This is a genomic window from Pseudomonas abyssi (assembly GCF_003444685.1).
GTDB classification, from domain to species: domain Bacteria; phylum Pseudomonadota; class Gammaproteobacteria; order Pseudomonadales; family Pseudomonadaceae; genus Halopseudomonas; species Halopseudomonas abyssi.
Genome location: NZ_LMAZ01000007.1, coordinates 112,752 through 155,985, shown reverse-complemented (window position 1 = coordinate 155,985; position 43,234 = coordinate 112,752). Strand labels below are relative to the sequence as shown.

Below are 43,234 nucleotides of genomic sequence, written 5' to 3'. Positions count from 1 at the left end.
GGGCGCCAAGGGCTGTCTCCAAACCAAAGGAGCACTACGAGGGGACAGCAGGACCAAGGAGCGAGCGGGCAATCAACCCGCTCGCTTGCCAGGGTTAGAGAACTTCCAGCGGGTACTCGACAATCAGGCGGAACTCATCCAAATCCGACTCGAAGTCGGTGGCGCGAGTCGTGGCTTGTCGAATGCGAAAGGACATGTCCTTCAACGACCCAGACTGCACAACGTACTTGGCCTCGATGTCCCGCTCCCAGCGCTTCTGGTTGGTCAACGGATCGCCGTTGTCATCACGGCGCATATAGACTTCGTTGGCGTTGCTGTAGTCGGCATCCCAGCCCTGGGCATATCGAGTCATGAAGCTCAATCCAGGCACACCGAAAGGCTCCATATCCAGGTCATAGCGCACTTGCCATGACTTCTCCTTCGGCGAGTTGAAGTCGCTGTACTGGATGGAGTTGTCGAGGTAGATGGAGTCCGATTGGCGCAAGTAGTCGAAGTCATCATCGCCATTGTTGCGCTGGAGACCCACCAGCACTGTATGAGCGCCGAATTGGATGCCGACCTTGCCGCTCCAGATGTTGTTATCGAAGCTCCCGAGGAGCTGCCTCCCTTCATCGACCGCCTTGTAGAAGTTCAGCCCGCCGATCAAGGCGACATCGTCCGCAAGCGGGTAGCTCAGCGTGGTGCCCGCGTAATATTGATTCCAGGCATCCTTGAGGCGGCTGGTGTAGAGACTAAAGCCGACGTTGTCATTAAGCGTGTAATCACCACCGAAATAGGCGATCCATGGCGAGTCCACTTCGCCCGCGTAGAAGGTAGCGAAGCCGTCGCGCATGCTGCTGGTATTGGGTTGGCTCATCGAGTGGAGGCGACCGCCCTGAAGCGACAGTCCTTCCACGCTGCTGTTGACCACGGTGACACCTCGGAAACTCTCCGGTAAAAGCCGTGCATCACCGTATTGGACGACCGGGCTGACGGGAAAGACGTCGCCTACCTTGATCTCGGTATCCATGAACCAAGTTTTCACCGCGCCCCCCAGTTTGGAGTAGTTGTCCTCAGCCTGCCCGAGGCTGTTGTAAGGCATCACGTCGACTGAGCCGCCTGCTCCAGAACGGCCGTCGCCGGTGTCAAGCTTGAGCCCTAGCATGGCAAAGGCATCGACACCAAAGCCTATGGTGCCCTCGGTGAAACCAGACTCGAATCTGCCTATCACGCCATGCGCCCACTCTTCCGAATAGCCATTACCCGAGCTGCTGGACTGGCCTTTACGGAAATCGCGGTTGAAGTAGAGATTTCGATTGAGAATGGTCAGGCTGCTGCCTTCGATAAATCCCTCGCCTTTCTCGCCGGCGGCCATTGCAGCTTGCCCGGTACTGACGCTCAGAGTGAGCAGAGAAAGTCCTAACAGGGTTCTGTTATTCATAAATGCTCCTGATGTTATTGGCAGTTGTCATTGTGTGGTCGCATATATGTGCCAAGCGCGCCGGGCATAGCCAGGCACGCCTTGGTCATATTTCCACATGCCAAATAACGTCAGGGTGACTTGGAAATTACATTTCAGTCAGCGCGATGTCATTTATCTACTTTTGATTACGGCAACCTGTCCCGGCTGCCCGGTATTCAAGAATATTCAGATCGCCATTGGAGTCCTCGTAGGTCATCTGGGCCGGCATCACACCGCAGCTAGAGTCCGTCGGGGTAGTGGCCACGACCCTGGCGATATCGAGTTTCATGCCGTAGCGGTAATGAATAACTTCAGGCGGATTCTTTCCGTTAGCGGCAGCATACTCTTGCATGGCCTGCTCATTGGCCTGAATCATCCGACCATAAACACGATCAGCGCCGCCTTCTGCCAGAGTGGCAGAGGAAACAACCATAGCGGCAAGGGCTGCAATAACTTTGAGGCTTTTCATGTTTAATCACTCCTTCAAGGTGGTGATTAAAATATATCAGCTCAACCTGTCATAAAAATGAAGTCAAAGTTACATCGCCGTAATGCTTCCTGCCGCGTTACCCGGGCGAGTCAGCTTGGCGCGTGGCTTGCCCGGGTTTGTAAAGCTATAGCTCCTGCGGTGCGCGAACCTTCTGTGTACGCTGCCTTCGCATCAGCCAGTACGCGGCCGGCAAAACCAACATGGACATCAGCGGCGCGGTAATCATGCCGCCGACCATGGGCGCGGCGATGCGCTTCATCACCTCAGATCCGGCACCTCCGCCCCAGAGGATTGGCAACAGGCCGGCGATGATCACGGCCACCGTCATCACCTTGGGCCGCACACGCAGCACCGCGCCTTCACGAATTGCCTCCAGTAGGGCCGGATCACCGCTGCGCCCGGTATCCACACGCGCATGCCAAGCGTTCTTCAGGTACAGCAGCATGATCACCCCGAACTCGGCCGAGACGCCGGCCAGGGCGATGAAGCCCACGCCGGTGGCCACCGACAGGTTGAAGCCGAACCAGTAGAGCAGCCAGATGCCGCCCGACAGGGCAAAGGGCAGGGTGGCCATGATCAGCAGGGCCTCGCCGAAGCGGCTGAAAGTCAGGTAGAGCAGCACGAAGATAATCAACAGAGTCGCCGGCACCACCCAGGCCAGCCGCGCATTGGCGCGCTCGAGGAATTCGAACTGACCGGAGTAGGAGACGGTCATGCCGGCGTCGAGTTGTACCCGCTCGGCGACGCGCTGCTGCAGCTCGCGCACGGTCGAGGCCAGGTCGCGCCCGCGGACATCGACATAGACCCAGCCGGACAGTCGCCCGTTCTCGCTGCGCAGCATCGGCGGCCCTTCGGTCAGACTAACCTGGGCGACGGTGCCCAAGGTGATCTGCTGGCCGGCTGGGGTGAGGATCGGCATACGCCGTAGTGCCTGCGGACTGTCTCGCCACTCCTTGGGATAGCGCAGGTTGATCGGGAAGCGGGCCAGTCCTTCAACCGTCTCACCAATATTGCTGCCGCCGATGGCGCCCGATACCACCGCCTGCACATCGGCGATGCTCAGGCCATAGCGCGCCGCGGCCAGTCGATCGATCTGGATGTCCACGTAACGGCCGCCAGTAAGGCGTTCTGCCAAGGCCGAACTCACCCCAGGCACCTCTTTGGCCACGGCCTCGATATCGCGCGTTATGCGCTCGATGTCGACCAAGGAGGTTCCGGACACTTTCACCCCAATGGGGCTCTTGATCCCCGTCGCCAGCATGTCGATGCGGTTGCGGATGGGCGGCACCCAGATATTGGACAGCCCCGGAACTTTTACCGCGCGATCCAGTTCCTCGATCAGCTTTTCGGGTGTCATCCCCGCGCGCCATTGATCGCGTGGTTTGAACTGCACCGTGGTCTCGAACATTTCCAGCGGTGCTGGATCGGTGGCGGTCTCTGCTCGCCCGGCCTTGCCGAATACCCGTGCCACTTCGGGCACCGTGAGGATCATCCGGTTGGTTTGCTGCAGCAGCTGGGTGGCCTTGCTGGCCGGCAAGCCGGGCAGGGCTGATGGCATGTACAACAGGTCGCCCTCGTCCATCGGCGGTAGAAACTCTCCTCCGAGTCTGCTGAGGGGCCAGAGACTGGACAAAAACACTAGCAAGGCCAGCGCTAGGGTCACCTTAGGCCAAGCCAGCACCCACTCCAGCACCGGCCGGTATGCACCGATCAGCCAACGATTCAAGGGGTTCTGTTGTTCGCTGGGGATATGCCCACGAATCCAATAGCCCATCAGCACCGGTACCAAGGTGATCGAGAGGCCAGCAGCGGCAGCCATGGCATAGGTCTTGGTGAATGCCAGCGGGCCAAACAGGCGACCCTCCTGGGCCTCCAGGGTGAAGACCGGGAGGAAAGACAGGGTGATGATCAAAAGGCTGAAGAACAGCGCCGGCCCGACCTCGGCCGCAGCTTCGCCGATCACCCGCCAGTGCGCCTCGCCCTGAAGCGGTTCACCGGGGTGTCGAGCCTTCCAGGCCTCGATGTGCTTGTGCGCGTTCTCGATCATCACCACGGCGGCATCGACCATGGCGCCGATGGCGATTGCGATCCCGCCGAGCGACATGATGTTGGCATTAACGCCCTGGTAGCGCATGACGATGAAGGCCATCAGGATGCCCAGGGGCAGGGTGATGATCGCGACCAGCGACGAGCGCAGGTGCCAGAGGAAGATCAGGCAAACCAGGGCAACCACCGCGAACTCTTCCAGCAGCTTGTAGCTGAGGTTATCGATGGCGCGGTCGATCAATTGCGAACGGTCATAGGTGGTGACCACCTCGACGCCGGCCGGCAAGCTGCCCTTCAGGCTGTCCAGCTTGGTCTTCACCGCGGCGATGGTATCGCGGGCATTCTTTCCGGAGCGCAAGATGACCACGCCACCTACAACTTCACCCTGGCCATCCAGCTCGGCAATGCCACGACGCATCTCTGGCCCCAACTGAATGGTGGCCACCTGACCCAGCAGCACCGGAATTCCGCTGGCCGAAGCCCGCAGCGGCACATTGCGGAAATCCGCTAGGCTCTCTAGATAGCCTGAAGCCCGGACCATGTACTCGCGCTCTGCCAGCTCCAGGATGGCGCCGCCGGTTTCCTGATTGGCGCTCTTCAGCGCCGCTTCGACCTCCTGCTGAGTTACCCCATAAGCCACCAGCTTCTGGGGATCGAGCAGCACTTGGTATTGCTTGACCATGCCGCCGAGGGTGGCCACTTCGGCTACGTTGGGCAGGCTCTTGAGTTCGTACTTAAGGAACCAGTCCTGCAGTGCCCGCAGCTGGGCAAGATCATGCTGGCCGCTGCGGTCGACCAAGGCGTACTGGTAGATCCAGCCCACGCCGGTGGCATCCGGCCCAAGGGTGGTGGTAACACCCTCGGGCAGGCGTTCCTGCGCCTGGTTGAGGTACTCCAGCACCCGCGAGCGTGCCCAGTAGAGGTCGGTATCGTCCTCGAACAGCACATAAACGAAGGAGTCGCCGAAGAACGAGTAGCCGCGCACTGTCTTCGCCCCCGGCACCGAGAGCATGGTGGTGGCCAGCGGGTAGGTCACCTGGTTCTCGACAATCTGCGGTGCCTGCCCGGGGAAGCTTGTGCGGATGATGACCTGGGTGTCGGACAGATCCGGCAGTGCATCCAACGGCGTGTTGCGCAGCGACCAGATGCCCAGGGCGGTGATGAACAGGGTGGCCAGCAGTACCAGGAAGCGGTTGCCGATAGACCAGTGGATCAGGCGCGCGATCATGGCTGGTCTCCTTCCTTGCGGAGCTGCTCGATCAGCAGGCCGGAGTTTGTCTGACGTGCGGCGATGCGTACGTGATCTCCTGGCTTAAGTCCCACAGCTACTTCGGAGCTGACCAGAGGAAAAGCCATGGTCATACCTGGCATATTCAGGCTCTCGAAGGGGCCATGCTCCAGGGTGACTTGTTTCCCGTCCAGTGCGCGAATAACGCCGTGAGACACATGCAGCCCCTCCGTGCTGTCCTGTTCTGCATTGCCGGCCAGGATGCCCTGCAGGCTGGCTTCCGAATCGATGAGGAACTGGCCGGAGGTAACGACCGCCTGACCTTCCTCAAGACCGGACAACACCTCCAGACGCCCATCGGCCTCGCGGCCCAAGGTGATTTCCTGGGGGCGGTAGCGTCCGTCGCCTTCGGCCAGCATCACCAATGCACGCTTGCCGGTGCGAATCACGGCTTCACTCGGCACAAGAAGCGTGGATTGTTCGACGGCACTGTTCAGGCGTACGGCGGCGAACATGCCGGGGCGCAACTTACCGGCAGGGTTGGGTAGCTCGCTGCGTACCGTGAGCGTGCGCGTTTGCGGATCGGCACTCGGCAGCAAGGCTATGACGCGGCCCAGCAGCGGTCGATCAGGAAAGGCCGTCAGGTTGGCGCGGATCTCGTCCCCGACCTGGATACTTCCGGCCATGGCCTCGGGTATCGCCGCATCGAGCCAGACACTGGATAGCCCGTTAATCAACGCCAGATCCTGCCCGGCTTCGACGGTCATCCCGGCGCGTACCTGCAAGGCTTGGAGCTCGCCGCTGATAGGTGTGGTGAGGGTTTGCACCGCCCGTGGTTTGCCGCTGCGGCGGACCTGCTCGATCAACGTTTGAGGCATGCCAAGCAGGCGCAGGCGCTCTTGGGCCGCACTTATCAAGCGAGTGTCAGCGGTACGCAGTACCGCCAGGAACTCCAACTGCGCGGCGGACCATTCGGGAATCAGCAGGTCGACCAGGGGGGCTCCGGCAGGCAGCACATCGCCCGGGGCGCGACCGTAAACCCGCTCGACGAATCCGCCGGCGCGGGCCTGGAGGTTCGCCACTTCTCGCTGGTTATAGGCCAGGGAACCCACCGCCTCGATATCCGAGGGCAGTACACCTCGGATCACCATCGAGGTTCGCATTCCGAGGTTCTGCACGGCTTGAGCGGGGATGCTCAGGACAGACGGATCCTGCTCGGATCCTGCGTATTTAGGGACAAGTTCCATATCCATGAAAGGTGACTTGCCCGGTTTATCGAAGCGCTGCTCAGGCTGCATAGGGTCGTACCAATAGAGCACCTTGCGCTCGTCCGTCGGTGCGGAGCTAGGCAGTAGCTCGTGTTTGGCTTGCCGCTGGGCCAGCCAGTAGCCACCGCCCGCCGCGCCAATGCCCACGGTCAGCACCGCGACCGCAAAACCAAATGTCGATATCTTCATTTCAGGCCCTCCACATAGGCGTAGTACAGACTTGCGGATAGCTGGCTCAACTTGCGCTGCTGTTCAATCTGCCGCAGCTGCGCCTCAATCAGGTCGCGCTGGGCAGTAATAACGGATGTGAGCTGGCTGTTACCGGCTTGGTAGGCGGCCAGTTCGAGATCGGCACGTTTGCTTGCAAGCGGGATCAAGGTTTTTTCGGTGCGTGACAAGGTCCTGCGCAGTTGCTCAAGCTCGGCAATACCGCCTTCCAGTTCAGCCTGATGGGCGCGCAGTAATGCTTCCTGCTCGGCTTCCATCTGCGACACGCTTTGTTGTCTGGCGTTGATCTTGGGCCCCTGACGTGTGCCTACGAACAACGGCAGGTCGAACGTGAATTGCACCATCACCATATCGCCGAACTGGTTGTCGCGATTGTTGTAGGCAAACTCAACACCCCAGTCGGGGGTCTTCTCGGCGATGGCCTCGTTCAGCTCGGCGCTAGCCTCGCCGACTCGGGCGGAGGCAGCGCGCAACTCAGGGTGTGAGGCAATGCGTTGCTGCAGGTGCGGTGCCACCAGGTTCAGATTGGGAACACCTCCTTGCAAAGGCTGGTCAGCCTCGTTGCCTATCCAGCGGCGCAGCTTGGCACGAGCTACTGCCACATCGCGATTCAGTTCATCTCGCCGATCTTGTAACGCCAAAGCTTCCTGGTCGGCCTGCAACAGCTCGCCAGGCTGAGCACTACCGCCGGCAATTAGCGATTGCACGGTCGAGCGGAGCATCTCGATCTGACGGTCCAGTTGATCGAAGAGGCCAACACTGCGTTCGGCGTAGTACACGTCCAGCCAGCTCACTGCCGTCTGGCGCTTGATTTCCAACTGCATGGCACGCTGCTCGGCCTCGGCCCGCGTCATGGAGGCTTCGGCCAGTTGGCGACGGGCCAGACGCTTGTCGCCGTTTGGTACCTCCTGCATGAGTCCAATGCGGCGCATGGTCATGGAGTCACGATTAAGTGTGTAACGGTCAGGGCCTTCGATCGGCAGGTTGTCGATGCCTATAATCAGCTTGGGATCGGGCAAGGCGTCTGCGGGCCCTACAGCCTGCTGTGCCGATGCCACCTGCGCCTGGCGCGCGAGGTTCTCAGGGGCACTCTGTTCGGCCAGAGCTTGGGCTCGTTCGAAGGTTAGGGGCTGTGCCTGCGCGGCAAGCCAGGGAGCTGCCCAGAATGCGGCAGCCAACACGCCGAGATAGCCACGGCGTGGAAAAAGGAAAGCGGACATGCTTTCGCCTCCAATGCGATTGATCGAGGTCGCAGCTACGAAACGTGGTCGCGACGATGCGCCTGACTGTAAGGCGCGGGATGATCACGGCATTAGACGAAACGAGGAGGGCGCCAGAGTCCTGCGGGCTCTCGCTTAATCACCGACTGGGTCAGCAATATCTCGGGGCGTGAGGGGAGAGGGGATATGCTCTTGATCACGGTGGTCTGGAGAAGTCCTCCGGTCTTGCATTCCTGGCCGGATTTGCAGGGAGACTTATTGGCCACCCCATCAGACGTGTCCATTTGCTCGCAGCACGGAGCATCGGCCGTTGCATGGCCCTGATGATCGGCGCTCTGCATCGGGCAAGGTTGTGCCGGCATGCTGAAAGCCATACCGCCGAAGGTCGGCAGCACGAGGCTAGCAATCATTACCAGGATCAATCCAATCCGACGCACAGCAATTCACCAAGCGGGGCTATAGGGCGACTTTAGCAGATTGCCTCGAGGCATGAGCGCTCCTTTTGACGATAACAGCACTTCGTTGATTTGGATCAAATAGAGTGTCTAATCTCAAAGGGCGAATCGCCGTGATGGTTCACCCTTGGTTGCGAAGCCGCTCGACAGTAGCCGCAACCGGCGCAGACCGTCGTTGCCGAACATCCGGGATTGGAAAACGGAACTGAATCGCTTTACGATTCAGTTCGAAGACCGCATGATGCCCTTGTAATCAACCCTACAGGTTACACAAAATTCAGTACACCCCCGTAATTGAGGTGTCAGCCAGCGAATTTTCCGGCAATCTGAACCAATTCAATTCTCTGTCGGTGTCACTCAGATCTATCCCCTCCATCGTCGTTATGTGCGATCTGTAGTGTTAAGCTTCAGAAGTACAACTGAACGGAATACAACCTTAGAAGAAGTCAGGTAGACACCTTTCTGTTAGCGATTGTCTGACGCGGTTGTAGCACCTCCAGTATTTTTCGTACTGTTTTTTGCTTCATCCTCTTTTATTTGTTGATCACGGGCTTCTCTGCGCTCTTTGTTTTGTTCACGCAGGTTCTCTACCATCTGCCGGTAACGCATGCTCCCATCTTCTGCATGGACTACCGCAGTAACGTTCAGCGCAAATAAAAACATGAAAATCGTTGCTAGGGTCCTCATGGCTATACCTCTCATCTGAAATGGATTTTTGGGGACTCGTTAGTATGGTACATGGCGTCACCTGTCCGGCTGGTGACGCTGCGATTACAAAAATGTCATGCTGAAATAGATCAACGATCCGACCTTGTATTACCTCAATGTAATGTCCGTTTCACTTTGGTGACAGAAACGGTGTGCCATCATGTGCTTTGGATAATTCTAAAGGCAGGGCGGCGGCAAAAACTGAGTGCAACACCTGACCTTTCCGGTACGGTGCTGCCCCATGTCTTATTCCGAACTCAGCGTTGAAGAGCGTGCCACCATTCAAGTTAGTCATGCCCAAGGCCTCAGCTTGCGCAGGATTGCCTGCTTGATCAACCGATCCCCTTCGACGGTCAGCCGGGAGATGCGCCGCAATCGAGATGCAGCTGGCAGCTACTCGGCCCGTGTGGCTCAGCAGCGGATGAAGGCCCGCCGCCAGGCTTGTCGGCCCATGCGAAAGCTGCTGCCAGGTAGTGAGCGCTTTGAACTGGTGATCCATATGCTGCGCCAGCGTTTGTCTCCCGAGCAGATTGCCGGCAAGCTGCGCAGTATGAACATACCCAGTCTTAGAGATGCCTACGTCTGTCGCGAGACGATCTACAACGCGATCTATGCCCTGCCCGTCGGTGAGCTGCGCAAGGAGTTGATCCTTTGTTTGCGCCAAGGCAAGACGACACGTAGACCACGCCTTGGCGGTGTGGATCGGCGCGGGCAGATTCCAGAGATGGTCAGCATTCACTTGCGCCCGCCGGAAGTTGAAGACCGGCTGATGCCGGGGCATTGGGAAGGCGACCTTATTAAGGGTAAGGCTAACGCCTCGTCTGTAGGTACGCTGGTGGAGCGCACTAGTGGCTACCTGATGCTGGTGAAGATGAACGACGCGACGGCGACCTCGGCGATGGAGGGCTTCAGCGCCGCCCTCAATAACATGCCGCTGGCGATGCGCAAGAGCATGATACGACCAGGGCCGGGAAATGGCACAGCACGCCGAGATCACCCAGAGAACCGGTGTGGCGATCTACTTCTGTGACCCGCACAGCCCTTGGCAGCGCGGCAGCAACGAAAACATTAATGGCCTGATCCGCCAGTACCTGCCCAAGGGCACTGACTTGTCGGTACATAGCCAAGAAGAACTGGATGCCATTGCGTTTCAACTGAACATGCGTCCACGTAAGCGCTTCGATTTCAAATGTCCTATCGAAGTCATGAGCGAAGTGATGCAGAAAGCCTTGGCTATGCAATATGATGCTCCTGCGTCAATTCAATAACCGTGTTGCACTCAGCTCCTGCAACCGCCCCTTGTTTTAATTGTAGCGCATAGTAAGCTTATGCTTCGCTGCAGTGATTGTCGGTCTGCTTGGTGTCGAGACAAACACTGCCGTCTAGCTCCATCTCGAGTGTCGAGTGGCTGATTTTGAATTGCTCATGGAGTACACGTTTCAAATCAGTCTTCACTCGTTCGATCCCAGGCAGACTCGCCTTCTTGATGACAACATGTGCTTCCAGTGCAATTGTATGCTCAGCGATTTCCCAAACATGCACGTGGTGAACGCCCTCGACGTCGTTTACTTGTTCCATGACATTGATTATATCAGCGACGGAAACGCCTTCTGGCGCGCCCTCCATTAACAGATGGATGGTTTTAGGCAGCATGCTAAAGCCTTGCCAGAGCACGTAGCCAGCAATCATCAGTGTCAGTACAGTATCCGCCCAGTACCACCCATACAGAAGTATCAATGTCCCGGCGATAACAACGCCGACGGAGGCCAGCGCATCCGACACATTGTGCAAGAATGCCGCCTTTATATTCATGCTGTTCTTGGACATTGTGTAGGTGAGAAAGGCCGTGACGATATCTACAACCAAGGCTATTCCCGCGACCACGACCACTGTCCAACCTTCAATGGGCTGCGGGGAAAACAACCGGCCTATGGCCTCGTAAATAAGATAGAGACCGACGATGATCAGGGTGACCAAGTTGATCAAAGCCGCTATGGTTTCACTGCGTCGATAGCCAAAGGTTTTAAATGCATCTGGCGGTCTGCGACCGATCTTACGTGCGATCAGCGCAATAACCAGTGATGCGGCATCGCTCAAATTATGTAGCGCGTCAGCAATGAGTGATAAGCTACCAGAGAGTATTCCACCGACTATTTGTGCCAGTGTTAATGCGGCGTTAACGCCTATAGCAGCAATTAGACGCTTATCGCCTATAGCTTCGGTGTTATGGTTATGTTCGTGGCCCATTGGTTTTTAACCTGTATTTAAGCGCCTTTCGAGGCGCTTTTTTTGTTTCTCGATAACGTACCCGTCAGTCGTTACCAGCGCATTGGGGCCACAAATCCTTTCAGTGAACCCTTCGAAGCTTCGATTGGATATTCATAAAAAGGCCAGGCATCAAGCCTGGCCTACGTTGGGAGAAAACCAATATCAGCTCGCGTCCTCATCCTCTTCGTTGCGTTTCATGCGGCGCTGCAGAGCCGTGTAATAGAGCGCAGGCAATACCAGCAGCGTCAGTGCTGTCGAGGACAGGATGCCGCCAATGACCACGGTCGCCAGAGGCCGTTGGACTTCCGCGCCGGTCCCTGTGGCCAACGCCATCGGGACGAAGCCGAGCGACGCCACCAACGCCGTCATCAGGACCGGGCGTAATCGCACCAGTGCGCCTTCACGCACAGCCTCGGATAAAGGCCGGCCCTCCTCTAGCAGCCCCCGAATGAAAGCAATCATCACTAGTCCGTTCAGCACTGCTACCCCCGACAACGCGATGAACCCGACGCCAGCCGAAATCGAGAGGGGAATGTCTCTCAGCCAGAGCGCAAGAATGCCCCCGGTAAGCGCGAACGGAATGCCGGTGAAGACGACTAGCCCATCACGCAGGGTGTTGAACATCATGAACAGAAGCACGAAGACCAGCAGTAAGGCGAGTGGGACGACCAGCTGCAGGCGCTTGGCGGCAGCCTGTAGCTGCTCGAATTGCCCACCCCAGGTCGTCCAATAAGCGGGCGCTACCGGGTTTCGCTCGGCGATTGCCGCAGACGCGTCTTGGACGAAACTGCCAATGTCACGCCCCCGAACGTTGGCACTCACCACAACCAGACGCTTACCATCCTCACGGCTGATCTGGTTCGGTCCCAGCACGAATTCCAGCGTGGCAACTTCAGCCAGCGGGATGAAGTCGATTCGGTCGCTAGCTGCGCCCGCCACCGCCGGCACCGGAATCGGCAAGCGAGCTAGCACATCCGGATCGGCACGCAGCGTATCGGAAAGACGAACAACGATGTCGAAACGGCGGTCACCCTCAAAGAAGGTTCCAGCTTCCCGTCCGCCGATCGCAGCTGCGACAGTATCCTGCACATCGCCGATGTTGAGTCCGAAGCGTGCCGCCTTGTCGCGATCCACATTGACGCTCAGCAGCGGGAGGCCCGTTGTCTGCTCGACTTTTACTTCGGACGCGCCTGGTACGTCCTGAAGTATCGCCGCGATGTCATCAGCCGTTTTGTTGAGAATATCCATGTCGTCCCCGAACACCTTAACGGCCACATCGCTGCGAACTCCGGAAATCAGCTCGTTGAAGCGTAACTGGATCGGCTGAGACATCTCATAGTTGCTGCCTGGTACAGATGCGGCCGCCTTCTGGATGTCCTCAATGAGCTGCTCGCGGGATTTGTCCGGATCTGGCCATTCTTCCTTGGGCTTGAGCATCACATAGCTGTCCGAAATATTCGGCGGCATAGGGTCAGCCGCGATCTCTGCGGTGCCGGTTCGGGCAAACGTACGCTTGACCTCCGGGACCTGTTCGGCAATTGCCTTTTCGAGCCGCTGCTGCATATCCACGGATTGGGAGAGGCTGGTCCCTGGAACGCGCAGAGCTTGAAGCGCAAAATCACCCTCGCTGAGGCTCGGAACGAACTCGCTACCCATTCGCATGGCCAGCAGCGCAGACAGCAGCACGCTAGCGACGGCGCCACTGAATACCAATGTGCGATGACGCATGACCCAGTCGAGCACCGGTGCGTAGCCATTGCGCGCGGCACGCATCAGGCGGTTGTCCTTCTCTTGCACTTTACCGGTGACAAAAAGGGCAACAGCAGCGGGTACGAAGGTGACCGAGAGAATCATGGCGCCCAACAGTGCGATTACCACCGTGAATGCCATGGGGTGGAACATCTTCCCCTCGACACCGGTGAGCGCAAAGATCGGCAGGTAGACCACCATGATGATCAGCTGGCCGTAGATCAGCGGACGCCGTGCCTCCTTGGCCGCCGCGAATACTTCGTGGAAACGCTCACTGCGGGTCAGAATCCTGCCATGTTTTTCCTGGGCGTGGGCAAGCCGGCGGATTGCGTTTTCGACGATGACCACCGCACCGTCGACGATGATGCCGAAGTCGAGTGCCCCTAGACTCATGAGGTTGGCACTGACCTTATTAGTCGCCATGCCGGTGAAGGTGAATAGCATGGAAAGCGGGATGACCATCGCTGTGATTAGGGCTGCACGCAGGTTGCCGAGGAACAGAAACAGCACGGCGATAACCAGGATCGCGCCTTCGATTAGGTTCTTGCGAACCGTGGCGATGGCCTTGTCAACAAGGTCGGTCCGGTCATAGACCGTTATGGCGCTCACGCCTTCTGGCAGGTTCTGGTTGATAATCTCCAAACGCTGCGCGACTGCCTGCGACACGCTACGGCTGTTTTCTCCCACCAGCATAAAGGCGGTCCCGAGGACCACCTCGCGTCCATTGTCGGTGGCCGCGCCAGAGCGCAGCTCGCGACCGATCCCCACTTCGGCAATATCGCGTACCCGCACGGGCGCACCGCCTGCGTTGCTCAGGACGATATTGCCAATGTCCTCGGGGGAGCCGAGCTGGCCGGGTGTGCGGATCGACAATTGTTCGCCATTACGCTCGATGAAGCCGGCGCCGACGTTGGCGTTGTTACGTTCGAGCGCAACTACAAGTTGTTCCAGAGTGATTCGGTACGCGGCCATGCGCTTCGGATCGGGCGCTACCTGATACTCTTTGGCGAAGCCACCGATCGTGTTGATCTCGGCAACGCCTCGAACGTTTCGCAGCTGCGGCTTGATGATCCAGTCCTGGATTTCACGCAGGTCGGTCGGCGTGTAGGGCTGACCATCAGGACGGCGCGCCTCGGGCTCGGCCTCGACCGTCCAGAGGAAGATTTCCCCCAGGCCGGTGGAGATGGGACCGAGAGTGACCTCCACGCCCTGCGGAAGCTCGTTGCTCGCGGCCTGCAGCCGTTCACTCACCAATTGCCGGGCGAAATAGAGATCGGTGCCATCATCAAAGATTACGGTGATCTGAGCGAACCCGGAGCGCGACAATGAACGTGTCTGGCGCAGGTGAGGCAAGCCGGCCATCGCCGTCTCGATGGGGAAGGTAACGCGTTGCTCGGTTTCGAGCGGCGACGCGCCTGGGACCGCAGCGTTTATCTGGACCTGGACGTTGGTGATGTCGGGCACAGCGTCGATGGGCAAGTGCTGGTAGCTATAAACCCCGACGCCGGCCATGCCCAAGACCGCGAGCAGCACTAGCCAGCGCTGCTCGATGGCGAAGCGAAGAATACGTTCGAACATAAGTTGGTATCCGATGGATCAGTGAACGTGCTCGGCGGAGCCTTTGCCGAGTTCGGATTTCAGGATGAAGCTGCCAGCCGTAGCGATTTCTTGACCGGCCTGTAATCCGTCACGAATTTCCACGCGGTTTTCGTCGCCTGCACCCAGCGAGACCGGATGCGCCTGGAAACCGTGCGGCGTGCGAACGAAAACGGTCGGCGCGTTCTCCACAGTCTGGACCGCCTCGACCGGCACCGTGACCGGTGCACTGCGTCCATCGGCGCTGACTCGGACCGTCACAAAAAGACCGGGACGCCATGCCCCATCAGGGTTGGCCAGGGTCACGCGGGCCGTCGCGGCACGCGTCTGCTCTCCAAGCAGGCTGCCCACATGGGCGACCTTGCCCATCGTTCGTACTCCTAGCTCGCCTGCGACGACTTCAACCTCTCGGCCGACGGTTACGCGCATCAATTCACGGGCAGGTACGCTGAACATGGCCCAAACCCGCGACAAGTCAGTCAGTGTGAAGACGCTGGTCGTTTCATCCACACGCTCGCCCAGCACAATATGCTTCTCGACGACCACTGCATCGAAAGGTGCGCGCAGCTCGTAGCGGTTGCCTACGCCTGCGCCACTTCCGCCGCCCAGCGCCCGTGTTTTTTCTTGGGCATTACGCAAGTCGATTTCTGCTACGCGCAGGCTCTGCTGGGCCTGCAAATAGTCCTGTTCTGCAGAGATACGCTCCTGCCATAGGGTGCGCTCACGCTCGAACAAGGTGCGAGCCAGCCGGAGGCGCTGCTCGGCGGCAGCCAGCTCACTACGCTGCTCGGACAGCTGCTCGCTGGCGATAACCGCCAGCAACTGGCCCTTCTTCACTTGGTCACCCAGGTTGACCGAAACCGATTCGACAACGCCGGCCACACGGGGCACGACATGTGCGGTACGGTCTTCGTCGAAACGCAGCTCGCCCGGCAAAGATACAGACGAGCCGATTTCAGCCGGTCCGGCCTTGCTTAGCTGAATGCCTGCGGCACGTATCTGCTCTTCGGAAAGCTCAATCTCACCTTCGGCATGCGTTTCGTTGCCGTGCTCGTCCTCCTCACCGCCATGACCGCTTTCGTCACCATGGCCGTGGCCATCGCCTTCAGCGTCATGACCGTCTTCGTCCCCATGGTCGTTCTCAGATTCCTCGTGACCGCTTTCTCCATCCTCATGCGCGTGGCCATCCTCGGCGTGCTCAGCCTTGTTATCGCTGGCCTGCGCCTCAAGAACGAAGCCCTGTTTTACGCCAACGCCGGTCAGCAGTACCAAAGCGACCGCCAGAGCGATTCCCGTCTGTTTTTTCATGCAAGCTCCCCCACCGCCAATACGTAATGGCGGCGTTTCGGTCATTCGAAGGTAGTGGTAGGTCCGTACAGCCGCTCGATACGCGCCCAGGCGTCGACCACGGCTTGCAATGACTGCAGATAGCGCGTGCGTGCATCTATCAGCGCACGCTGTGCGTCGAGCACGTCGAGGAACGCGAAGCGGCCAAGACTGAAACCACGTGTGGCCGCTTCCACGGTTCGCTGTCCTGCCGGCAGTATCCGGTTGCGTATTTCCTCGACGTCTGCACGTGCGGTACGCCAGTCGCGAAGGGCCTGCTGGATCTCCGCACGAACGCGCAGCTCTGCCGCATTACGAAGATCACGCGCCTGCTCCGCCCGCCGTGCGGCCGCCAGAACATTGCCTTGGTTACGATCGAATAAAGGCAGCGGAACAGAGAGGCCGACGAGGTTGACGCGCTCACGCTCGATTTCGTCGTACTGGCTACCGATACTGACGCTTATGTCCGGGTAGCGCTGGCTTCGCTGAAGCCCCAGCTCGGCTTCACTCAAGGCCACTTGGCGCAGAGCCCTACGCATATCGGCACTCTCACGCACGCGCGCCAATAATGCAGATTCGCTAGGCACATCTGGCAGGTGTTCGAAACTGCCCAGCAAACTGCCAAACTCCGGTGCGTCGGTCCCGAGCAGGCGCGCTAGCATCTGTCGAGCGTTGTCCCATTCCTGGCGTGCTCGCCGCAGGTCCAGTTGTACGGTCGCCAGTTGCATATCGGCGCGCGTCGCCTCCACTGGCGAAACTTTTCCGGCATCGACCTGTGCATCGGCGACCTTAGCAGCCCGTTCGGCCAATGACAGAGAGGCCTCGGCCAGTCGCATGCCTTCTTGGGCGCGCAGGGCGGCGAAGAAGGCCTGGATCACATCTGCACGTAATCCTTGGCGTCGAAGGTCGAGATCGGCATCCACCATCGAGCGATTAGCATCCGCCACGCCGATTCGAGCGCCGCGCTTGCCGCCCAACTCGATCGACTGGGTGATTGTAATTGAGCGGGTCTGGCGGTCGGACTGAGTGTCTTCCACCTCGAACCCTAATTCCGGGTTCGGGATAACCCCAGCTTGGCGGCGCAGACCGCTTGCGATGCCGATCTCCGACCGCGCAGCGGAAAATTCTGGGTTGCGTTCATACGCAAGGGACACGGCCCGCTCCAGTGTCAGACCGTCTTGCGCGCCCACCTCGAGCGACATTAGTGCCAGCCCGAGCCCAAGCAGCCCGCTAGCAAGCAGATACAAGCGTTTCTTTTGATACATACGCAACACTGCAGTGCAGTGCCCCCTTCGTCGATAGCGTTTCCTCAGCCGCACTAAACCGGCCAGATAGCTGATGGCTAAGCGGCGTGATTTTAGATAAGCGCGGATATCGGCCGGGTGACTACGACATTACAAATTTGTAATCCAAGGAATATCTGCGATTGCACCGCTCAAGATTACGAGATCGTCATTTACCGCTAATCCTGCGGTCATTTACAGGGGGAGATCATCGCCCGGCACTCGAACAAAAAGGCGAAGGCGTCATTCGAGCGCTGACATGCCGTATATCAGGAGCATCATCATGAGCAAAAAGGCCGCCCTTTCACTTACAGCCCTTTCACTGGCACTGGGCAGCGCCCCGGTCTTTGCCCAATCGGAAACAGCGGAGGGCTTCATCGAAGGCAGCACGCTTTCGCTGATAAATCGCAACTTTTATTTCAACCGAGATTTTCGCGACGGTGGGAGCGCCACCGGCAATGGCTATTCTGAGGAATGGGCTCACGGACTGATGGCATTCTTTGAGTCCGGATATACCCAAGGCTCGGTGGGGATCGGCGTCGACGCCTTCGCCATGCTCGGCCTCAAACTCGATTCCGGTTCGGGACGCTCCGGTGTGGGTGGCAGCATCGACCTGCTTCCCCACGACAGCGCTGGCGATCCGGAGGATGATTTCACTCGGGTGGGAGGCGCGGTGAAAGCACGGCTGCTCGATACCGAGATCAAGGCCGGCGATGTGTTTCCCACTACGCCTGTCGTACATTTCGGCGACTCGCGACTGCTGCCGGAGTCCTTCAAGGGCTTCACCGTCGTGAACAACTCGCTAGGCGAACTCACCCTCCAGGGAGGTCGCCTACACGCGATGAGCCAGCCCAACACCAGTAACATGAACGAAGACTTCGTCACCTTCTACGGCGGGGCCGTGGACGCGCCTTGGCTCGGCTACGCAGGCGGCGACTATAGCGTGAACGAAAATCTCAGTCTTAGTCTGTACACCAGCCGGCTTAAGGACGCTTGGAACCAACATTACTTCGGTCTATCGGCCACCTATCCGCTTTCTGATGTCGTCGCGCTGCTGGGCAGCTTCAATTACTACAAGGCAATCGACGAAGGCCGCGAGCTGCTGGGCGAGTTCAACAACAACATCTGGAGCTCCAGCCTGGGTGTCGCCTTCGGCGCGCACACCGTCACGGCGTCCTATCAGCGCAACAACGGTAACAATGACTTTGACTACCTGCGCCAGGCGGACTCGATCTACCTGAACAACTCCATCCAGTACAGTGATTTCAACTCACCTAAAGAGCAGTCCTGGATGCTGCGTTACGACCTGAACATGGCGGAATACGGCATACCCGGCCTTACCTTCATGACCCGCTACGCCCGCGGTTGGGGCGCCGATTACAGCAACGCCAACGAGGTGTACATGCGCCAAGACGATAACGGTGCCCCTCTGACCGGACAGAAACGCTGGGAGCGCGACGTCGAAGCCCGCTACGTTGTACAGACAGGCTCGATCAAGGATCTCTCTCTGCGGGTGCGCCAGGCTACTACGCGGGCGACTGCTTTCGAGTCCGACCTCGATGAGGTTCGATTCATCGCAGAGTACCCGCTCTCGATCCTGTGAGCACCACGGGCAACACCACATCTTCGTTTTTTGCTCCCTTGGTTTGAAGATGTGTTTCAGGCGCCCATAGGGGCGCCTTTTTTTGCTTGAGTGAGCCTCCTTGCGCTGCCAGTCAACCAAATGACCAGTAGATTACAAATCTGCAAGATGGCCCTGCAGGTCTTTTACGGCGCTAGAGTGCTTCGCGCTTCCCTAGGCAGATCTTCGCTTCTGTCTTTCACGCTAGGGCCAGGTCGCTTTTGTCTTGACCTTATAGTTACTACATAGATTATTTTTGGTTCCGTTTAGCCGGCACCCTACCTCCTTACCGAGCTACCTGAAAACATGCGCATCCTGGTTGTAGAAGACGAAAACAAAGCTGCGGACTACCTGCAGCAGGGCCTTATCGAATGTGGTTACACGGTTGATCGAGCGGATGATGGGCTCGATGGATTTCACCTGGCACTGCAGAACGACTATGACATCGTGCTACTGGATGTAAATCTGCCAACCATGGATGGGTGGGAGGTGCTCGAACTCATCAGGCGGCGTAAGCAGACACGCGTGATCATGCTGACAGCCAACGCCCGCCTAGAGCAAAAAGTCCGCGGCTTGGAACTGGGCGCCGACGACTACCTGGTCAAGCCGTTCCAGTTCCCCGAGCTGCTCGCTCGTATCCGGACACTGTTGCGGCGAGGCGAGGCAGTCGCACTTCCAAGCAACCTGCGTGTAGCCGACCTCGAACTGGACCCTGGCCGGCATCGGGCCTACCGGAGTGGTCAGCGTATTGATCTCACCAGCAAAGAATTTGCGTTACTGCACCTGCTCATGCGCCGGACTGGCGAGGTGCTGACGCGCACCGAAATTACCGCCTTGGTCTGGGACATTAACTTCGACTGCGATACCAACGTGGTGGATGTCGCAATTCGTCGCTTGCGGATGAAGGTGGACGAACCCTTTGGCGATCGCCTGATACACACCATTCGCGGTGTCGGGTACGTGCTGGAGGCGCGGCCTTGAAGCCACTCAGCCTCGCATCGCGTCTCGCGCTTCAAATCACACTGACCGGCGCCGCTTTGGTCGCGCTACTGATTGCACTGAGCTACTGGGTACTTGTGCGCCAACTGGAATTGCGCGCCCAGGAGGAGGTGACGGCCAAGCTCTCGCAGATCGATCATGGACTCCTAGAAGACACCAAAGCCCGTATGGGTCGTTCCTGGCAACACGCACTGAGCGATACGGTACTCGGCCATGACAACCTTTCGATTACGGTCATCGGCGATACGGCGCAATCAGCCATTTTCAATATCGGCCGGTTCGCCCATGCGCCGCAGCTGCTGGATCTCGTGAGCAGGGACGGCGACTATCTTGGCTGGACAACGAAGGATGGCGTGCAGATGCTAACCGGGCGCAAGCAAATCCAGGTCCCGGGACTGGCTCCAATGACGCTTTTGCTTTCGCAAGATCGCAGTGCCGATCAACGGCTGGTGGCTGCATTCCTGCGCTCGGCCTTAGTGATCGTGCCGATGCTACTGATATTGATCGGATTGGCTGGATGGCTAATCGCCCAAAATGGTTTGCGACCGCTGCGCAAGTTCCGGGTCTTGGCGACTAAGGTATCGACACAGGACCTATCACCCCGAATCCGCAGCGATCGGCTCCCACAAGAACTCCAGGCATTAGCGCACAGCCTCAACGTAATGCTTCATCGACTCGATGACGGAGTTCAGCAACTGTCACAGTTCTCGGACGATGTGGCCCATGAATTGAAAACTCCGCTGAACAACCTAATAGGCAAGGCCCAAGTGACTTTGGTACGTGAGCGAAGCAAAGAGCAGTATCGTGAAGTACTCGAATCATCCGTTGAAGAACTGGAACGTATGGATCGAATCGTGTCAGACATGCTGTTTCTCGCCCAGGCCAGCCACGCCAGCCCAGCACTGAAACTCGAACAACTATCCCTGGGAAGTGAGGCGAATCGCGTCTGTGAATACCTCGAAGTCCTCGCCGAAGAAGCCGGAGTCGCAACGACGGTAACGGGCGATGCCATAGTTCTAGGAAATCGGCTTATGGTCCAACGGGCCATTTCCAACCTGCTATCCAACGCGTTGCGGCATTCGAATACTGGCAGCACGGTCGAAATTAAGATACTTGAGAAGGACATAGACATCGTCTCGCTGGCTGTCACCAATCATGGCGCGACTATCGAATCGGATCATCTCCCGCACCTGTTCGACCGCTTTTACCGCGTTAACGGCATACAACCTCGTGGGGCAGGATTGGGGCTAGCTATTGTCCGTTCAGTGATGAACCTCCACAAAGGCCACGTGGCCGTCGCCAGCAAAGACGGTCGGACCACATTCGAACTCACCTTTCCTCGGCACGCCTGATTCAAAGTGATACGGCTTGGTACCCACTCCCCATCAGACCAACGCCATACATTTAATGCATGCATGTAATGCATGCATGGCCTAATCGAGCGTGGGATGGTCTACAAAAACGATGAGTTTAAAACAGAGCCGAATCGGCAGAAAGCGATGGTTAATTACTGCTTTGTAATGCGAAGAACATTGAATCGCCCCTAGTTTCGTAGACACCTCCTGGCCTCATAATACGGCCCACTAGGAGGTGCCATGAGCAATCCGCGTTATCCCGAAGAATTCAAAATCGAAGCAGTCAGGCAGGTGACCGAACGAGGTCTGCCGGTGGCTGAGGTAGCGTCTCGTTTGGGCATGTCGACCCACAGCCTGTATGCCTGGGTTAAGCGCTACAGCAAACCTGAAAAGCAACGCGTGCAAGAAGACGAGCAGCAAGCTGAGCTGCGTCGTCTGCGTGCCGAACTCAAGCGCGTGACCGAAGAGCGAGACATCCTAAAAAAGGCCGCCGCGTACTTTGCCAAGGAGTGCGGTTAAAGTACGCCCTCATCAGTCAGCTATCCGCAGACTATTCCGTTCGCCGCCTTTGCCTGACCCTGAAAGTACATGCCAGCGGTTACTACGCCTGGCTGGCTGAACCGAAGTCGGCACGAGCCAAGGATGACCAACGTCTGCTTGGCCTGATCAAGCACTCGTGGCTAGAGAGCGGTGGCGTCTACGGCTACCGCAAAATCCACGACGACCTGCGTGAGCTTGGAGAAGCATGCGGCAAGCATCGTGTTGCTCGACTGATGCGTCTGGAAGGGCTGCGCTCACAGACAGGGTATCGTCGTCGACCGGGCCGCTATGGCGGTAAGCCTCCAGCGGCCTCACCGAATCATCTGGAGCGTCGGTTCAATGTCACCGAACCCAACAAGGTCTGGGTCACGGACATCACCTACATCCGCACTTATGAGGGCTGGTTGTATTTGGCGGTGGTGCTCGATCTGTTCTCGCGGCAGGTAATCGGTTGGTCAATGAAGCCGCAGATGACCAGCGACCTGGCTATTGATGCCTTACTGATGGCCGTTTGGCGCCGCAAGCCAAAGCAGGAGGTGATGATTCACTCCGACAGTAAGAATGTACTGGCCAGTGTTTCCATGTGGTCTGACTCACACAGCGATAGACCGATGATGGATGATCTGGTCGTGGAGCGTCTCGGATGGCCTGACCCACACTCCGATCGACCCTTGTGTCTTTCCCTGGACCTGTCGACCATCCGGGAACACTGCACGTCAAGGTGACCGCCTTGCCGACACATGTGACCCAAGAAGGGCCTGACGTCACGTCACTTTACTGTCTTGTCCAGGTGTCCGGTTGAAGCGGCTCTGTTCGTAATCGGTGAACCGGAGTGACCAGTCATGCCCAACGCCAAAATCAGCAGTGTTTCGAGACAGGTCGTAGGCGGTGTAGATACCCATAAAGACCTGCACGTCGCCGCAGTCGTAGACGAGCAGGATCGTATCCTGGCCAGTGAGAGCTTTGCGACTACTCGTCAGGGTTACAAACAAATGCTGACGTGGATGCGCTCGTTTGGTGAAGTGGTTCGAGTGGGCATCGAGTGCACAGGTACGTACGGTGCAGGCCTATTGCGCTACTTGGAACAGGCTGGGATCACCGTTCTTGAAGTTACTGCGCCTGATAAAAGTTATAGGCGCAAGCGGGGCAAAGATGACACCCTTGATGCCGGAAATACGGCACATGCGGCTTTCGCAGGCGTTCGTACAGTTACCCCAAAAAAACGAGACGGCATGGTCGAATCGTTACGCGTGCTCAAAGTGTGTCGTAAGACGGCCATACAAGCTAGGCGCGTTACCTTACAGCTGATCCAGAACACTATCGTTAGTGCGCCTGATGATCTGCGTGAGTCATTACGCACGTTGACCCGCATGCAATTGATTAGAACGCTGGCAGCATGGCGTCCAGATCTATCAAGCTATCGTCAGGTCACGTCCGCCTACCGGATTGCTCTGAAGTCGCTGGGGCGGCGTTATCTCGAACTGCATGACGAGATAGCGGATTTGGATGTGATGATTGCAGCCTTGGTTGATGATCTTGCCCCAGAGCTGGTTGCCCGAAATGCCATTGGTTACGAGTCCGCTGCTCAGCTTCTACTGACAGCAGGCGACAACAGTGATCGTTTCCGCTCAGAGTCTAGCTTCGCTGCTTTATGTGGGGTTAGCCCGGTCCAGGCCTCTTCAGGCAAGGTCACCCGACATCGGCTGAATCGAGGTGGTGATCGCGCCGCAAACAGTGCGCTCCATATCATCGCTATTGGACGGCTTCGGACGGACGCTCGAACCCAGGCTTATGTCAGTCGACGTCTCTCAGAGGGACATTCAAAGCTGGAAGCAATCCGGTGCCTAAAGCGTTACATCGCACGGGAGGTCTACGGCATCATCCAGAGGCGAAATAGCGTCATCAACCAAAGCACAGTATCCACTTGACACTTAGAAGGGCGTCCAAGGTAGCCAATTCAGCAGCGGTGACTGGCAGAGCTTCCTGAAAGCCAATAACTTGCTTGGTAGCATGAGTCGGCGTGGTAACTGCCATGACAACGCGGTAGCGGAAAGCTTTTTCCAACTGCTGAAGCGGGAACGGATTAGGCGAAAGATCTACAGCACTAGGCAGGATGCTCGCGCTGACGTGTTCGACTACATCGAGATGTTTTACAACCCAAAACGCCGACACGGTTTCAACAACCAGCTGTCACCGGTAGAGTTTGAAAGGCAACATTTACTGAGCCTGGAAAGTGTCTAGGAAATCCGGGGCGATTCACCCAGTTAAAGAACGGGGTCACCGAAACATACTCGCCATAGGCCATTGATTGCTGCACCAGCCACTTTACAGCCTGATCAGACGCTGCCAGCAGGCCCGATATGGACAATAGGGCATACGGCGAGAGCTTTTTGCCAATAATGAGCATTATTTAACCCTTCAACGCCAAAATGCGTCTGGCACCGTTAAGTACAATGCCCCCCGCGATGGTGCCGATAATCAGATCCGGATAATTGGAACCGGTCCACGCGACCAGGGCGCCGGCGGTGATGACCCCCAGGTTGATCACCACGTCGTTGGCCGAGAATATCCAGCTTGCCTTCATGTGCGCCCCACCTTCCCGATGTTTGGATATGAGCAGCAGACAACTGGTATTGGCAATCAATGCGACGAATGCGATAGCCATCATCACCAGCGATTCAGGCTCACTACCGAATACAAAGCGTCTCACCACCTCTACGAGCACGCCCACAGCCAAGATCAGTTGCAGTACACCAGCAAGATGCGCGGCACGTACCTGCATTTTCACGCTATGTCCAACCGCATAAAGGGCAAGCCCGTACACCGCCGCATCGGCAAAATTGTCCAGGGATTCTCCAATCAGGCCGGTGGACTGGGCGATCAGACCGGCAGTCATTTCCACCACGAACAGAAGTGCATTGATGCCGAGCAACCAGCGCAGGGTCCCGGATTCTTGCTTAGCAGAAGCTGCCGAAAACTCGGCGGCCTTGATGGTCTCCGGATTTGCAGCGACGGTTTCCTGAAGCGAGGCGCCTAGCCCCAAGGTCTTCAGTTTCGAGGTGACGGGCTCGACCTCGCCGTCATGCACGACCTTCAGCCGGCGGTTCGACAAGTCGAAGGACAGCGCCCGAATCTCCTCAAAGCCGTTCAGGGCTAGGCGAATCATTCGTTCTTCTGATGGACAGTCCATCTTCGGCACGGCATAAACACTGACCCATCTCCCTGGCGCCTCGGAGGAGGCCTGTATATCGGTATCCGCTGCGGACGTTGCATCACCGCCACAGGCGCCACCACAGGATTTGCTCATGATACGACTCCACTTGAACAATGTTGTGGTACCATTTAAAACTATAAAGCTACTATAAGGTCAATAGAGTAAAGAATCCGTTGGGGAGGAGGCTGATGCGCATTGGTCAGTTGGCGCAGTTGGTAGGGGTCGAAACACAGACGATCCGCTTCTATGAACAGCAGGGCTTGTTGCCGCCGCCTGATCGGCAGGACAACGGTTACCGTGTCTATACCGAGAAGCATGGTGAGGGGCTGGCCTTCATCCGTCGCTGCAGAATCCTGGGCCTGTCACTGGCTGAGATTCACGAACTACAGAGCTATCAGGACGACCCTCATCAGCCTTGTACCGCCGTCAACGCCTTGCTCGATGATCACATCTCTCATGTGCGGTCGCAGATAACCGCTCTGCAAGCGCTTGAGAAACAACTCGTTTCACTGAGAGCGAGTTGCAACGATGACCGGGAAGTTGAGGCGTGTGGGGTTCTTGCTGGAATTAGCGAAGGAAACATGCACCAGCAGTAGGTGAAGCATCAACCAGATAATCCGATGAGATGCCGGTCTGTCTCACTCTCATGCAAAGGTAAGATCAACCATTTAATCCGCTTACCCCAAAATTCTAGGACAGGAATCGTTCATATGGATGGAAAGGTAAGCTGGTGATTGCGCATGCTACGACTAGTGCGCATCGCAGCCCGTAATGTGAGCCAAATCCCTTCTAAGGTTGGTCAGGCTGCAACATCTGGGGGCGGCATTTGGCGAACAGGTAATTCCATCAGTTTGCGGTATGTGCGTATGCACATGTAAAGCGCAGAAGAAGGCCAGGCACTGCTCTCTCTGATTGGGGAGCAGTGCCTGTGAAAATTACTTCTTAAGTGCTTGTAGGTAATCTTTCAGGGTCGCCTCGTCGGCAGACTTGACGGTCATACCTTCAGGGCCAGAACCGATGTCGGCGAACTGCTTAGCCGGCTCGCCGGATTTCTTGAACTCTTCTAGCTCCTTGGAGCCTTCACGGAATACCCACAGGCGACCATCTTCAACCTCGGTGACAAAGCCGGGTTTGTCGTATTGGCTAGCGAAAGTGGCGCTGGCAAACAGGCTGGTGAGCAGCATTGCCGTCAGGGTCAGTTTTTTCATCACAAGGTTCCTGCTTGGGTTTAGGTGAAAGCAATCCTAAAGCCCGTTTGATTACGGAAAAGTTACAAGATATGGATATGCGAGTAACCAGATGTTTCGCGATTTATCTGAATCGGATTCTGACCTTGTTGCGGTTACGCCAAAGGAAGTTTGGCTGTAAATCAGTAGGGGTGATGCATGGTTCATCCCCTTACTATCCGTAATCGCAGCAGAGTCATGATTGATATTTAGAGATCAAGGCATTCGCGAGATGGGGCAGCGGTGCTTTTGCTGCCTTGATGATTTTGGTTTGATAGGCAAGGGCGTGGCTGGCTAGCCCGTCGGCCGGTCTGCATGTGGAGACTTCGAAAATGTCATCACGCTGTGCGATAAGTCATGCTGGAGTACCAGACTCTTTGCCGGGCATTAGCCTTTCATCGCTAAAGCTGACTGATCTTACCTAAGCAGCATCTCGCCGGATGAGCTCTATCAGGCCCACGACTACCTGAACGTACCAAGATATTCGTACTGAAAAAACTAAGCGCTGAGACCCTATGGCCGACTACCTTACTCCAACCACCGTTTTCAAATGCTTGGCTGATGAAACTCGTATCCGGCTGATGTTGCTTATCACCCGAGAGGAAGAGCTGTGTGTTTGTGAGCTGACCTGTGCACTGAATGAAAGCCAGCCAAAGGTATCCCGTCACCTCGCGCAACTGCGTAATTGCGGCTTGCTTGAAGATCGCAGGCAAGGTCAGTGGGTTTACTACCGCCTGCATCCGCGTCTTCCGGATTGGGTGATTCTGCTTTTGAAGAACACTTTGGCCGCTAATCAACACTGGCTCAGCCCAGATGCTAAACGCCTCGATCTAATGGGTGACCGCCCGCAGCGTCTTGCCGTTTGCTGCTGAGCTTGGCTTCAAGCTGAGTATGCCGATAACCCTGAGTTCAGCGCATTGCGTTAATTGCCCCCGAGCTGTTTCTCAACCTCTTCGGTGCTCAGTACTTTGCCAACCGAGACCACCTTGTTATCAATCACTAGGGCCGGTGTCGACATAACACCGTGGGCGGCGATCTCAGCGAAGTCTGTGACCTTGATGATCTGCGCCTCACGGCCGAGATTGGCCAGGGCGGCCTGAGTGTTTTCGGTCAATGTGATGCACTTCTTACAGCCGGAACCAAGAATTTTGATGATCATGCTGTGCTCCAAAAGTTAGATAAACAGATAGGCAAAGGCGTTAAAAAGGTAACCGATCAGTACAATGCCGACCGTAACGATGCCGATGAACAAGGCCAGTAGCGGTGCCTTGACCACTTTCTTGAGCATGATCAGTGAGGGCAGCGACAGCGCGGTAACGGCCATCATAAAGGCCAGCGCCGTACCCAGGCCGATGCCCTTGCCGACCAGCGCTTCGGCTATCGGCAGGGTGCCAAAGATATCGGCATACATCGGCACGCCGACCAGGGTGGCCAGCGGCACCGACCACCAGTTGTCCTGCCCCAGCAGCGCTTCGATCCAATCAGCGGGAATCCAGTTATGGATTGCCGCCCCGATGCCAACGCCAATCAACACATAGAGCCAAACCCTGCGGAAAATATCGCTGACCTGTGCCCAGGCAAATTGCGCCCGGTCACGCCACGTCAGTTCTGCCTGGGGTATGTCTAGCACCGGGTTGTGCATGACAAAGGCTTCGACGTATCGCTCCATCTTCGCTCGGCCGATCAGGGTGCCGCCCAGCACCGCCAGCACCAAGCCGATCAGCACGTAGGCGATGGCAATCGACCAGTTGAAGATGCTCGCCAGCAGAATCACCGAGGCCAGGTCCACCAGCGGTGAGGAGATCAGAAAGGCAAATGTCACTCCCAGCGGCAGACCCGAGCTGGTAAACCCGATAAACAGCGGAATCGACGAGCAGGAACAAAACGGTGTGATAGTGCCCAGTAATGCACCGGTCAGTTTGGCCTTGAAGCCACTCATGCCGCCGAGAATCCGCCGCGTGCGTTCGGGTGGGAAATAGCTCTGCACCCAGGAAATGCTGAAGATCAGCACCGCCAGCAGGATAAAGATCTTGATTACGTCATAGATAAAGAAGTGCAGGCTGGCACCGCTTCGGCTGGTCATGTCCAGGCCAAAACCGTCCTCCAGCAGCACGCGCACCAGCCAGGCCAGCCAGTCCATGCGCAGCAGTTGGTCATTGAGCCATCTGAACAGTTCCATAGGGCTTCCTTATCCTTGCGCCGGGGCGCGCTCATACCAGCCCTTGCTGTTATTGACCATGCGTACCAGCCAGAGCATGACCGGCACCTCGATCAGCACACCGACCACCGTGGCCAGCGCCGCGCCGGAGTTGAAGCCGTACAGCGCGATAGCCACGGCTACGGCCAGTTCGAAGAAGTTCGACGCACCGATCATCGCCGCCGGGCCGGCAATATCGTGGCGTACCTTGAGTTGCCGGCACATCCAGTAACCGAGGGCGGCGATAAACAGCGTCTGCAGCAGAATCGGTACCGCCAGCATGGCGATGATTAGCGGCTGCGCGACTATGGTCTGGCCCTGGAAGGAGAACAGCAGCACCAGGGTGGCCAGCAGGGCGAGGATGGAGAACGGGCCGATGCGCGCGAGCACCGCTTGCAACGCCGCGTCACCCCGGCGCAGCAGACGCGCGCGGATAAATTGGGCGATGGCCAGGGGGATGACGATATACATCACCACCGACAGCAGCAGGGTGTCCCACGGCACTGGGATCGACGACACGCCCAGCAGCAGGGCGACGATGGGGGCGAAGGCGAACACCATCACCAAATCGTTGATCGCCACCTGGGTCAGGGTGAAGTTGGCGTTGCCCTTACACAGGTTGCTCCAGACAAACACCATCGCGGTACACGGCGCGGCACCGAGCAGAATCAGCCCGGCCACGTAGCTGTCGATCTGTTCGGCCGGCAGCCAGCCTTCGAACACATGGCGCAGAAACAGCCACGCCAGAAAGGCCATGGTAAACGGCTTGATCAGCCAGTTGATGCTCAGGGTTACGCCCAAGCCGGCGCGCTGCTGGTAGACCTCGCCGATGGCGCGAAAATCGATCTTCATCAGCATGGGGATGATCATCACCCAGATCAGCAATCCCACCGGGATATTGACCTGAGCGATTTCCAGCGCGCCCACCGCCTGCGCTGCCGTCGGCGCATAGAGGCCGAGCAGAGTGCCGCCAATGATGCAGAGAAAAACCCAGAGCGTCAGATAGCGCTCGAAAAAACCCAGAGGGGCACCTGCGGCTTGCTTACCGATGACTTCACACTGACTGGACATTGCTGGTTCCTTGTTGCTGAGTGCCGAGTTTAATGGCACTCGGGTGGTCTGCTATTGATCTGTATCGCCCTGCAGGGCTTCTGCGATTTCATTGACCGTACTGCGCGCGGTGCGGGTGACGCCGATCAGGGTCGCCGAAGCCGCCCCGGTCCACTCGCCATAACCGACCAGCCACAGCTTGGGTTGCTTGCTGGCGCGAGTGTCGTCGACCCTGACCTTGCCATCGGCTTCCAGCACGTCCAGGCCTTGCAGATGATCCAATGCTGGGCGAAAGCCGGTGCACCAGATCACCGCATCAACCGCCTCGCGGCGGCCATCGATCCACTCAACACCTTCTTCCGTGAAACGCTGGAACGGCCGTTCGGCCACCAGTACGCCGCGCTCGCGGGCTTCCCGCACCGGCTCGACCATCACGATATCGCCCAGGCCGCCCACCGGCTGGTCGATCACGCGACCTTCCTGTTGGGCCTTCCAGCGTTCGGTGGCGCGCTCGAACAGCACCCGGCCATCGACTTCATCGGGCAGAAAGGCCGGCGGCTCTGGGGTGATCCACAGGGTCTCGGCGACTTTTGATACCTCGGCGAGAATCTGCGCCCCGGAGTTGCCGCCGCCTACCACCAACACGCGCTTGCCGGTAAAGGCCTGCGGGTTGCGGTAATGCGCCGAGTGCAGCTGCTCGCCGGCGAACTCTGCGCTGCCGGGATAGGACGGGATAAACGGCTTGCTCCAGGTGCCGGTGGCGCTGACCAGGGCGCGGCAACGCCATTGCTGGCTGCCGGCCTGCACCACAAACAACTCGCCGTCATGCGTCACCGAATCGACATGTACCGGTCGCACAATCGGCAGCTGATAGCGCGCCTCGTACTGCGCAAGGTAGTCGATTACGGCATCGCGGTGCGGGTAGCCAGGCTCAGGGTTGGGCATCTGCCAGCCGGCAATCGAACTCCAGGTGGCGGGGGAGAACAGCCGCAACGAGTCCCAGCCATGCTGCCAAGCGCCGCCGGGTTGCGCCTGATCATCCAGCAGCAGAAACGACAGCTGGGTGCGCCGTAGAAAGTAGGCTGTGGCCAGCGCGGCCTGGCCGCCGCCGATAATCAGAACATCCACTGGCTCTTGCAGGGTCATGCAATCGCTCCTTGGTTGCTCGCTTGTGGCGAGAGTAGGGTCATCAAGATATTCGGTTTACAAGATATATGGTTTTTAATATATTCGCCAAACCGAATTTTAATGGCGCTGCTGCAATGACATCGAAAACCCGAGTGTTATTTCTCTGCGTGGCCAACTCGGCCCGTTCGCAAATGGCCGAAGCTTTGCTGCGCCATACCGACCCGGATGGCTACGAGGCGTTCAGCGCCGGTACTTTGCCTGATGAGGTTGACCGGCGAGCACGCATGGCGCTGGATCAGCTGGGGGTTGCAACCGATAGTCTGCGTAGCAAGTCATTAGATGAGTTTGCTGGTCAGCACTTCGACTACGTCATCACTTTGTGTGACAAGGCTGCTTTCGAGTGCAGCACCTTGCCGGGCGCCGGAGAGTACCTTGCCTGGAATTTTGCAGACCCAGCGATCAGCCAACAGGCCAACGCCTATAAACACACGCTTCACGAGATTCACGAACGCATCAAGATGTTTGTATTGGTGAAGAGCAAGCGCTGAGGCCCCGATGCTAGAACCCATAAGCCCCACCAGGGTCTTTAAATGCCTGGCCGATGAAACCCGCGTACGCATGACCCTACTTATAGCTGCCGAGGGCGAGTTGTGCGTATGCGAGCTGACCACTGCGCTGGAAGACAGCCAGCCGAAGATTTCTCGTCACCTGGCACAACTGCGCAGTTGCGGCCTGTTGGAGGATCAGCGTCGCGGTCAGTGGGTGTACTACCGCCTACACCCACAGCTGCCCGAGTGGGTGCAGCAGATGCTGAAGGTGGTTGTGCAGGCCAACCAGTCTTGGCTGGCGGTTAATAGCGAAAAGCTGCTGAGCATGCGCAATCGACCCGAGCGGCTAAGCCTCTGCGGTTAGCCTAAGCCTCACATCAAGGAATGCCATGAAAGTCTTGTTTCTCTGCACCGCAAATAGCTGTCGTAGCATCCTTTCCGAGGCGCTATTCAATCACTTGGCTCCAGCCGGCATGCGCGCTTACAGCGCCGGCAGCCAGCCCAAGGGCGAGGTTCATCCTCAGGCTTTGGAGGCCTTGCGCCGCGCAGGTATTTCCACTGAGGGGCTGAACAGCAAGGGCACCGAGGTACACGCCGAACTGGCGCCGGAGTTGGTTATTACCGTGTGCGACAAGGCCGCTGGTGATGCCTGTCCGGTGTTCTTCGGTCCCGCGCTCAAGGCACATTGGGGTTTGGCTGATCCATCCGAATTGGTCGGTACGCCCGCGCAGATCGACGCGGCTTTCGATGCAACCGTGGCGATTATTCAGGCGCGGCTTAATGCTTTTTTTGCGGCCCTGCCGACCACTCTTAACCGCGAGGCTCTGCGGGCCGAGTTGCGCCGTATCGCCAGCCTCTGATGCCAGGAATTGCTATGTACCCTGAACTGCCGAATATCGACCCTGAACTGCTCGATCCGCCCAGCCAGGAGCAACTGGCCAAGCCGGCCCCGCAACACAAACCGCGCATTCTGCTGCTGTACGGTTCCAACCGCGCGCGCTCCTACAGCCGCCTGTTGACCGAGGAGGCCGCGCGCCTGCTGCAGCAGTTCGGTGCCGAAACGCGCATCTTTAACCCCAGTGGCCTGCCGTTGCCGGACGATGCGCCCGAGGATCACCCCAAGGTGCAGGAACTGCGCGAGCTGGTGCTGTGGAGCGAAGGCATGGTCTGGTGCTCACCGGAGCGCCATGGTGCTATGACCGGGGTGTTCAAGTCGCAGATCGACTGGATTCCCCTGAGCATGGGCGCCGTGCGCCCTACCCAGGGCAAGACCCTGGCGCTGATGCAGGTCAGCGGCGGCTCGCAGTCTTTCAATGCGCTGAATCAGATGCGCGTGCTGGGCCGTTGGATGCGCATGTTCACCATCCCCAACCAGTCCTCGGTGGCCAAAGCCTTTCTCGAATTTGACGACGCCGGGCGGATGAAACCTTCGGCTTATTACGACCGCGTGGTCGACGTGATGGAGGAACTGGTCAAGTTCACCCTGTTGCTGCGCGGCCAAACGGACTACCTGGTGGACCGCTACTCCGAGCGCAAGGAATCCGCCGAGCAGCTGTCCAAACGGGTCAATCAGGCTTCCATTTAATTTTCAGGATCAATCAGCATGTCCCATCCCTTTGATGTTCTCAGCATTCCTAATCGTCCCGGCCGGTTGATCTTCACGCCTTGCCCTGGCACCAAGGACAGCAGCATCGACAGCGCTTTGAACACTCTGCAACAGGCTGGCGCCGATGCGGTACTGACCCTGATGCCCTACGCCGAACTGGCGCATAACGCCGCTAGCGATTTGCCCGCGCTGTGCGCCGCGCAAGGGTTGCTCTGGCTGCATCTACCCGTGGCCGATGAGCAGGTGCCACAGGCGGATTTCGACGCAGCCTGGCCGGCGGCCATGGCGCAAATTGCTGAGCTGCTGGCGGCTGACAAGGCCATCGCCATCCACTGCAAAGGCGGTTCCGGGCGTACCGGGCTGATTGCTGCGCGCATCCTGATCGAGCTGGATATCGCCCGCAGCGAAGCCATTAGCCTGGTGCAGGCGCTGCGGCCGAAAGCCATTCAGCATCCGGCCCATGCGGGCTGGATCGCCCAGTTCGGCAACTGAGATGAGCATGCTCAATACCCTGGGCCTGTTTGCCCTGACGGCGCTGGCCGAGATCATCGGCTGCTACCTGCCGTACCTGTGGCTTCAGGGCAAGAGCATCTGGTTGCTGGTGCCTGCCGCCGCCGCGCTGGCGCTGTTCGCCTGGCTACTGACCTTGCACCCGACCGCCGCCGGCCGGGTGTATGCCGCTTACGGCGGGGTGTATGTGGCGATGGCAATTATCTGGCTGTGGCTGGTGGACGGGATTCGCCCGACCCATTGGGACCTGCTGGGCGCCGGCGTGGCCCTGCTCGGTATGGCGATCATCATGTTTGCGCCGCGTAGCGCCTAATCACTTTGTAGAAGGAATTCGTTTATGGCTATCAAGGTAGGTATCAACGGTTTTGGTCGTATCGGTCGTCTGGCGCTGCGCGCCGCCTGGGGCTGGCCTGAATTTGAGTTTGTGCAGATCAACGACCCGGCCGGTGACGCCGCAACCCACGCCCATCTGATCAATTTCGATTCGGTGCATGGCCGCTGGAATAGCGAGGCGAGCAGTGAGGGCGAGTGCATCCTGATCGACGGCAAACGCATTCAGGTCAAGGCCAACAAGACCATTGCCGATACTGACTGGAGCGGCTGCGATCTGGTGATTGAGGCCAGCGGCAAGATGAAAACCGTTGCGGTGCTGCAGGCGTACCTGGATCAAGGCGTGAAACGCGTGGTGGTCTGCGCACCGGTAAAAGAGCAGGGCGCGCTGAATATCGTGATGGGCGTTAACCAGCAGCTATTCGACCCGGCGCAGCACCGCATTGTTACGGCGGCGTCCTGCACCACCAACTGTCTGGCCCCAGTGGTCAAGGTGATTCACGAGAACCTCGGTATCCGCCACGGCTCGATCACCACCATCCACGACCTGACCAACACCCAGAGCATTCTCGACACCCCGCACAAGGACCTGCGCCGCGCCCGCGCCAGCGGCATGAGTCTGATCCCCACCAGCACCGGTTCCGCCACGGCAATTGCCGAGATCTTCCCCGAGCTGCGCGGCAAGCTCAACGGCCACGCCGTGCGCGTGCCCCTGGCCAACGCCTCGCTGACCGATTGCGTATTCGAAGTCGAGCGTGCGACCACGGTGGAGGAGGTCAATCAACTGCTGAAAGCTGCTGCCGCTGGCCCGCTCAAGGGCATCCTCGGTTACGAGGAACGTCCGCTGGTATCCATCGACTACCGCACCGATCCGCGCTCTTCGATTATCGACGCGCTGTCGACCATGGTGGTCAACGGCACCCAGGTGAAGCTCTACGCCTGGTACGACAACGAGTGGGGCTACGCGAATCGCGCGGTTGAGCTGGCGCGGATGGTCGGCGCCGCCGACTGAGAATCGCCCTGCGTATGTGGGAGGGGCTTTAGCCGCGACTTGCCTCCAATTTGTCGCGGCTAAAGCCCCTCTCACCTAGTTGCACACCCTCCAGCCAAGCTTCCGAGCAGGATCGTTATGCACGCCTTATCCCGCCTAGCCCCCGAAGTGCGCCAATACCTATTGGTAACCGGCAACTACTGGGCCTTTACCCTCACCGACGGCGCGTTGCGCATGTTGGTGGTGCTGCATTTTCATAGCCTCGGTTACACGCCGCTGCAGATTGCCGCGCTGTTTCTGTTCTATGAGATTTTCGGCGTCATAACCAATCTGGTCGGCGGTTATCTGGGCGCGCGGCTGGGGCTTAATCGCACCATGAATATCGGCCTGGGTCTGCAGGTGGCGGCCTTGCTGATGCTCACCGTGCCGGCGGCCTGGCTGACGATTCCCTGGGTGATGGGAGCTCAGGCGCTGTCCGGTATCGCCAAAGACCTGAACAAGATGAGTGCGAAAAGCTCGATCAAATTGCTGGTGCCTGACAGCCAGCAGGGCACGCTATACAAGTGGGTGGCGATCCTTACCGGCTCGAAGAATGCGCTCAAGGGCGTGGGTTTCTTTATGGGTGGCGCGTTGCTGGCGCTGCTCGGTTTCGCTGGGGCGGTGCTGGCCATGGCGGCGGTGTTGGCGCTGATCTGGCTGGCCAGCCTGGTGCTGCTGAAAAAGGATCTGGGCAAGGCCAAGGCCAAGCCAAAGTTTCGCGACATTCTGTCCAAAAGCCGGGCAATCAATATTCTCTCTGCCGCCCGCTTGTTCTTATTCGGCGCCCGCGATGTGTGGTTTGTCGTCGCGCTGCCGGTGTATCTGTCCAGCGTGTTTGGCTGGGATTTCTGGATGGTCGGCGGCTTTCTCGCTGCCTGGGTGATCGGCTACGGCATTGTGCAGTCCTTCGCCCCGGCCATCACCGGCAAGGCCAGCGGCCAGTTGCCGGATGGTCGTGCGGCATTCGCTTGGGCGGCCGTGCTGGCTGGGTTGCCCGCCGCAATTGCCCTGGGTCTGAACAGTGATTTGCCGGCGCAGTGGGTCTTGCTCGGCGGGTTGATGGTGTTTGGCGCGCTGTTTGCGGTGAACTCCTCGCTGCACAGCTACCTGATTGTCAGTTACGCCAAGGAAGACGGCGTGTCGCTGGATGTCGGCTTCTATTACATGTCCAACGCCCTCGGCCGGCTGATCGGCACGCTGCTGTCGGGCTGGGTGTATCAGGCCTATGGCTTGGAAGCTTGCCTGTGGGTGTCCTCGACTTTTGTCTTGTTGGCGGCGTTGATCTCCATTGGGCTGCCTCGGCATACCAGTAACTGATCTGCCTTATTCCATTTGGCCAGCACAGCGACCTCATTTGATATGAATCGCCACTGGTCTTGTAGGCGCTCGATGACCGCTATTGGCCGTCTCCAGCCGTATATACACCAAACGCCTCTGGTCATCCACCGCGTCGCAACTCCCTGACACCCCGGCCCAGCTTGCGGCGCAACAGGGCCCGCAGGCTCACCCCATCCGAGTACCCGACCTGTGCGGCGACTTGGTCGACGCTCGCGTTTCCGGTGCGCAAGAGATGGACGGCATGCTCCACGCGCAGGTCCTGGAAATACGACAACGGTGTCTTGCCCAAAACGCTTTGCAGCCGCCGCGCCAAGGTGCGCTCGCTTGTGCCCGCGGCGCTGGCCGCCTCGGCCAGCGAGAACCCCTTCGCGAGCTGACTTCTGGCCCAGCACTCGAAGCGCTCCACCACCGGGTCGGCATGCGCAAGGTGGTCGGGAATAACGAACTCGGCTTGCGAACTGCGTGTCTCGACCAGCAGATAGCGTGCCACCAGGGCCGCCAGCGCCGGACTGCGCTCCCGGATGATGCGCAAGGCCAGGTCGACGTGGGCCAAAGCGGCACCCGCGGTAGTGAAGCGTGTCGAGTTCACGATCATGCGTGATTCGTCCAGCGTGACGTTCGGATAGCGCTGCCGAAACATCGGCCCCAACCACCATGACGTCGTCGCACGATGCCCATCAAGCAGGCCGCTTTCTGCAAGCAAGAAGCTACCGGAGCAGGCGGCACCTAGGTGCGCGCCAGCGGTGGACCACTGCTGTAGCATGGCGACCGCATCGGGCACATCGGGGCGTGCGAGGCGAGCCGAGAGCGTGTCAGGCATCTTGTCGCCAAACGCGGGCACGAGCACGACGTCTGGTGCCGGCACACCACGCGCTGTGACCACGGGGACCGTCAAGCCTTGCGCAGTTCGGATGCGACGCCGCACGCCCACCAGCGTGAGCTCTATGTGCGCGGGAGCCTGTGGCAGCGAGCCCGCCATCGCATTGGCCAAGTCCACTGTGTCAGTGAGCGCCGCAAGCCCCAGATCAAACACGCCATCACAAACAAGGATATGGAGTTTCATGGCAACAATGATATCAATGTTGTCATTATTGTCTATAGAGATGGCTGGCATGACGACTTAGACTGCGGGCTCGTTGATCCATTCACCTAACCCATTTACCCAAAGGATTACAGTATGACCAAGCTCGCCCTGTTTGTTCGCCTCGAAGCCAAACCCGGCCAGGAGGCTGCGCTTGCCGACTTCCTGGCCAGCGCACTGCCGCTCGCCAACGCCGAGTCCGGCACCACGGCCTGGTTCGCATTGAAGTTTGGCCCGTCGACGTTCGGTGTGTTCGATGCCTTTGCCGATGAGGCAGGTCGCCAAGCACATCTGAACGGCCAGATCGCTGCGGCCTTGATGGCCAACGCCGCGACCTTGCTCAGTTCTCCGCCCAATATCGAGAAGGTCGAACTGCTTGCAGCCAAACTGCCTGCATGACAACCCGGCCTTGACCCAATCAGGTCACGCTGCAGGATGGGGGTCACACGGCCCTACGCAGCGATCCCCCTCGATTGCACTTGCCCTGGGAACTACCTTCCACAGCGATTGGGGGGGCATTATTGCAGCCAGAACTTCCAAGCTGCGTCAGCAAGCAGGGGCAACATCAGGGCGAGCTGAGATGTTCCGATTCGTCGGGTAGTTATCGAGAAGTACCGACTGTTTGCAACGTGTCGGTACCGAGAACCGTCTGGGCGAGCCAGATTTCCGGCCCATTGGAAGTCTGCAGTCCGCAAGCGCGGATCGATCGAGCGATTTGTTGAAAATCAACGGCCTGGCATCAGGCTGTGCGGGCTGGTGAGGGTTCCTGCGGGTGTAGTTGCCCCCGCTAAACTGGACACCACCTCATTCGTTTGATGCCAGTTCCGCCCTGTACTCCCAGGGCGATTTCATTTTCAGCCCCTTGTGCGGGTGACTGCGGTTATAGTCTTCGACCCATTCCGGCAAGCTGGCCATCACCGTGGCGGCATCAGGGAGATCGTTCAAGTACACATAGTCGCGCTTAAACGTCTTCACGAAGCCCTCAGCCATGCCGTTGCTCTGAGGGCTTCTCACCGGTGTGGTACACACGACAAAGCCCAGAGAGGACGCGAAGGCTCGCGTTTCTTTGGCAGTGTAGCAACTGCCATTGTCCGTCAGCCATTCCAGCGGATGAGGCACTCGCTCTGACTGGCCGAGCCGGTATTCTAAGCTTTCCAGCAGCAGGCCTTGAACCATCTCACCGGTGATGCCACCAGTAGTCGCCACATAGCGCATCAGCTCACAATCACAGCAGTCCAGGCTGAAGGCTACGCGGACAACCTCCTTGTTCCAGCAGCGGATCTCAAGGCCATCTGAGCACCAACGAAGGTCCGGCTTCAACGTAATGACCTGGCCATTGCGGAGACAACGCAGCCTGTGAGGGGTTCTTCGGCATGCTGAAACGCGAGCGAGTACACCATCGGCGTTACCGAACGCGGGACGAGGCAAGAGCTGATCTGTTTGAATACATCGAGCGGTTCCATAACCCCAGGATGCGACGTAGAGTTGCTGCTCAGGATCGGAAGCTCACAGCCGTTTTATAACCGTCCGTGGAAACGGGGTAGAACCCCAGGTAGTCGTCATCCCATTTGGTTTCGAACTCGCCAAGGCGCAGCTCAGCCTCGTCCGCCGTGCTGGACTGGTAAATCCGCTTCAGGTCAGCCGCTACCTCGGCGCGCCGTTTCCAAGAGACGTAGTTCAGGCTGTGCCTGACCATATGCACGATGCACAGTTGCACGCTGGTGTGCGGGAAGACAGCCTCGATGGACTCGGGGAAGCCCTTCAGGCCATCCACGCAGGCGATGAAGATGTCCTGCACGCCACGGTTGCGCAACTCGGTCACCACCTGCAACCAGAACTTGGCACCCTCGCTCTGGGCGATCCATAGCCCGAGGATTTCCTTCTCCCCGGCCAGGTTGATGCCCAGCGCCAGGTAAACCGCCTTCACCCGCACGGCACCCTCACGCACCTTGGTGTGGATGCAGTCGAGGTAGACGATGGGATAGACCGCGTCGAGCGGCCGTGACTGCCAGGCCTTCACCTCATCGGTTACGGCATCGGTCACCGAGGAGATCAGACTGGGCGATACCTCGGCGCCATACATCTCCTGTAGGTGTGCCTGAATCTCGCGCACGGTCATGCCCCGTGCGTACAGCGAAAGAATCTTGTCGTCGAACCCCACCCAGCGGGTCTGGTGCTTCTCGACGATCTGCGGTTCGAAGGTGCCATGCCGATCACGCGGTATCTCAATGGGCAGCTCGCCGAACTGGCCCTTGAGCTTCTTGCGGCTAAAGCCGTTGCGGGTATTGCCAGACGAGTTACCGACCGGCTGATGCTTGTCGTGCCCCAGATGGTGAGTCAACTCGGCATCCAGCGCACGCTCAACCAGCTTTTTGGTCAGCTGCTTGAGGATGCCTTCGGCACCAATCAGGTCTTCAGGTTTTTGATAGTTGGCCAAGAGCTGATCCAGCAGCTCGTCGGTGATGGGATGTAGTTTCTTGCTCATCGTGTCTCCGGTTCGGAGCGACAGTGTCGCTCATTAGCCGGTTACACAAAAATTCGTACACCCCCGATCGAGCACCACCGCCAAATACAACCAGCCTTCATAGGTGGGGATGTAGGTGATGTCCGTGACCCAGACCTCGTTTGGTCACCTGCCTGATTGCTTCGATTTTGCACTCTTCGGGATAACGCGGATTGCTCATAGCACCTCCTAGTGGGCCGTATTACGAGGTCAGGAGGTGGCTACGACAGTAGGGGCCACTCACTGAACGGATTCTGTAAAAATCTGATCGCAAGCCTCTCCCAAGCTTCACACCCTTAGCGATGGTTCTGCGGGTTCGATCAGGGTGTGAAAAACGTTGGTCAAGGCCCACTTGCACTTTGTCGTATTTTCTGTAAGAGCCACGCTAGTCCTTGATCTGTATCAAACCTGTTGTGCCAATATGCATGGAGCTCTGGAGCGGGAAAGTCGAGCGGCGGCGTGTGGCAGCTCAGATTGAAAGTTTGAGCGAATACATGCGCGATCTGTGCGGGGAGATTGCAGATGTATCCGGTTTGTTCTGCGATCACGGGCATGGCCATGAAGTTTTGCACTAGCACGCCGCTACGCCGTGCCAACCCCTGGGCACGCAAAGCATCATCAATGACATTTTCTCCTCGTTGGTGCATTTCAATCATGACGTGGGGGCGCTCAAGATAAAGGTTCAAAGGGAGACGCTCCTGAGTTAGACCTTCCTTCTGCCAGATCAGAGTCAACAAGGGCACGGATATTATAGGTGTTTGACGAAGGGATGCGGATGTTGGTCCTGGTGCGCCTATTATCAAGTCAATTTCGCCATTTTCCAGCAGTGACGAGATGTCGTTTCGCTGTGGGTACGGTAGTACCTCAACGATGACATTCGGTGCCTCGTGCGCAATCTGCGCAACTAGGCGGGGTAGGATCAAAAATTCAATGATGTCTCCGGCGGCGATACGAAACTTTCTCTGCTCGTACTGGGGCGCAAATGGGGCCGCTCCTTTGAGCGCGCCATCCAGCTGTGCCAGAGCCTCACGTACAGGACCGATCAGCTCAATCGCGCGAGGTGTAGGTAGAAGACCTCCTCGACCGTTAACAAACAGCTCGTCCGAAAGTCTGTCTCTTAGCCGACGCAATGCGTGGCTCACTGCTGACTGGCTTAATGCCAAGCGCTCGCTTGCCCTAGTCACGTTTTGGGTTTCCCACAGAGTGACGAATACCACCAGCAAATTTAGATCCAAATTTCTAGTATTAATATTATTCATATCTGGTTTTCTATGAATTCATTTCCATCATTATGTGGCATTTGATGTAGTAGCTCCACTACAGCAATGCGAGAGCTACGATGATGAAAAACAAGAAACCTCTGCAAATGGGTTGGTTCTGCCCGACCATAGGTGACACCACTGCATTTGGCGACCCAAGCCAGAGTATCCCGCAATCACTTGATCACTTTGAGAAGGTGACCCTGGCTGCTGAGCAGGCTGGGTTTGAGTACATGCTGATACCGGTAAGTGCCGTTTGCTGGGATGCTTGGGTCACAGCCAGCTACTTGGCGGCCCGTAGCAAAAAAATAAAAATGCTGGTGGCTTTGAAGCCAGGTCATGTTCATCCCGTCACGCAAGCCAAGATGATCAGCACCTTCGATCAACTGACCAATGGGCGCATTTGCATCAATTTGATTGCGGGGGTCAGCGAGAAAGATTCTTACGCCGAAGGGCAACTGGTGGCTAAGGAAGATCGCTACGACCAGTTGCTTGAGGAGGTTGAGCTGATGAAGCGCCTCTGGACAGAGGAGGGCGTAGAACACCAAGGCCGGTATTTCCATACCCATGGGCCTAAGATAATCCCCAAAACGGTGCAGAAGCCGCATCCGGATTTCTATCTCGGCGGTGGTTCAGAGCAAGCCGCCGAAATTTCCGCTAAGCACTCCAAGGTCCATCTTTTTTGGGGGGATTACCCTGCACGGATCAAGGAGCAGATCGACGAAATGCGCGAACGTGCAGCCAAGTATGGGCGTGCTGATGAAATCGAGTTTGCAATGCGTTTGCAGATCATTTGCCGTGAGTCCGAAGAGGAAGCGTGGGCGGCCGCTGATTCGTTAATAGCTGGCGCGGAAAACTCGGATTTGGCTGCCACGGTCAAATTGGCGGGTGAGAGCAGTTCAGTCGCTAGCCAGCGAGTTGCGGAACTTTCAAAGACTGTAGGCCGAAAGATGACACCTCACCTGTGGACCGGCATCACTGAGGTTCGACCAGGCGCTGGCGTAGCTGTGGTCGGTAATCCTCAGCAAGTAGCCGATCAGTTGATGGAGTTCGTGGAGGCCGGTTGCAGTGGCTTCTGCCTGTCTGGTTATCCGCACCATGAAGAGGCAGAGCGGTTTGGCCGCCTCGTCATGCCACTGCTGCGCACTAATTGATTGTCAATTGACGACTTTGGGCAACTGAAAGCCGCTGTCAGGTGACTGGCAGCGAGGAGGGTTTTTGTGAGCATATCGAGTCTCGATACGAAACAGTTCCGTCAAGCGCTTGGCTCCTTCACTACTGGCGTCACGATTGTTACCACTTGCGGCCCTGACGGCAACGACTACGGCCTCACGGCCAACAGCTTCAACTCAGTATCGATGGATCCACCCATGGTGCTTTGGAGTATTAACAAGGAGTCTTCCTCTGCGCCAGCATTTATGGGAAGCGATCATTTTGCGGTACATATACTGGCAACCGATCAAGAGTCGCTCTCTAATCGGTTTGCCAAGAGTGGAGCAGATAAGTTCGAGTCTCTGGCGCTTGAACGAGGATTCGGCGACGTTCCTCTGCTCGCGGGATGTTCGGCGCGTTTTCAATGTAAGACAAGCTATCAGTACGAAGGCGGCGATCACATCATTTTAGTTGGTGAGGTTATGGCCTTCGACCGATATGACAGCGCGCCTCTGGTGTTTCATGGTGGCGGTTACCGCAGCTTGCAACCGTCTCCTTCTGGGCCTTCTGACGCTATTTACGGTGACAACTGGCTTGGCTTCCTATTGGGGAGAGCGTACTACCAATTGCAATTGCCAATTCGCCGGCAGTTGATAGACATGGGCATGCGCGAAAGTGATTTTGAGCTACTCGCAATACTCAGTTTTAGTGAGGGTAGAAGCCCTGCAGAGCTGAACGCATTGTTCAAGTTTGTTGGTAAGACACTTAGTGACGAGCACCTGAGCTTGTGGGTTGATAAAGGACTGCTGGCTGTCGACAACGAGCGCGTGCAGTTCACTGCCGAAGGTCGCCATCTTGCAATTCAGTGGTTGTCCTTCGCGAAAGCCGCCGAGATGAGCGCTCTAGAGCCACTCAGCTATGACGAATCTCAGCAACTCAAGCTTCTGCTTGGCCGTGTTATTCACAGTACCGGAGCAGATCTACCTGCACACTGGCGCAAAGAGAATATTTGGCAGGAAAACAACATCTGGAAGCAGCAAGGTTAGTTAAGCCACATCAGTTATAGAGCAGTACTGCGCGCCATGCACCGCGGCGTGCAGCCTACAAAAACAAAATTTTGAGGTGCGAGGTCGATGCCTAACTCGACAGTTCTCCAGTCCACAGCCCTTGAAGAGCAGATGTTAACTAGCTCAAGACGGGCCAACTACGCTCTGATGGTACTGTTGCTTGCATACGTTTTT

Annotated in this window: 36 protein-coding genes and 8 pseudogenes (1 of these 44 running past the window's edge); 22 read left to right on the top strand and 22 right to left on the bottom strand. The window is 57.8% G+C overall.

Features of this window, described 5'->3' with window-relative positions:
• Nucleotides 1-94: 94 nt before the first annotated feature.
• The 6 genes from ASB58_RS17180 to ASB58_RS19960 all read right to left on the bottom strand — a co-directional run bounded on the left by ASB58_RS17180 (nucleotide 95) and on the right by ASB58_RS19960 (nucleotide 9,063).
• Entirely contained in the window at nucleotides 95-1,420 is a 1,326-nt protein-coding gene (locus ASB58_RS17180) for an OprD family porin (RefSeq protein WP_088278000.1), read from the bottom strand.
• 157 nt (nucleotides 1,421-1,577) lie between these two features.
• Complete coding sequence (locus ASB58_RS17175; RefSeq protein WP_088277998.1) at nucleotides 1,578-1,910, bottom strand: DUF2790 domain-containing protein; 333 nt, start codon at nucleotides 1,908-1,910, stop codon at nucleotides 1,578-1,580.
• 145 nt (nucleotides 1,911-2,055) lie between these two features.
• Nucleotides 2,056-5,205: an efflux RND transporter permease subunit gene (locus ASB58_RS17170; protein WP_088277996.1), complete on the bottom strand. Its 3,150-nt coding sequence runs from the start codon at nucleotides 5,203-5,205 to the stop codon at nucleotides 2,056-2,058.
• Nucleotides 5,202-6,662, bottom strand: a complete 1,461-nt coding sequence (locus ASB58_RS17165; RefSeq protein WP_088277994.1) for an efflux RND transporter periplasmic adaptor subunit — start codon at nucleotides 6,660-6,662, stop codon at nucleotides 5,202-5,204. Before ASB58_RS17165 ends, ASB58_RS17170 begins: the two co-directional genes overlap by 4 nt.
• On the bottom strand, nucleotides 6,659-7,921 hold the full coding sequence (locus tag ASB58_RS17160) for a TolC family protein (RefSeq protein WP_088277992.1): 1,263 nt from the start codon (nucleotides 7,919-7,921) through the stop codon (nucleotides 6,659-6,661). The genes ASB58_RS17165 and ASB58_RS17160 overlap by 4 nt, the downstream gene beginning before the upstream one ends.
• A 920-nt stretch (nucleotides 7,922-8,841) precedes the next feature.
• On the bottom strand, nucleotides 8,842-9,063 hold the full coding sequence (locus tag ASB58_RS19960; protein WP_136869545.1) for a hypothetical protein: 222 nt from the start codon (nucleotides 9,061-9,063) through the stop codon (nucleotides 8,842-8,844).
• Nucleotides 9,064-9,325: 262 nt separating this feature from the next.
• Here ASB58_RS19960 and ASB58_RS17150 point away from each other — a divergent pair.
• Nucleotides 9,326-10,352: pseudogene (locus ASB58_RS17150) on the top strand (IS30-like element ISPsp4 family transposase).
• 58 nt (nucleotides 10,353-10,410) lie between these two features.
• Here ASB58_RS17150 and ASB58_RS17145 read toward each other — a convergent pair.
• The 4 genes from ASB58_RS17145 to ASB58_RS17130 form a co-directional block, all read right to left on the bottom strand.
• Nucleotides 10,411-11,331: a cation diffusion facilitator family transporter gene (locus ASB58_RS17145; protein ID WP_011914465.1), complete on the bottom strand. Its 921-nt coding sequence runs from the start codon at nucleotides 11,329-11,331 to the stop codon at nucleotides 10,411-10,413.
• Between the two features lie 183 nt (nucleotides 11,332-11,514).
• Nucleotides 11,515-14,679 carry a CusA/CzcA family heavy metal efflux RND transporter gene (locus ASB58_RS17140; RefSeq protein ID WP_088276315.1) on the bottom strand — a complete coding sequence of 1,055 codons (3,165 nt, stop codon included), beginning with the start codon at nucleotides 14,677-14,679 and terminating at the stop codon, nucleotides 11,515-11,517.
• Between the two features lie 18 nt (nucleotides 14,680-14,697).
• Nucleotides 14,698-16,005, bottom strand: coding sequence for an efflux RND transporter periplasmic adaptor subunit (locus ASB58_RS17135; protein WP_088276316.1), 1,308 nt, complete (start codon nucleotides 16,003-16,005; stop codon nucleotides 14,698-14,700).
• Nucleotides 16,006-16,046: 41 nt separating this feature from the next.
• Nucleotides 16,047-17,288 carry a TolC family protein gene (locus tag ASB58_RS17130; RefSeq protein WP_068506209.1) on the bottom strand — a complete coding sequence of 414 codons (1,242 nt, stop codon included), beginning with the start codon at nucleotides 17,286-17,288 and terminating at the stop codon, nucleotides 16,047-16,049.
• A gap of 301 nt (nucleotides 17,289-17,589) precedes the next feature.
• On the opposite strand from ASB58_RS17130, the gene ASB58_RS17125 reads away from it, so the two are divergent.
• The 6 genes and pseudogenes from ASB58_RS17125 to ASB58_RS17100 form a co-directional block, all read left to right on the top strand.
• Nucleotides 17,590-18,909 (top strand): OprD family porin, encoded by a 1,320-nt coding sequence (locus ASB58_RS17125; protein WP_088276317.1) that lies wholly within the window; start codon nucleotides 17,590-17,592, stop codon nucleotides 18,907-18,909.
• 324 nt (nucleotides 18,910-19,233) lie between these two features.
• On the top strand, nucleotides 19,234-19,908 hold the full coding sequence (locus tag ASB58_RS17120; RefSeq protein ID WP_045634019.1) for a heavy metal response regulator transcription factor: 675 nt from the start codon (nucleotides 19,234-19,236) through the stop codon (nucleotides 19,906-19,908).
• Nucleotides 19,905-21,278 carry a heavy metal sensor histidine kinase gene (locus ASB58_RS17115; RefSeq protein ID WP_088276318.1) on the top strand — a complete coding sequence of 458 codons (1,374 nt, stop codon included), beginning with the start codon at nucleotides 19,905-19,907 and terminating at the stop codon, nucleotides 21,276-21,278. The genes ASB58_RS17120 and ASB58_RS17115 overlap by 4 nt, the downstream gene beginning before the upstream one ends.
• A gap of 243 nt (nucleotides 21,279-21,521) precedes the next feature.
• Nucleotides 21,522-22,396: pseudogene (locus ASB58_RS17110) on the top strand (IS3 family transposase); the annotation flags it as partial.
• Nucleotides 22,397-22,663: 267 nt separating this feature from the next.
• Nucleotides 22,664-23,749 carry an IS110 family RNA-guided transposase gene (locus ASB58_RS17105; RefSeq protein ID WP_088276320.1) on the top strand — a complete coding sequence of 362 codons (1,086 nt, stop codon included), beginning with the start codon at nucleotides 22,664-22,666 and terminating at the stop codon, nucleotides 23,747-23,749.
• A gap of 16 nt (nucleotides 23,750-23,765) precedes the next feature.
• Nucleotides 23,766-24,062, top strand: a pseudogene (locus ASB58_RS17100) (IS3 family transposase); the annotation flags it as partial.
• Between the two features lie 13 nt (nucleotides 24,063-24,075).
• Here the strand turns inward: ASB58_RS17100 and ASB58_RS17095 are convergent.
• Together ASB58_RS17095 and ASB58_RS17090 are read right to left on the bottom strand one after the other, a co-directional pair.
• A pseudogene (locus ASB58_RS17095) lies at nucleotides 24,076-24,228 on the bottom strand (signal peptidase II); the annotation flags it as partial.
• A 3-nt stretch (nucleotides 24,229-24,231) separates the two neighbouring features.
• The gene (locus ASB58_RS17090) at nucleotides 24,232-25,128 is read right to left on the bottom strand and encodes a cation efflux transmembrane domain-containing protein (protein ID WP_004574643.1); all 897 of its coding nucleotides are present in this window, start codon (nucleotides 25,126-25,128) and stop codon (nucleotides 24,232-24,234) included.
• Between the two features lie 95 nt (nucleotides 25,129-25,223).
• Between ASB58_RS17090 and cadR the strand changes: the two genes are divergently transcribed.
• Nucleotides 25,224-25,631, top strand: coding sequence for a Cd(II)/Pb(II)-responsive transcriptional regulator (gene cadR, locus ASB58_RS17085; RefSeq protein WP_004364961.1), 408 nt, complete (start codon nucleotides 25,224-25,226; stop codon nucleotides 25,629-25,631).
• Between the two features lie 339 nt (nucleotides 25,632-25,970).
• On the opposite strand, the gene ASB58_RS17080 is transcribed toward cadR, so the two are convergent.
• A complete protein-coding gene (locus tag ASB58_RS17080; RefSeq protein WP_088276321.1) occupies nucleotides 25,971-26,243 on the bottom strand; it encodes a hypothetical protein in 273 nt (90 codons plus the stop codon).
• 533 nt (nucleotides 26,244-26,776) lie between these two features.
• On the opposite strand from ASB58_RS17080, the gene ASB58_RS17075 reads away from it, so the two are divergent.
• Complete coding sequence (locus tag ASB58_RS17075; RefSeq protein ID WP_088276322.1) at nucleotides 26,777-27,133, top strand: metalloregulator ArsR/SmtB family transcription factor; 357 nt, start codon at nucleotides 26,777-26,779, stop codon at nucleotides 27,131-27,133.
• Between the two features lie 50 nt (nucleotides 27,134-27,183).
• On the opposite strand, the gene ASB58_RS17070 is transcribed toward ASB58_RS17075, so the two are convergent.
• Genes ASB58_RS17070 through ASB58_RS17055 form a run of 4 tightly spaced genes read right to left on the bottom strand, consistent with a single transcriptional unit; the run spans nucleotide 27,184 to nucleotide 30,654 of the window.
• The gene (locus ASB58_RS17070; RefSeq protein ID WP_088276323.1) at nucleotides 27,184-27,420 is read right to left on the bottom strand and encodes a thioredoxin family protein; all 237 of its coding nucleotides are present in this window, start codon (nucleotides 27,418-27,420) and stop codon (nucleotides 27,184-27,186) included.
• Between the two features lie 15 nt (nucleotides 27,421-27,435).
• Nucleotides 27,436-28,440: a permease gene (locus tag ASB58_RS17065; protein ID WP_088276324.1), complete on the bottom strand. Its 1,005-nt coding sequence runs from the start codon at nucleotides 28,438-28,440 to the stop codon at nucleotides 27,436-27,438.
• A gap of 9 nt (nucleotides 28,441-28,449) precedes the next feature.
• Complete coding sequence (gene arsB, locus ASB58_RS17060; protein WP_088276325.1) at nucleotides 28,450-29,529, bottom strand: ACR3 family arsenite efflux transporter; 1,080 nt, start codon at nucleotides 29,527-29,529, stop codon at nucleotides 28,450-28,452.
• Between the two features lie 51 nt (nucleotides 29,530-29,580).
• Nucleotides 29,581-30,654 carry an ArsO family NAD(P)H-dependent flavin-containing monooxygenase gene (locus tag ASB58_RS17055; protein ID WP_088276327.1) on the bottom strand — a complete coding sequence of 358 codons (1,074 nt, stop codon included), beginning with the start codon at nucleotides 30,652-30,654 and terminating at the stop codon, nucleotides 29,581-29,583.
• A 116-nt stretch (nucleotides 30,655-30,770) separates the two neighbouring features.
• Between ASB58_RS17055 and ASB58_RS17050 the strand changes: the two genes are divergently transcribed.
• The 8 genes from ASB58_RS17050 (at nucleotide 30,771) to arsJ (ending at nucleotide 35,977) form a co-directional block, all read left to right on the top strand.
• Nucleotides 30,771-31,184 (top strand): arsenate reductase ArsC, encoded by a 414-nt coding sequence (locus tag ASB58_RS17050; RefSeq protein WP_088276328.1) that lies wholly within the window; start codon nucleotides 30,771-30,773, stop codon nucleotides 31,182-31,184.
• A gap of 7 nt (nucleotides 31,185-31,191) precedes the next feature.
• Nucleotides 31,192-31,548 (top strand): metalloregulator ArsR/SmtB family transcription factor, encoded by a 357-nt coding sequence (locus ASB58_RS17045; RefSeq protein ID WP_088276329.1) that lies wholly within the window; start codon nucleotides 31,192-31,194, stop codon nucleotides 31,546-31,548.
• A gap of 25 nt (nucleotides 31,549-31,573) precedes the next feature.
• A complete protein-coding gene (locus ASB58_RS17040) occupies nucleotides 31,574-32,044 on the top strand; it encodes an arsenate reductase ArsC (RefSeq protein ID WP_036991824.1) in 471 nt (156 codons plus the stop codon).
• Nucleotides 32,045-32,058: 14 nt separating this feature from the next.
• The gene (gene arsH / locus ASB58_RS17035) at nucleotides 32,059-32,769 is read left to right on the top strand and encodes an arsenical resistance protein ArsH (protein ID WP_088276330.1); all 711 of its coding nucleotides are present in this window, start codon (nucleotides 32,059-32,061) and stop codon (nucleotides 32,767-32,769) included.
• Nucleotides 32,770-32,787: 18 nt separating this feature from the next.
• Entirely contained in the window at nucleotides 32,788-33,282 is a 495-nt protein-coding gene (locus ASB58_RS17030) for a phosphatase domain-containing putative toxin (protein ID WP_088276331.1), read from the top strand.
• Between the two features lies 1 nt (nucleotide 33,283).
• Nucleotides 33,284-33,613, top strand: a complete 330-nt coding sequence (locus ASB58_RS17025) for a YnfA family protein (RefSeq protein ID WP_088276332.1) — start codon at nucleotides 33,284-33,286, stop codon at nucleotides 33,611-33,613.
• Between the two features lie 24 nt (nucleotides 33,614-33,637).
• A complete protein-coding gene (locus ASB58_RS17020; RefSeq protein WP_088276333.1) occupies nucleotides 33,638-34,642 on the top strand; it encodes an ArsJ-associated glyceraldehyde-3-phosphate dehydrogenase in 1,005 nt (334 codons plus the stop codon).
• Nucleotides 34,643-34,759: 117 nt separating this feature from the next.
• Nucleotides 34,760-35,977, top strand: a complete 1,218-nt coding sequence (arsJ, locus tag ASB58_RS17015; protein ID WP_036991819.1) for an organoarsenical effux MFS transporter ArsJ — start codon at nucleotides 34,760-34,762, stop codon at nucleotides 35,975-35,977.
• 121 nt (nucleotides 35,978-36,098) lie between these two features.
• On the opposite strand, the gene ASB58_RS20470 is transcribed toward arsJ, so the two are convergent.
• Nucleotides 36,099-36,404 (bottom strand): helix-turn-helix domain-containing protein, encoded by a 306-nt coding sequence (locus tag ASB58_RS20470; RefSeq protein WP_407920687.1) that lies wholly within the window; start codon nucleotides 36,402-36,404, stop codon nucleotides 36,099-36,101.
• Nucleotides 36,405-36,527: 123 nt separating this feature from the next.
• Nucleotides 36,528-37,061: pseudogene (locus ASB58_RS20465) on the bottom strand (DJ-1/PfpI family protein); the annotation flags it as partial.
• A gap of 114 nt (nucleotides 37,062-37,175) precedes the next feature.
• Between ASB58_RS20465 and ASB58_RS17005 the strand changes: the two are divergent.
• A complete protein-coding gene (locus ASB58_RS17005) occupies nucleotides 37,176-37,478 on the top strand; it encodes a putative quinol monooxygenase (protein ID WP_007182542.1) in 303 nt (100 codons plus the stop codon).
• Nucleotides 37,479-37,883: 405 nt separating this feature from the next.
• Here the strand turns inward: ASB58_RS17005 and ASB58_RS17000 are convergent.
• A pseudogene (locus ASB58_RS17000) lies at nucleotides 37,884-38,420 on the bottom strand (DDE-type integrase/transposase/recombinase); the annotation flags it as partial.
• Here ASB58_RS17000 and ASB58_RS16995 point away from each other — a divergent pair.
• Nucleotides 38,411-38,602 (top strand): annotated as a pseudogene (locus tag ASB58_RS16995) (IS3 family transposase); the annotation flags it as partial. The pseudogenes ASB58_RS17000 and ASB58_RS16995 sit on opposite strands and share 10 nt — an antisense overlap.
• Before the next feature lie 26 nt (nucleotides 38,603-38,628).
• On the opposite strand, the pseudogene ASB58_RS16990 reads toward ASB58_RS16995, so the two are convergent.
• Nucleotides 38,629-39,564 (bottom strand): annotated as a pseudogene (locus ASB58_RS16990) (IS256 family transposase); the annotation flags it as partial.
• Between the two features lie 359 nt (nucleotides 39,565-39,923).
• Nucleotides 39,924-40,841, bottom strand: a complete 918-nt coding sequence (locus ASB58_RS16985; RefSeq protein WP_088276336.1) for a LysR family transcriptional regulator — start codon at nucleotides 40,839-40,841, stop codon at nucleotides 39,924-39,926.
• Nucleotides 40,842-40,924: 83 nt separating this feature from the next.
• On the opposite strand from ASB58_RS16985, the gene ASB58_RS16980 reads away from it, so the two are divergent.
• The 3 genes from ASB58_RS16980 to ASB58_RS16970 form a co-directional block, all read left to right on the top strand.
• On the top strand, nucleotides 40,925-41,995 hold the full coding sequence (locus ASB58_RS16980) for an LLM class flavin-dependent oxidoreductase (protein WP_088276448.1): 1,071 nt from the start codon (nucleotides 40,925-40,927) through the stop codon (nucleotides 41,993-41,995).
• Nucleotides 41,996-42,061: 66 nt separating this feature from the next.
• A complete protein-coding gene (locus tag ASB58_RS20315; RefSeq protein WP_235005784.1) occupies nucleotides 42,062-43,039 on the top strand; it encodes a flavin reductase family protein in 978 nt (325 codons plus the stop codon).
• 87 nt (nucleotides 43,040-43,126) lie between these two features.
• Nucleotides 43,127-43,234 carry the start of an MFS transporter gene (locus ASB58_RS16970; protein ID WP_088276337.1) on the top strand. 1,299 nt of this gene lie beyond the right edge of the window, so only the first 108 of its 1,407 coding nucleotides appear in the window; it begins with the start codon at nucleotides 43,127-43,129; its stop codon lies off the right edge, out of view.

Coding starts and splice junctions, on each gene's coding strand:
- ASB58_RS17180 (WP_088278000.1), bottom strand. CDS start 1,420: ATGAATAACAGAACCCTGTTAGGACTTTCTCTGCTCACTCTGAGCGTC.
- ASB58_RS17175 (WP_088277998.1), bottom strand. CDS start 1,910: ATGAAAAGCCTCAAAGTTATTGCAGCCCTTGCCGCTATGGTTGTTTCC.
- ASB58_RS17170 (WP_088277996.1), bottom strand. CDS start 5,205: ATGATCGCGCGCCTGATCCACTGGTCTATCGGCAACCGCTTCCTGGTA.
- ASB58_RS17165 (WP_088277994.1), bottom strand. CDS start 6,662: ATGAAGATATCGACATTTGGTTTTGCGGTCGCGGTGCTGACCGTGGGC.
- ASB58_RS17160 (WP_088277992.1), bottom strand. CDS start 7,921: ATGTCCGCTTTCCTTTTTCCACGCCGTGGCTATCTCGGCGTGTTGGCT.
- ASB58_RS19960 (WP_136869545.1), bottom strand. CDS start 9,063: ATGAGGACCCTAGCAACGATTTTCATGTTTTTATTTGCGCTGAACGTT.
- ASB58_RS17145 (WP_011914465.1), bottom strand. CDS start 11,331: ATGGGCCACGAACATAACCATAACACCGAAGCTATAGGCGATAAGCGT.
- ASB58_RS17140 (WP_088276315.1), bottom strand. CDS start 14,679: ATGTTCGAACGTATTCTTCGCTTCGCCATCGAGCAGCGCTGGCTAGTG.
- ASB58_RS17135 (WP_088276316.1), bottom strand. CDS start 16,005: ATGAAAAAACAGACGGGAATCGCTCTGGCGGTCGCTTTGGTACTGCTG.
- ASB58_RS17130 (WP_068506209.1), bottom strand. CDS start 17,288: ATGTATCAAAAGAAACGCTTGTATCTGCTTGCTAGCGGGCTGCTTGGG.
- ASB58_RS17125 (WP_088276317.1), top strand. CDS start 17,590: ATGAGCAAAAAGGCCGCCCTTTCACTTACAGCCCTTTCACTGGCACTG.
- ASB58_RS17120 (WP_045634019.1), top strand. CDS start 19,234: ATGCGCATCCTGGTTGTAGAAGACGAAAACAAAGCTGCGGACTACCTG.
- ASB58_RS17105 (WP_088276320.1), top strand. CDS start 22,664: ATGCCCAACGCCAAAATCAGCAGTGTTTCGAGACAGGTCGTAGGCGGT.
- ASB58_RS17090 (WP_004574643.1), bottom strand. CDS start 25,128: ATGAGCAAATCCTGTGGTGGCGCCTGTGGCGGTGATGCAACGTCCGCA.
- cadR (WP_004364961.1), top strand. CDS start 25,224: ATGCGCATTGGTCAGTTGGCGCAGTTGGTAGGGGTCGAAACACAGACG.
- ASB58_RS17080 (WP_088276321.1), bottom strand. CDS start 26,243: ATGAAAAAACTGACCCTGACGGCAATGCTGCTCACCAGCCTGTTTGCC.
- ASB58_RS17075 (WP_088276322.1), top strand. CDS start 26,777: ATGGCCGACTACCTTACTCCAACCACCGTTTTCAAATGCTTGGCTGAT.
- ASB58_RS17070 (WP_088276323.1), bottom strand. CDS start 27,420: ATGATCATCAAAATTCTTGGTTCCGGCTGTAAGAAGTGCATCACATTG.
- ASB58_RS17065 (WP_088276324.1), bottom strand. CDS start 28,440: ATGGAACTGTTCAGATGGCTCAATGACCAACTGCTGCGCATGGACTGG.
- arsB (WP_088276325.1), bottom strand. CDS start 29,529: ATGTCCAGTCAGTGTGAAGTCATCGGTAAGCAAGCCGCAGGTGCCCCT.
- ASB58_RS17055 (WP_088276327.1), bottom strand. CDS start 30,654: ATGACCCTGCAAGAGCCAGTGGATGTTCTGATTATCGGCGGCGGCCAG.
- ASB58_RS17050 (WP_088276328.1), top strand. CDS start 30,771: ATGACATCGAAAACCCGAGTGTTATTTCTCTGCGTGGCCAACTCGGCC.
- ASB58_RS17045 (WP_088276329.1), top strand. CDS start 31,192: ATGCTAGAACCCATAAGCCCCACCAGGGTCTTTAAATGCCTGGCCGAT.
- ASB58_RS17040 (WP_036991824.1), top strand. CDS start 31,574: ATGAAAGTCTTGTTTCTCTGCACCGCAAATAGCTGTCGTAGCATCCTT.
- arsH (WP_088276330.1), top strand. CDS start 32,059: ATGTACCCTGAACTGCCGAATATCGACCCTGAACTGCTCGATCCGCCC.
- ASB58_RS17030 (WP_088276331.1), top strand. CDS start 32,788: ATGTCCCATCCCTTTGATGTTCTCAGCATTCCTAATCGTCCCGGCCGG.
- ASB58_RS17025 (WP_088276332.1), top strand. CDS start 33,284: ATGAGCATGCTCAATACCCTGGGCCTGTTTGCCCTGACGGCGCTGGCC.
- ASB58_RS17020 (WP_088276333.1), top strand. CDS start 33,638: ATGGCTATCAAGGTAGGTATCAACGGTTTTGGTCGTATCGGTCGTCTG.
- arsJ (WP_036991819.1), top strand. CDS start 34,760: ATGCACGCCTTATCCCGCCTAGCCCCCGAAGTGCGCCAATACCTATTG.
- ASB58_RS17005 (WP_007182542.1), top strand. CDS start 37,176: ATGACCAAGCTCGCCCTGTTTGTTCGCCTCGAAGCCAAACCCGGCCAG.
- ASB58_RS16985 (WP_088276336.1), bottom strand. CDS start 40,841: ATGAATAATATTAATACTAGAAATTTGGATCTAAATTTGCTGGTGGTA.
- ASB58_RS16980 (WP_088276448.1), top strand. CDS start 40,925: ATGAAAAACAAGAAACCTCTGCAAATGGGTTGGTTCTGCCCGACCATA.